This window comes from Bradyrhizobium diversitatis (assembly GCF_016031635.1).
In the GTDB taxonomy this organism is placed as follows: Bacteria; Pseudomonadota; Alphaproteobacteria; order Rhizobiales; family Xanthobacteraceae; genus Bradyrhizobium; species Bradyrhizobium diversitatis.
In genome coordinates, this window is sequence record NZ_JACEGD010000046.1 from 1 (window position 1) to 47,927 (window position 47,927).

The following is a 47,927-nucleotide window of genomic DNA, read 5'->3' on the forward strand; positions in this document are numbered from 1 at the left end:
CCGAATCTTCATCTCTGGCCAGAAGCGCGGCGTCTTCGGTGTCATCAAGCGCGAGCTGCGCCGCCGTTCCGCCATCGAACCCATCATCGGACACCTGAAGACCGATGGCCACCTCGGCCGCTGCTACCTCAAAGGCCGCGCCGGCGATGCGGCCAACGTCATCCTCTCAGCCGTCGGCCACAACTTCCGCCGCATCCTCGCCTGGATCAGAGAACTCTTGTGCCTGTTCCTGATCCAGCTCTGGCGCACGCGCGCCTGTCCGGCCCCGCTCAATTCGGCTTCTTAACGGACGACTAGGAATTTGCACACAGTCCGCGCTTAGCTTTGCAGGATCAAACCTCGCGAGCCTCTGCCGGTCGGGATCATGATCTCGCGTTGTGTATTGCCGACGAAATCAAGTATCAGGCGCTTGCCATCGATGAGCACCGCAACGACTTCGCTCCGACGCTGTGGGACGTTCGTCACCCGAAACATCCGAACAGGTCATCGCCCAACCGCGCCCCGCTCTCCGGCGTTGAGCAGCGCTGGTTTGTAGGTGCCCACGCAAATGTTGCTTTGTGCCATCGCGCAGGCGGCCCGTGCCCTCAGGAATAGAGGCAACTACTAGACTTAGTAGGTTTGTTGTTCCCGAGTCTTAGCTAACTGAAGAGAGCCGTTTGGCAGATACGCCTAGTGCAACATAAGGCAGAACAGCCAGGCTGTCCCGCAACCTTAAACTGTCGCAATCGGCCGCTGACAGAAAGGTGCGGCCGGACCGAGGAGAAAACTCTATGCTGTTCGATTTAACCGCGCTACGCCAGATCCCTCTCGCGCTGGCCCTACTTGCGTGCAGCGTAACGGGGAGCGCCGGCGCCGACGATCCGCCGCCGCGTCCCGACGCCCAGACGCCGGTCGGCCAGAAGGGAGGGCCCGGCGCGCGCAGCGCCAGCGCGCCGACTTCCCCGTCGGGGGCCGAGCAGCATCGTCTACCGCCGGATTCCACCATCAAACAGACGCTGGACCTGCCCGGCCGGACGCTTCGTTTCATCGCGACTGCGGGCTCGATTCCCGTGTTCGACCACAAGGGCGAGCCGCAGGCCGACATCGCCTACACCTCCTATCAGCTCGACGGCACAGATCGCCTCACGCGTCCGGTGACGTTCCTCTTCAACGGCGGCCCCGGGTCATCCTCTGCTTGGCTGCAGTTCGGCAGTGCCGGGCCATGGCGGCTGCCGATCGATGCGGAAACTGTCACCGCGTCGGCCTCGCCCGAGGTCAGGCCCAACGCCGAGACGTGGCTCGATTTCACCGACCTCGTGTTTATCGATCCCGTCGGTACTGGCTATAGCCGTTTCGTGGCGACGGGCGAAAATGTGCCCGGGCAGTTCTATTCGGTCGATGGTGACGCCAGTTCAATCGCGCTTGTGATCCGCCGCTGGCTCGAGAAGTACGAGCGGCTCTCCTCGCCGAAATATGTCGCGGGCGAAAGCTATGGCGGCATTCGCGGACCGAAGGTTGTGCGCAATCTGCAGATGGAGCAGGGCGTCGGCGTGAAGGGCCTGATCCTGCTGTCGCCGCTGTTCGATTACCGAGAGTTCACAAGCACGAGCCTTCTGGGATTGGTCGCAACGCTGCCAAGCTATGTCGCGGTGGCCCGCGAAGCCAAGGGCGAGGACAGGGGGACGGTCAAAGGCGCCGATCTCGCCGATGTCGAAGCTTACGCGCGTGGCGAATTTTTGGCCGACCTCATCAAGGGCGAAGCAGACGAGGAGGCCACCAACCGTCTCGCCGACAAGGTCGCCGCTTTGACCGGCATTGACAAGGCCGTAAGCCGACGGCTCGCCGGGCGCTTTGACCGCGGCGAATTCCGCCGCGAGTTCGACCGCAAGAGCGGCAAGGTGACCGGCGGTTACGACGCCTCGGTGCGCGGCCTCGATCCCTATCCGGACTCGGATAGCTACCGCTTCGGCGATCCCTCGGGCGATGCGCTAGCGGCGCCGTTGAGCAGTGCCGCCGTCGATGTCCTGACGCGCAAGCTCAACTGGCGGCCGGACGGCTCGTATAAACTGCTCAACCGCGCGGTCACACGGGCCTGGAATTTCGGCCACCAGAGCCTACCGGAGTCGCTTTCAGAGCTGCGCGAGATCCTTGCCACGGACGCGAAGATGAACGTCATGGTCGGGCACGGCCTGTTCGATATTGTTACGCCCTATTTCGGCTCGAAGCTGGCGCTCGATCAGTTGCCGCCCTTTGCGTCGGCGCCGCGGGTCAAACTCGCGGTTTATCCGGGCGGCCACATGTTCTATTCACGCGACGCCTCGCGCCAGGCCTTTCGTGCCGAGGTCGAATCGATGATGAAGTAGGGCGTGTATGCGCGGCGAGAGTCTCCAAGGTAAGCTCTCAGTTCGCGGAACTACCATGGAAGTCGAAAATCTTTCAGCGTGCCTGGCTGTGGCACTCAAATACGAAGGTGGATACTCGAACACTCGAAATGATCCGGGCAATTGGACCGGCGGCCAAGTCGGCATCGGGGCTCTGAAAGGAACCAAATACGGGATCGCAGCTCATATGTATCCGGCTCTCAAAATCAAGAACCTGACGCTTGAAGACGCAAAGTCGACTTATGAAAGAGACATTGGAGAAAGTGCGCGGTGATAGTCTGCCTTACGGCGTCGATGTTGCGATTTGACGCTAGCGTGATGTCCGGACCTCGGCGAGGCGTTCGGTGGTTGCAAGGGGCGGTCGAGGCTAACAGGATGGAATCGTCGGAATGAGACGATTGCGAAGGCGCTTGCCGCCAACGGCAAAGCGACGATCCAAAGCATTTTGCGCGAAACGTCGAGGCTTTGTGCAATTCCTTTTATCGCGAGCACATTTCGGTCGGGGCTGGTCACGGCGCATCGCTGAGGTTGAGGCGCAGGCCGTCGCCATGTGCCTGACGCGCGGAACAGGGTAGCGCAGGAGGACCAGGCGGAGATAAGGCAGCATGGTATCGCTGCACGCGGTAGATGCGCGCGCATTTGATCGCTCATGCTTTCGGAAGAGCTCGTATCCGAGCGCGGACATCCCCTCAAGCTGACGGCCGAGACGATGTGAGGTGTGATTTGCCGACTGGACGTTCGAGGTCTGTGCGCGATTGGCGCGCTTCTCGTGGCCAAAGCTCGGCGGTCTGAAGCCCTGGCAGGCAAACTCGTACGGATGGGCCGATCATTGAACCTGGGTTGCCGGTCATTGCAAGATGCTCCGTCATTGCCCTTCGCCGACAACACGGCCCGTTCCCGCACGCCCTGACTCTCTCTATCTGGGAGCCGGCCGACCTATTGTATCCCAGCCACGTTTTTCGTTCTGCTCTGTGCTTTCACGATCATCAGCCACACACGTCAGCGTCCGTCTGCGCCATGGAACGAACGTCTCCGAGGGCTTCGACGCGTGCCGAGCGGCTGCGGAAACTTTGGCGTTGGGAGCCCCTCACCAAATTCCATGTGCATCCCAAGCAAGGTTCAAGCTAAAGCGATTGGCGCTTGCTCAGCAACTGCCTCTGTGCGAGTCGAGGAGTTCCCGAAGTGCGATAGGAGGAATCTTCCTGTGACAGGCTCTCTTGATGGCGAAATTCGCGACGGTCGGCATCAAATGCGCGTCCGCGTTTTTTTCGAAGACACTGACTCCGGTCAGATTGTTTATCACGCCAATTTTTTGCGCTTCATGGAACGCGGCAGAACAAATTACTTGCGTTTGCTCGGAATGAATCAGCAGGAGCTCCTGAAAGAAGCGCGGAGAGATGCGCCGGGCTTTGCCTTCGTTGTCCGTTCAATGAGTATCGACTTTCTAAAGCCGGCAATCTTGGATGACCTGCTTGAGGTTATCACGGTTCCAGAAGACGTGAGGGGCGCGTCGATTACCCTGCTGCAGGAATGCAGGCGTGGAGACGATCTCTTAGTCACGGCCCGCGTGCGCGTTGCCTTTATCTCAGGCGGAAAGGCGCAACGCATCCCGAAGGCGCTGCGGCTCGCCATGGAAGGGGCGTAGAAAAATCTACGCTTGTTCACGCTGCCGCCCTCCAGCGTCCCAGCGGAATCAAACAGCTAGTATCCTGTTGTGATATCGTCAACAGAAGAACAGCCTTTTTGACTTTCACGCTTCTGCAATCGTCCAGTAGCTTTTGCAGCTTGCGGGGACTGAGGTTGCGCAAGCCCTCAACAAGCATGTCGGCCTGGTGGAAGCTCTCGCTATTCGGCAACTCTTTGAGCAGTTCAAGCAACGCACGCTCGGCAATGACACGGTCAGCGGCCATTCGCTCTCGCCCCATATCTGCTTGAATGGGCCTGCCTGGAATTCATCGGCGGCGGTGCCCGTATTGCTCTGGACATTCCAGGTGCAGTTCTTGAGCCCCTTCGTCACCGGATCGGCTTTGAAGGCGTTGTGCTCTTGCGGAATGTGAAGCGCTCATTGAGCGGAAGCTTGAAGAGCCATCCAGGCGGAGCATCGGGACCGTACAGATAAAAGACGGTCGGCCCTTCAGCCCGGAAGTAGTGCGCAAAACCTTGCAGTTGGAGCGCGGGTTCGCCCTCTGACGATCAGGGGGCGCGCAAGCAGGGTCTGAAGCGATATGACGGCCTTCTGCCATGTCAGGGTGCCAAGCGGACGCTTGAAAGTCCCACGCGACGGCTGAACCAGCCAGCCGAGACATATTGGCTGCGCAGACCTGTCGAATAGCCATGCTTCGTCATCCACTCGGCATCGACCAAGAGACCTTCCGGAAGGGTATGTTCAAGAAAGTTTAGCTTTCGGCCAGAAGACTTAGTCATGCTTAGCGATACAGCAGAACTTTAAACACTGGAAAGTTCATAGATTTGCAAATTCGCTAAGTCTGACTAGCAGAAAACTCATAATCAAACCTGGCTCGTCGACCACGCCAATCACACTTCGATCTCCAATGCGCAGCCATGGGTGAAGCGAAGCGGAGAAGGGAAGCCGTCTTAAACGGGCCGTGTCCATGCGGCTCGCAGAAGACCGCGCGTCTCTGTTGCTTCACCGGCCAGGGCTGGCACAAGCCGCACGCTGTCCTTGGACTTAAAGCGCTGCCTGCCACGGGACGTGTCGAAAAATGCTACATCAAGGAGCTGGATCCAGCGTTGCACCCATTTCCGCCGAACACATCATTTCGGTCCGTCTGCCGCGTATTGAGGGGCGACGGTGAGTTTTCGATCTCAGGGGCTGCGACCTCACATCAACTTCGATGGCCGCTTCAACTTGTAGGACGCCAACTTTGCGTCTCGGGCACCGCATCTACCCGGAACGGATCATCATTCCGTGGGCAGGGAAAACCGGTTCACTGTCCGGATCTGCTCAAGGGGTCCGCGTCAGCCTCTGCACCGGCGGAGCCCGACGGTTAGAAAGCGGTCGAGCATGGCATTGACCTGATCTGCAACCTCGATCGTGTTGTAATGTCCGGCGAGCATCGTCTTCGCTATGACCAGCTGTGGACAGATCTCCTGGAGCCGATCGAGATCGCGCGCCATGTTCACGAGCGGAACATCGGCCGAAATGTAAGCCATGGGAATCCAGCAGGCCTCTGCAGCCGGGACCGGATCATAGTTCAGGATAGCGTTCCGAATCATTGAATGAGCCACATGCTGTGGCGTCCTCTCGCAAGACGGACGTACATAGGTTTCGTAGATCATCTTTCGTCGGGCAGGATCTTCGAAATCGCAGCCCAGTTCCCATGCGTTCGCTTTTAAGACCAGCAGATAGTTGGGCCCGCCGATACCTTCCAGAAGTGCTCGAACTCCGGGAGATTCGCGCAAGATCGGGGGCGGCATGATGATCGTATCGATCATCACCATGCCCGAGGCCAGATCCGGATAGCGGCCGCATAGTTCGAGCGCGATCCGGCCTCCCATGCTGTGGCCAATCACAACCGGCTTGTGCAGTTCCAGTTGAGCGCATTGCCAAGCGATGTCGTCCGCAAATCCTGCCATGGTATAGTCTTGCTGGGGTCCATCGCTGGAGCCGTGACCGCGAAGATTGACGGCCACGACGCGACGGCTTTGAGAGAAGTGGGCGATCTGGGGCGTGAAGATGCCGTGGTCGCCTGTCCAGCCATTGACAAGGAGCAGCGGAGGAACTTCCGCGGCTACAGGTCCGGCCTCAACATGTGCCAAACGTACACCGTCGCGGCTCAACAGAACGGGCCTCAACTTGTGATAAGAGATCACGGTCACTTTCCTCCTGAGCTGGGCTTGCCTTCCATGGACTTCGGCTCAGCCTTGGCCGGAAGACCGGGGGCGCTCCCAAGCTCATGAGACTCGCCAAACCCAGTTCGGCCGAGGTCGTTGCGAGATCGTCTCCCGTCGCCGAAAGGCTTGGGACGGGCGCGTCAATGCCAAACATCGGCAAGCAAGCCATAAGACCAAGTAACAAGGTGAAGGCAAATGAATCGGGATAAATGCGCAAGGCATCCTTCTCTTTGATCGGCCATTGCGCCAGCCTGGCGCGTGGAGATGTTTCCACCAGCAAGAGGCAATTCATCGAGCAGTGGCCGTTTCGCTGATCGTTTGGCCGGTCCGCGATGGACTCAAATTCATGAGTGGCTACGTCGCTGACGTCCAACAGCGGCGAGAAGCTCCATCTCGTTGACAAGGCCAGAGGTATCAATATCGGCTTTAATAGCCTCGCCAAGCCTCCGGGCCGCGACTTTGAATTGCGGTTCCGTGATCAGCCGGTTTATGGCTGCCGCAATATCCGGTTCAGAAGCCGTCGGCCCCAATCGAAGTCCCACGCCCTTCGCCTCGACCCGCGCAGCGTTGGCCAACTGGTCTCGCGCCATTGGCAGAATCAGTTGCGGCAAAGCGTTGATCAGTGAACGGGTGACGGTGCCGTGGCCGCCTTGTGATATGACCATGGAAACGTCCCTCATGATGGAGTCATGGGGAGCACCGCACACCAAATGCACGTTCTGCGGAGCTCGAAAGTCGGCCACGTCCAGACTCGGACCTGTTGTAAACACAGCGTCGATGTCAACCTTTCCGACGGCGTCGATGACGCGCTGGAACAGATCGCGCTGGTTCTGCGCACCCGTGCTACAGGCGATCAGCGCGCGAGAACGATCAGACTGCCCGGGCCATGGAGCCTGCCACGACTTCGACCAATTCGGCACATCGAGCAACGGTCCAATATAGCGAAAATTGTCCGGAAGAGAGGTGGCTTCGAAGTCAAAGGCCCGACTGGTCGCGAGCAGAACTCGGTCAGCCCGGTCGAACAGATCCATAACGTCGGGAAGAACGGGAAGTCCGCAATCAACGCGGGCCCGATTGAGGATAGGAAGAGACGCATTCATCGCGCCATGGAAAGCGGCACAGGCTGCTGCCACCTCGGCCTGCTCCTCTGGCGTTTTCGGTTGCCCCAATCCGGACGTGGCCGGCGGCATTCCCGGCAGGATCCGAAGGCTGACGTGAGGCGAAAGAAACGCGAAAGGTACGCCGGACGCTTCCGCCCCAAGTGCCGCTCCGAACAGAAAATCGAGGCTAAGGACGGCATCCGCTGGTAAGCGGCCAATTTCGTCCCCAATATCTCTCGCGTAGGCAGAGCAAGGCTCAAAGACGACCCTGCGCATCCGATCTTGCAGGTTCGAGACATCTGTTGGATCCGCAGCCTCCCCGATTGGGGCGCTTCGCCATGACACGAACTCGAAATCGGCGGCGTCGACTTCTGCACGCATGGCGGGGTCCGCAATGACCCGAACATGGTGACCATGCCCGCGCAACCGCCGGGCCGCGGTGAGGAGCGGACTGAGGTTTCCCAACGTGCCCCACGAGGCGAGGAGAAAACGGTAAGACATCACAGAAGTTCAACTCCTTCGCTTCAAAGAAGGCGGCGCTGTCGCCACTTGCTAAGATCGGCTGCGCGCGTGCGCGGACCTGAGAGGGCCGCAACGTGCCACGCGACCACCCAGTGCGGCGCACGCCTCACCCACATAGGCGACCCCTCGTTACGGGCGGCCGGCCGCCCCAAGCGCTTCCACGGACTGATTTACCGCTACGGCGCACCTCTACGAGCCCTCTTGGCTTTGTGAGATGTTCGATCTGCCTTGACTCCGATCTGTTTCGGCCTGCCATCAAGCGAAGTGACGCGGGCCCTCGAAAAGCACGCTGACTGAAAGCGTCACGAGGATGCCCGCGCTTCATGCGTTTCGAAGACATGTATCTCTCAATGCTCACGTGGCGTGGCACTCAAATGTGAGTTGCCAATGAGCAATCGACGCGCCTGCGGGGGTGTGGCTTTTGTCAACATTTTTCAAGCCTACAACGTAACGCAACGTGAGATTCAAGCTGTTTTTGTTGAGTCCCAGAACCTCATTCGATTTCTGCCGCGAGCGAGGTGCATGCTCCCGAAGTGCGATAGGAGGAATCTTCCTGTGATAGGCTCTCTTGCTGGCGAAATTCGCGACGGTCGGCATCAAATGCGCGTCCGCGTTTATTTCGAAGACACCGACTCCGGCCAGATTGTTCATCACGCCAATTGTTTGCGCTTCATGGAACGCGGCAGAACAAATTGCTTGCGTTTGCTCGGAATGAATCAGCAGGAGCTCCTGAAAGAAGCGCGGAGAGATGTGCCGGGCTTTGCCTTCGTTGTCCGTTCAATGAGTATCGACTTTCTAAAGCCGGCAATCTTGGATGACCTGCTTGAGGTTATCACGGTTCCAGAAGACGTGAGGGGCGCGTCGATTATCCTGCTGCAGGAATGCAGGCGTGGAGACGATCTCTTAGTCACGGCCCGCGTGCGCGTCGCCCTTATCTCAGGCGGAAAGGCGCAACCTTCCCGAAGGCGCTGCGGCTCACCATGGAAGGGGCATAGAAAAATCTACGATTGTTCACGCTGTCGCCCTCCAGCGCCCCAACGGAATCAAGCAGTTAATATCCTGCTGCGATATCGTCAAACCAGAGTTCTCGGGGATCGTCTATCACGCCAACTATCTGCGCTACATGGAGCGCGGACGCACCAATCATCTGAGGCTGATGGGCGCCGAGCAGCAGGCCCTGTTCGAACAGGTCGAGACGGAGGGCGCAGGCTTTGCCTTCGTCGTCCGCTCGATGCATCTGGATTTTCTCAAGCCCGCACGAATGGACGACGTGCTCGACGTCGTGACCTGGCCGGTCGCGGTGAAGGGTGCGTCCATCATGCTGGCGCAAGAGGTGCGGCGCGGCCACGACGTGCTGGTGAAGGCCGAGGTCCGCGTTGCCTTCATCAGCGGCGGTCGCGCCCAGCCGATTCCGAAGTCGATACGCACCCTGATGAAGGCCGATCTGATTTCGTGATCGCCCGATAAGTGATCGCCTGATTTGTGGCGGCCTATCGACTCCGCCAATCGGGGCGATAAATTCACGGCCCGATCAACCGATGAGGCCATCATGTCGCGCCCGCCGCTTCCACCCTTCACCCGCGAGACCGCTGCGCAAAAGGCCCGCATGGCCGAGGACGCCTGGAATTCACGCGATCCGGTGCGCGTGTCGCTCGCCTATACCGAGGACAGCCGCTGGCGCAATCGTTCCGAAGTCCTTCAGGGCCGCGAGGCCATCGTCGCGTTCCTCACCCGCAAATGGGAGAAGGAGCTGGACTACCGGCTGATCAAGGACCTCTGGGCGTTCGACGGCAACCGCATCGCGGTGCGCTTCCAGTACGAATGGCACGATGCCGGCGGCCAGTGGTATCGCTCCTACGGCAACGAGCAGTGGGAGTTCGATGAGCACGGCCTGATGAAGCGGCGCGAGGCGTCGATCAATGACATCGCGATCGCTGAAAAAGATCGCCGGTTTCACTGGCCGGCTCCGGGGCCAAGGCCTGCCGACGTGGCGGGGCTGGGGACCGATCCGTTCTGATATTTTCCGCGAGCGACGCTGCTTCACCCCTCTCCGCTTGTGCGAGACGGGTGCCGAGCGAAGCTCGGCGGGTGAGGGGTCTCTATCCCCACGAGCAGTCCAGCGAGTGGATAGAACCCCTCATCCGGCGTTTCGCGCCACCTTCTCCCACAAGGGGAGAAGGGAAGGGTCGGCTGACGCGGGCACTGGCACTGTGATCAAACATTGCGCCTCGCCAGGAACCTCGTAATCGCGCCACCGAGCTTCGCATTGTCCAGCGGCTGCCCCAGCGATGCCCTCGCCGTTGCGACGACGTCATCCGGCGCCTTGCCGTCGCGCAGATCGCAACACACCTGTGCAAACTCCACGTCGAATTCCGGATGCGGCTGCACGGTCAGCGTTGCGCCGTTGGCATAGAGCAGGCCGGCATGCGGGGTAAAGTCCGAGGAGAGGATCGTCAGCGCGTCGCTCGGCGCCTCGATCACCTGGTCCTGATGCGAGCAGGGAATGGCGATTGTTTCGCCGTCGATCACGCCATTCTCCGGCAGTACCTGATAGACGTGCCGGCCGATGCCCCAGCCTTTTTCCGATTTTCGAACAGTGCCGCCGAGGGCCTGCGCGATCAGCTGATGGCCGAAGCAGACGCCGACCATCGGCGTCTTGTTGGTGTAGGCCTTGCGCACGAAATCTTCCAGCGGCGCCATCCAGTCCAGTTCGTCATAGACGCCGGCGGCCGCGCCGGTGATCAGGATGGCCTCCACCTGGCGCGGATCGGGAAGCGCATCGCCATTCGGGATGCTGACGACGTCGACCGTGGCCGTGGGGTCCTCGGTTCGGATCATGCGCGTGAACATGTCCGGAAACGAGCCGTGGCGTTCGCGATGCTCTTGAGGAACGAGCCCGGTCTCGATGATGGTGATGCGTGCCATGTGCACCTCGGATAGAAGGTTGCGCGTGTGATCGCAAGCTCAGTCGCGTTCTGCCCCATGTTGCTGGTGTGGCGCTGTGCGCTCCAGCAGCGTGCTTTCCTTGCGGACCTCGTTGAGAAAGGCCTTGGCCAGGCGCGACAGCGGCTCGGCTTCCGACCACAGCATATAGGCGACCGCCTGCGTCGTCGGCGTGAACGGACGGACGACGAGGCCGCTGCCGCCGTTCTGCCGCGGCGAGAACGGATCGACCACCGCAGCGCCGACGCCGGCGGCGGCCAGCACGCAGGCCGTGTTGCAGTAGCGCACCTCGACGGTCGGCCGGAACGCCGCACCGGCGCGGGCAAAGCTGTCGCGCACGGCTTCGCCAAGCCGCGTGCCGCGCTCGAGCCCGATGAAGGGCAGGCCGGAAAGATCGGACGCGGATATCACCGGCCTGTCGGCGAGCGGATGCTGCGGCGGCACCACGCACACCATCTCGCCGGTATGCACCACCTCATGCGCGATCCCTGGATGATGCGTCAGCCCGAGGGCGAAGCCGAGCTCGGCGACGCGGCTCAGCACACCCTCGATGATACCCTCGTAGCGACGCACGTCGAAGAACACGCGCGTCTCCGGGCGACGGCGCAGGAAGCCTGACAGCGCGGAGGGGATGATGCTGTAGGCGAGCGGCGGGGTCGCCACGATGGCGAGATGCCCGGAGCGGTTCTCGCGCAGATCGCGCAAGCGGTTCTCGAGCTTGGCGTGCAGCGCGAAGATCGCCTCGCTCTCCTTGTAGAGCGCCATGGCTTCGGCGGTCGGAAACAGCCGGTTGTTGACGCGCTCGAAAAGCGCGAAGCCGGCCTGCGCCTCCATCGTCTTCAGCGCGTTGCTCACCGCGGGCTGCGACAGCGCCAGCTCGTCCGCCGCCGCAACCGTGGTGCGGTGGCGGATAACGGCGCGCAGAATTTCGAGCTGACGCAGGTTCATATCACTGCCGATTATACTCAGGGCCAAAACATCATAGCAACGCGAATTGATTTTGCAGCCCCGCTCGCCCGTAATGGCAGCGGATTTGCGCGTCGCATCAAAGGGTTCATTCGCCCATTGAGGCAGCACCGCGCACAGATTGGAGGCAAACTTGGTTCGTGTCCTTCGCGCCGCCGCCGCTCAGATGGGGCCGACGCAAAAAGCCGATACGCGCGAGCATACGCTGTCGCGGATGCTCAACATGCTGGAGGAGGCGGCCGGTCGCGGCGCCAGCCTCGTGGTGTTTCCGGAGCTTGCCTTCACCACCTTCTTTCCGCGCTGGCTGCTCGAAGGCGAGGCTCTCGACCAGTATTTTGAGCGCAGCATGCCGAATCCGGCGGTGGCAAGGCTGTTCGACCGGGCGCGTGCGCTCCGCGTCGGCTTCTATGTCGGCTATGCCGAGAAGACGCCGGACGGCCGCCGCTATAACTGCTCTATCCTGGTCGATCGCGACGGTGAGATCCTCGGCCGCTACCGCAAGGTGCATCTTCCCGGGTCGGTCGAGCCGCGTCCGGGCGCGCGCTACCAGCAGCTCGAGAAGCGCTATTTCGAATATGGCGATCTCGGCTTTCCCGCCTTCCGCGCCGGCTCGTCCTGGGCCCACGCCATCATGGGCATGATGATCTGCAACGATCGGCGCTGGCCGGAATCCTGGCGCGTGCTCGGCCTGCAAGGCGTCGAGCTCGTCTGCATCGGCTACAATTCGGCGGCCTATGATCCAAACGGTGGCGCCACCGAAGACGGCGCCTTGCGCACCTTCCACTCGACGCTGGTGACGCAGGCCAACGCCTACATGAACGCGACCTGGGCGATCTCGGTGGCCAAGGCGGGCGAGGAGGACGGCTCCGGGCTGATCGGCGGCTCCTGCATCGTCGATCCCAACGGTCGCATCGTCGCGCAGGCGCAGACGCTCACCGATGAGGTGATCGTCGCCGACATAGATCTCGACCTCTGCCGCCAGGGCAAGGACAAGATGTTCAATTTCGCCGCCCACCGGCGGCCCGAGCAGTACAGGGTGATCACCGAGCGCGCCGGCGTGATCGAGCCGGCCGTTCTTGACGCAGATTGATTCCAAACGGCCGATCGCAGCGTTGGCAAAGGAGCTGACATGACACGCCTCCCGCATTTGCTTGCCTTGGCAGCGTTGGCTGCCGTGACGTCGGCGCGGGCGGCCGAGCTTCCGGCGGAGATCAAGCAGGCCGGCACGCTGAAGCTCACGGTCAATTCCACTTACGCACCGATGGAATATCGCGATCCCGCAACCAACGAGCTGGTCGGGCTCGATATCGACCTCGCTAAAGAGCTCGCGAAGCGGCTTGGCGGGCTGAAGATCGTCTGGAGCGAGACGCCATTCGCCGAGCTGATCCCCTCGCTCCAGACCAAGCGTGCCGATTTCATCATCTCCGGCATCTCCGATCGCGCCTCGCGGCGCGAGACTGCCGATTTCGTCGACTATCTCGCAACCGGCCCGCAGTTCTTCGTGATGGCGGAGAGCGGGGCCAAGGATGCGACCGATCTCTGCGGCAAGAAGGTCGGCACCACCCGCAGCACCAGCTTCCCGGTCGAGATCGAGAAGTGGAGCAAGCAGAATTGCGAGCCGGCCGGCAAGCCGGCGATCCAATATGTTCCGGGCGAGAACTCCATCGACGTCCGCAACCAGCTCAAGCAGGGCCGCATCGACGCCGCCGTGCAGGGCAGCGAGACGCTGCCCTATGCGCAGACGCAGGAGCCCGGCAAATACCGCGTGGTCGGCGAGCCCTTCGCCAAAGGTTACCAGGGCATCATGTTCCGTAAGGACGATACGGCCCTGCGCGAGGCCGTGACGGAGAAGCTCGCGGCGATGATCGCCGACGGTACCTACAAGGCCATTCTCGACAAATGGGGCTTAGGCGCCAACGCTGTCGCCCAGCCCATGCTGAACGCGGCGCCGCAATGAAGCCGGCCCCGGCACTCGCGGACGGATTTCCCGATCTGTCGGGCATGCAGATCGCGCGCGAGCCGCACTGGTTTCGCTGGTTCAGCGCGGCCCTGATCCTCCTTGTGCTGACGGCGATCGCCCGCGCCTTTGCCAATGGCCAGATCGAATGGTCCTATGTCAGCCGCTTCCTGACCGCGAAGGTCATTCTCGAAGGCATCGTCAACACCATGGTGATGGCGGTGCTGGCCATGGCGCTCGGCATCGTGCTCGGCATCGTCGTCGCGGTCATGCGGCTGTCGCCCAATCCGGTGCTGAAGACGGTTGCGGCCGGCTACACCTGGCTGTTCCGCGGCACGCCGCTGATCCTGCAGCTGCTGCTGTGGTTCAACCTAGCACTGGTGTTTCCGACCATCGGCATCCCCGGCCTGTGGTCCGTGCGCGCCGTCGACGTCATGACCCCGTTCCTCGCCGCCTTGCTTGGGCTCGGCATCAACCAGGGCGCCTACACCTCCGAAGTGATGCGAGCTGGCATGCTGTCGGTCGACATCGGGCAATATGAAGCGGCGCAGGCGATCGGCATGGGGCGGCTGCGCGCGTTGCGGCGGATCGTGCTGCCGCAGGCGATGCGCGTGGTGATTCCGCCGCTCGGCAACGAGTTCATCGGCATGGTGAAGGCGACCTCGCTCGCGAGCGTGATCCAATATCCCGAACTGCTGCACAACGCCGAGAACATCTACTACGCAAATTCCCGCGTCATCGAGCTCCTGATCGTCGCCGGGCTCTGGTACCTGCTCGTGGTCTCGATCCTGACCCCGCTCCAGATGCTGCTCGAACGACGCTTCGCGCGCGGCACATTGCGGCTGGCGCGATGACAAGACCTCTCGTCGCGATCCGCTCCGTAGCGAAGAATTTCGGGGAATTTCAGGCTCTCAAGAACGTCTCGCTCGACGTCTGGCCCGGCGAGGTGATGTGCCTGATCGGCGCCTCCGGCTCCGGCAAGACGACGCTGCTTCGCTGCATCAATCAGCTCGCCACGATCGATGCCGGCGGCATCTGGCTGGACGGCGAGCTGCTTGGGGTGCGCGAGCAAGGCGGGAAGCTCCATCGCCTGAGCGAGCGCGAGATCGGGCGGCAGCGGCTGAAGACCGGCATGGTGTTCCAGCGCTTCAACCTGTTTCCCCACAAGACCGCGCTGGAGAACATTACGGAAGGTCCGACCCAAGTTCAGTGGCGCAAGCCGGATGAGGTGCGCGCCGAGGCGATCGAACTGCTACGTCGCGTCGGGCTTGCGGCCAAGGCGAACTCCTATCCTGCGCAGCTCTCCGGCGGCCAGCAGCAGCGCGTCGCGATCGCGCGGGCGCTCGCCATGAAGCCGATGCTGATGCTGTTCGACGAGCCCACCAGCGCGCTCGATCCCGAGCTCGTCGGCGAGGTGCTCGCGGTGATGAAGGAGCTGGCGCGAACCGGCATGACCATGATGGTGGTGACACACGAGCTCGGCTTCGCCCGCGAGGTCGCCGACCGGGTCGTCTACATGGACCAGGGCGCGATCGTCGAGCAGGGGCGCGCCTCCGACGTGTTGGGCGCGCCGCGCGAGCAGCGCACCAGGGCATTTCTTTCGGCAGTGATCTGACATTGGGGGTATGGTGATGAAGAGATTTTTGCTTGCGGCGGCGTTCCTGGGCGCCATGAGCGCGTCGGCGATGGCGGCCGAATTGCCGCCTGAGATCGCCAAGCGCGGCAGCATCAAGGTCGCCTTGGTGCCGAACTACCCGCCGATGGAATTCCGCGATCCCGCCACCAACGCGCTCTCCGGCTTCGACGTCGATCTCGGCGAAGCCATCGGCCGCAAGCTCGGCGTCAAGATCGAATGGACCGAGACCAGCTTTGCCGAGTTCATGCCCTCGATCTCGACCGGGCGGGTGGATGCGATCCTGTCCGGCTTCACCGACTATGCGAGCCGGCACGAGGTCGCGACCTTCGTGGATTACTTGCGCAGCGGTCCGCAGTTCTTCGTGCAGGCGTCGCGCAAGGCCGAGTTCAAGGATGCCGTATCGCTGTGCGGCAAGAAGGTCGGCGCCAGCCGCCGCACCATGTTCCCGGCCCAGATCGCGGCGTGGAGCGAGAAGAATTGCGGCGGCAATCCGATCCAATTCGTCGGCACCGACGGCTCGGCCGACGCGCGCACGCAGCTGCGGCAGGGCCGCATCGATGCCGCCGCCCAGGGCAACGAGACGCTGCCCTACATCATGGAGCTCGAGCCCAACACCTATGCGACGGTGGGCGAGCCCATCGCGCAGCAGTTCACCGGCATTGCCCTGCCGGTGAAGGAGAAGGCATTGCAGCAGGCCATGCTGGTGGCGGTCGACGCGCTGATCGCGGATGGCACCTACAAGACGCTGCTGGCGAAGTGGAAATTGAGCGACAACGCAATCGAGAAGGCGACCATCAATGCTGGACAGTAAGGCACTCCAGAGCATTCCGCTCGTTCCGGCCAACACCGCGGATCCCGCGCCCGACTATCCCTGGCCGAAGCCGTACACATCCGCGATGTTCCTGTCGTTCGACGTGGACGCCGAGAGCGCCTGGACCAGCAAGGACGCAGGTCATGCGCAGCGGCTCATCACCATGAGCTATGGCGGCTATGAGGCGCGCGTCGGCACACCAAAACTGCTGGAGCTGCTCGGCCAGCTCGATCTCAAGGCGACGTTCTTCGTCACGGGCTGGTCGGTCGATGCGCATCCGGCAATGGCGGAGTCCATCCTCAAGGCCGGTCACGAGATCGGCCATCACGGCTATCACCATCTGTTGCCCGATCCCGGCGATCCCTGGATCGAGGAGGAGCTGGAGCGCGGCTTCGAGGCGTTGAAGCGCCGGCTCGGCGTCAAGCCGACCGGTTATCGCGCGCCTTACGGCGAGTTCACCGAGGAGCTGCGCGTCGCGCTGGTGCGCCACGGCATCGTCTACACGTCCTCGTTCCGCGACGACGTCAGGCCCTATCGCCATCGGCTCGGCGACGGCAAGCCCGGCACGATCGAGCTGCCGGTCACCGCAAGCTATGACGACTGGATGCACGGCCTCTCCGCCCGCTTCAGCCCGCGCTCGATCTTCCCCAAGGAGCACGTGCTCTCGATGTGGAAGGACGAGCTGGATGAGGTCCGCGACTGGGGCGCGATGGTGACGACCGTGCTGCATCCGCAATGCAGCGGCCGTCCGATGCGGCTGCGGCTGCTGCGCGAGTTCCTGACCTACGCAAAGTCGTGCCCGGATGTCTGGATCACCACCGGCGAGAACATCGTGGAAAACTTCCTGCGCCACGAAGCCGGTAACCGCTGATGTCCATCTCCCGCCGTTCGCTCCTCAAGGCCGGCGCGGCGCTGCCGGCGCTGTCGCTGCCGGGCATCGTCCGCGCTGAATCCCAGTCCACGCTGCGCTTCATTCCCGTGATCGATCTTGCCTTCGTCGATCCGATCTATTCGACCGCGCAGGTGTCGCGAAACCACGGCTTCATGGTCTACGACACGCTCTACGGCATGAGCGCCTCGCTCCAGGTCTCGCCGCAGATGGTGTCGGGCCACGTCATCTCGGGCGACCTGCTGCAGTGGGATATCACGCTTCGCGACGGCCTGTTCTGGCACGACGGCGAGCGCGTGCTCGCCCGCGATTGCGTTGCCAGCATCCGCCGCTGGGCCGCGCGCGACGGCTTTGGCGCCGAGTTGTTGGAGGCGACGGCCGAACTGCTGGCTGCCGACGACCGTACCATCCGTTTTCGTCTCAAGCGTCCGTTCCCCCTGCTGCCGCAGGCGCTCGGCAAGGCCGCGATCAACGCCTGCTTCATGATGCCGGAGCGGCTGGCGAGCCAGGATCCGTTCAAGCCGCTCACCGAGGTGATCGGCAGCGGCCCGTTCCGCTATCTTGCCGACGAGCGCGTGCAGGGCGCGCGCAACGCCTACGCCAAGTTCGAGCGCTATCAGCCGCGCACCGACGGCAAGCCGGATTGGACCGCCGGACCGAAGATCGTGCACTACGACCGCGTGGTCTGGACCACCACGCCCGATGCCGGCACCGGTGTCGCCGCGCTCCAGACCGGCGAGCAGGATTGGCAGGAGACCACGCCGCACGATCTGTTGCCGGTGATCAAGGCGGCCGGCGATATCGAGACGCGTATCCTCGATCCCCGCGGCTACGCCTGCATGCTGCGCCTCAATCATTTGCAGCCGCCGTTTGACAATCCCGCCATCCGGCGCGCGCTGCTGGGTGCGATCGACCAGTCCGCGTTCATGACCGCGGTTGCCGGCACCGACCCGGCCTTTCAGGTCGCGCCGATCGGTTTCTTCGCGCCCGGCACGCCGATGGCGAGCGAGGTCGGGCTCGAGGTGTTCCGCGGCCCGCGCGACTACGCCAAGGTGAAGGCCGACCTGAAAGCCGCCGGCTACAACGGCGAGAAGATCGTGGTGCTGGTTCCCACCAACTCGCTGGCGCAGAAGCCGCTCGGCGAGATCGCGGTCGACAGCCTGCGCAAGGCCGGCATGAACGTCGAATATGCCGGGCTGGATTTCGCTGTCGTGCTGCAGCGTCAGCTGAAGAAGGACCCGATCGGGCAGGGCGGCTGGAGCGCCGCTGTCGGCAACTGGCAGGGCATCGACTGGCTCAACCCGGCCGGCAACACCAACATCCGCGGCGAAGGCAAGGTCGCCGGCTGGTATGCGAGCGAGAAGATGGGGCCGCTGCGCAGCCAATGGCTGGCGGCCTCAGAGCTCGCCGAGCAGCAGCGCATCTGCCGCGAGATCCAAGCGGTCGCGTTCAAGGAAATCCCGTATATTCCGATCGGGCTGTACAAACAGCCGACCGCCTATCGCAAGGCGATCACCGGCATTCTCGACGGCACCGCCGTCTTCTGGAACGTGCGTCCCGCATGAGCACCACAGCAATCTTCGGCAGCTATGTGCTGTCACGGAAAGACGGCGCGCAGGATGTCTTGCGCGACCACTGGGTTCTGGTCGAAGGCAAGAAGATCGCCGCGATCACGCGCGACAAGCCGCGCGCCGATCAGGTCCATGATCGCCCAGGCCGCTTCGTCCTGCCGGGTCTGCTCAACCTGCACAATCACTGCTTTTCGGAAGCGGTGGCGCGCAGTCACACCGAGGACGGCAACGGCCGCAAGAACAACCAGAGCATCGTCTACACGGTGCTGCTGCCGCTGACCAAGCGCGGCGCCGATATCCTGTCGGCGGAAGAGCGGCTTGCGGTGGCACGGCTCGGCATCCTCCAGCTGCTCAAGGGCGGCGCAACCACGGTGATGGAGCCATTCCGCAATTCGATTCCGGAAATGTTCGACGCGGCGAAGGAGATGGGCATCCGCTTCTATGGTGCGCCCTATCTGTTCTCGACCTCGGATGCAAAGGCCGGGCCGGACGGTGTGGTCCAATATTCCGGCGACGACGGCGCTGCGGACATGGCGACGTGGAATGCGCTCTATCAGCGCTGGAATAATCGCGGCGACGGCCGCATCAGCCTCGCCATGAGCCCGCATGCCACCGACACATGCGGCCCCGATCTGCTGAAGGCCTGCGCCACCCGGGCGCGCGAGCTCGGGGTGCCCATCACGACGCACATGGCTCAGAGCCGCGCCGAGGTCGAGACCATCGGCAAGCGCTACGGCGGCCGCACCCCGGCGCAATATCTGGACTGGCTTGGCCTGCTGGCGCCCGACCTCATGGCGGCGCATTGCATGTTCAGCAGCGACGACGACCTCAGGCTGATGGCCGCGCGCGGCATGACCGTGCTGAACTGCCCGCGCGTCTTCGCGCGCGCCGGCATCACCGCGGCCTTCAGCCGCTTCGCCGAGCACGGTGTGCGCACCGTGGTCGGCACCGACGGCTACAACATGGACCTGCTCGGTGAGCTCAATGCCGCCTCGCTGATCTCAAAGATCACCTCGGCGCGTCCCGACGTCGCGAACTCGCCGGAGCTGATCGAAGCGAACACGGTTGTTGCCACCGACGTCATCAAGCGCCCCGATCTCGGCCGGATCGAACCGGGCGCGACCGCAGATCTCACCGTTGTCGATCTCACCCATCCGCATCTGCAGCCGCTGTTCGATCCGCGCCGCGCGCTGATCGCACTCGCCAACCGTGCCAATATCGATCAGGTCATAGTCGACGGTCGTGTGCTGGTCGATGAGGGACGCTATCTCGGCGCGGACGAGGCGGCGATCATTGCGGCGGGCACCGCCGCGATCGGCAAGATCTGGGACCTGCCGGAGGCGCAGGCCGCGTTCAACGGCTGATCGCTTTTTTTTGCGCATGATCGTCGCCTCGAGGAAAGTGCGCTCCCTCTCCCGCTTGCGGGAGAGGGCTCTCTCCTCGTAGGAACACTCCCCGTGTGGAGAGAACTCTCTCCCGACGCGCGGGACGATGCTTCGCATCGCCCGGACGCGCCGACCTCTCCCGCAAGCGGGAAGGTTGCAGCGAGCCTGTGGCTGCACTGTTCGAAGCGAAGCCCTAATCCTCAAACTCCACCAGCGCCTTGCGCATGGTCTCGACCAGGTCCAGCGCCACCGGTGAAGGACTGCGCTGCGCCGGAAAGACCGCGGAGAATTCGAAGTCGATGCGCGGCAGGAAGCGGCGCACGACGATGCCGCGCGTTGCAAATTCCTGCGCCGTGAAGGGATCGCAGATTGCGACGCCAAGCCCTGACGACACCATGCCGCACATGATCTCCGACAGCGTGGTCTCGACGCGCAGCACGCGGCGGACATCGTGGCGGTGGAAGACCTGGTCGACAAGATGCCGGCTCGACGATCCCGCCGACAGCGAGATGAAGGTCTCGCCCTCGAAATCGCACGGCTCCAGGACTTCCTTCTCCGCGAGGCGATGACCGGTCGGCAGCACTGCGACGCGCGCCGGCGCCGGCAGTCTCTGGCTCGGCAGACCGGAATGCGCGATCGGCACCTCGGCAAAGCCGACGTCACATTGATTGTTCAGCACCCAGTCGACCACGATCGGCGAGATGACACCGAAGAAGGCCAGGTTGAGGTTTGGCCGCTCCTTCAGGAAGTGACCGGTGAGCCGCGGCAGATAGCCGTTCGAGAGCGCCGGCAGTGCGGCGATGCGTAGCGAGCCCGTGCGGCGGCCGCGGATTTCTTCCGCCGCCGCAGTGATGCGTTCGAGGCCCACGAAGGAGCGCTCGACCTCGGTGTAGAGCGCCATCGCCGCGGCGGTCGGCACCAGACCGGTGCCGCGCCGCTCGAACAGCTCCATTTTCAGCAGGGCCTGGAGGTCGCGCAGCAACCGGCTGACGGCCGGCTGCGTCACCTTCATCAGCGCCGCCGCCTCCGTCACGCTGCCCGTCAGCATTGTCGCGCGGAAGGCCTCCACCTGCCGCGAATTGATCCGCGCCATCCCCACAATCCAATCATAACATTTTGGCATGCAGAGGGTGCCATTATTCATTGGACGATGGAAGTTTAGGTTGCGATCTTTTTCATCAGAGCTGGAGTCAGCCCGCTTTTTCGGCAGATTGGAGGAGTTCGAACCTCCAGATCGCGCCAGAACCTGCCGAACGGGGGCCGGAGCCCCGTCCGGAGAGGGTTTGCGCGGAAGGAAATGCGGAAGGGGCTTCGGCCGGAGACTTGTCGGCACGTCACCTCATTCCGGTATTGGAGATCGGTCCAAATGAAGACTCTTCGCCTTCTGACAGCGGTCAGCATCGCGGCGCTCGTTGCCGCCCCGTCGGTCGCCTCGGCCCAGCAAAAGACCCTCTACGTCGCCGGCTACGGCGGCTCGTTCGAAAAGACGATCCGCGACGAGGTGATCCCGGCCTTCGAGAAGGCAAACGGCGTCAAGGTCGAGTACGTCGCCGGTAACTCCACCGACACGCTGGCAAAGCTTCAGGCGCAGAAAGGCAACCAGCAGATCGACGTCGCCATCGTCGACGACGGTCCGATGTATCAGGCGATCCAACTCGGCTTCTGCGGCAAGCTCGACGGGCTGCCGGCCGATCTCTACGACACCGCCCGCTTCAAGGACGATCGCGCCGTCGCGATCGGCATCGTCGCGACTGGCCTGATGTACAACACGAAGGTGTTCAAGGAGAAAGGCTGGGCGCCGCCGACCTCGTGGAATGATCTGAAGGACACGAAATACGCCAAGCAGCTCGTGATCCCGCCGATCAACAACACCTATGGTCTCGAAGCGCTGGTGATGCTGTCGAAGATGAACGGCGGCGGCGAGACCAACGTCGAATCCGGCTTCAAGATCTTCAAGGAACAGATCAATCCGAACGTGCTGGCCTATGAGCCGTCGCCGGGCAAGATGACCGAGCTGTTCCAGTCCGGCCAGGCCGTGATCGCGGTTTGGGGCACCGGCCGTGTGCAGAGCTTCGCCAATACCGGCTTCCCCGTCGACTTCATCTATCCGAATGAAGGTGCGGCGACGCTGCTGACGACGGCGTGTCCGATCGCCAAGCCGAATGCCTCGCCGCTCGCCGCGAGCTTCGTCAAGATGCTGCTCGATCCGAAGATCCAGCTCGTGCTGCTGAAGGATTACGGCTACGGCCCGGTGCTGAAATCGCTGGTGGTCCCACCCGAGCTCGGCAAGATGGCGCCGATCGGCGAGCGCGCGGCCAAGCTCTACAATCCCGACTGGACCGTCATCAACGAGAAGCGCGAGGAGTGGACCAAGCGCTGGAATCGCGAGGTCGAGCGCTGACCGGTCGCGAGCGGAGACAGCGTCATGGCCTATCTCGAGCTCGATCGGGTCGCAAAGCAGTTCGGCGCGCAGACTGTGGTCGACGACTTCAGCCTGTCGGTGGGAAAGGGGGAGTTCATCTCCTTCCTCGGCCCGTCCGGCTGCGGCAAGACCACGACATTGCAGATGATCGCAGGCTTCCTCGATCCCACGCGTGGCGCGATCCGCCTCGAGGGCAAGGACCTCACCGCCATCCATCCGGCCAAGCGCGGCCTCGGCATCGTGTTCCAGAGCTACGCGCTGTTTCCGCACATGACCGCGGCGGAGAACGTCGCCTTTGGCCTGGAGATGCGTGGCGTGCCGCGAGGCGAGCGGGCCAAGCGCGTTCGGGCCGCGCTGGCAATGGTGGGGCTCTCCGGCTACGAGGATCGTCACCCACGCCGCATGTCCGGCGGCCAGCAGCAGCGCGTGGCGCTGGCGCGTGCGCTGGTGATCAAGCCGAGCGTGCTGCTGCTCGACGAACCGCTGTCGAACCTCGACGCCAAGCTGCGCGAGGAAATGCAGATCGAGCTGCGCCAGATCCAGCGCACCATCGGTACTACCACGATCCTTGTCACTCACGACCAGAACGAGGCGATGTCGCTGTCCGACCGCATCGTGGTGATGAGCCAGGGCAGGATCGAGCAGATCGGCACGCCGCAGGAAACCTACGAGAAGCCGGCCTCGGCCTTCGTCTCGCAGTTCCTCGGCAAGACCAACGACTTTGCCGGAACGATCGACCGGACCGTCGCGCCGACGCAGTTGGTGGCCGGCTCCTGGCGCGCACCGGCGCCGGCCGGGCTTGGCGGTGCCGTCACCGTCAGTGTTCGCCCCGAAAGAATCGGCTTTGGCGATACAGGGCTCAGCGCAAAAATCATCACGCGCATCTTCCAGGGCAATCACTGGCTGTTTCAGTGCGACAGCGAATGCGGCCCGGCGATCGTGATCCGCCAGAATGACGGCAAAGCGCAGCCGGCCGAAGGCGACGCGGTTCGCCTCACTTGGCGTTCCGAGGACATGAGCGTGCGCGCGAGGGCTGGCGCATGAGCATGGCCGCCGAGGAGCGCAGCCTACGCGCGCCGTGGGTGCTGACCGTGCCCGCCTTGATGCTGTTCGTCGGCGTGCTGCTGATTCCGCTGGCGATGACGGTGATGCTGTCGTTCCACGATTGGGGCCAGTACAAGGGCATCGAGCCGGTCTTCATCCTCAAGAACTGGCACGAGATCGCCACCGATCCCTATTACGCCGAGATGTTCTGGCGGACGTTCCGCATCGCGATCCTGACCACGCTGCTCACGGCCGTGTTGGGCGCGCCCGAAGCCTATATCCTCAACCGCATGAGCGGCCGCTGGAAGAGCTTCTTCCTGCTGGTCATTCTCGGGCCGCTCTTGATCTCCGTCGTTGCGCGCACACTCGGCTGGGCGCTGCTGTTCGGCGGCAACAACGGCCTCGTCAACAAGCTCCTGATGTCGCTCGGGGTCATGCGCTCCCCCATCCCCTTCATGTTCACCGAAACGGGGATGATTATCGCCCTTGCGCACGTGATGATGCCGTTCATGGTGCTGTCGGTGTGGGCCGCACTTCAGCGCCTCGACCCCCAGATCGAGAATGCCGCGATGTCGCTCGGCGCGGGCCCTGCGACCATCATCCGCCGCATCATCATGCCGCAGATCTTGCCGGGCGTGCTGTCGGGCGCCATCATCGTGTTCTCGCTCTCGGCCAGCGCCTTCGCGACGCCGGCGATCATCGGCGGCCGCCGGCTCAAGGTCGCGGCGACGCTCGCCTATGACGAATTCCTCAACACCCTGAACTGGCCGCTGGGGGCTGCGGTCGCGACGCTGCTGCTGGTCGCGCTGGTGCTGATCGTCGTCGGCAGCAACGCACTGATCGAGCGGCGCTATGCGGAGGTGTTCCGATGAGCCGGAACGGCCCGCTCGCGCTGATCTTCCACACCGTCTTCGTCATCGTCATGGTGGCGCCGATCCTGGTGGTCTGCCTCGTCGCCTTCACGCCGGAAGGCTTTCTTTCCTTGCCGACCAACGGATTTTCGCTGCGCTGGTTCAGGACCATCGCGAACTATCCCGAATTCATCCACGCCTTCTGGGTCAGCCTCGGCCTCGGCGCGCTGTCCTCGCTCGTGGCGCTCCTGTTCGCGGTGCCGGCGGCGCTCGCGATCGCGCGCTATCGCTTTCGCGGCCGTGATGCGCTGGCGGCGCTGTTCCTGTCGCCGCTAATGATCCCGCATGTCGTGCTCGGCATCGCCTTCCTGCGGTTCTTCACCTCGGCCGGGCTGGGCGGGACCTTTGCCGCGCTGATCGTCGCGCATGTCATCATCGTGTTTCCGTTCGCGCTGCGGCTGACGCTGGCGGCGGCAACCGGCATGGACCGCACCGTCGAGATGGCGGCGGTCTCGCTCGGCGCTGGCGGCTGGACATTGTTCCGCCGCGTGACGCTGCCGCTGATCCTGCCCGGCGTCATCAGCGGCTGGGCGCTCGCCTTCATCCAGTCCTTCGACGATCTCACCATGACCGTCTTCCTCGCGGCACCCGGCACCGAGACGTTGCCGGTGCGCATGTTCCTTTATATCCAGGACAACATCGATCCGCTGGTGACGTCGGTCTCGGCCTGCGTGATCGCGATCACCATGACCGCCCTCATTCTGCTCGACCGCATCTACGGGCTCGACCGTGTGCTCGCCGGCAAAGGCGATACGGGACGATAGGAGAACCTATGCGAACGGACTACGACGTCGCCGTCGTCGGCGGCGGACTGCTCGGCTCCGCCATTGCCTGGGGCCTCGGCCGGCTCGGCAAGAAGGTCGCCGTGCTCGACGAAGGCGACATTACCAAGCGCGCCTCGCGCGCGAACTTTGCGCTGGTGTGGGTGCAGAGCAAGGGGCTCGGCATGCCCGCCTATACGGTGTGGACCGTGCAGGCCTCGCAGGCATGGGGCCGGCTGGCCTCCGAGCTGAAGCAGCAGACGGGGCTCGACGTTGCCCTTCAGCAGAATGGCGGCTTCCATCTCACGCTCGGCGAGGACGAATTCGGCCAGCGCGCCGAGCTCGTCAAGCGCATGCACAACCAGGTCGGCGCGGCCGACTACAAGATGGAAATGCTGCGGCCGTCCGAGGTGAAGAAGGCGCTGCCGCTCATCGGCCCCGAGGTCTCCGGCGGCAGCTATTGCCCGCTCGACGGCCACGTCAATTCGCTGCGCACCTTCCGCGCGTTTCACACCGGCTTCATTGCGTTCGGCATCGACTATTTTCCGGAGCGCCCGGTCTCGGCGATCAGCAAGAGCGGCGGTGAATTTCGCTTGACCACGCCGCAGGGTGAACTGCGTGCCGCCAAGATCGTGCTGGCCGCCGGCAATGCCAACCAGACGCTGGCGCCGATGGTCGGCCTCTTTGCGCCGATGGGCCCGACCCGCGGCCAGGTCGTCGTGACCGAGCGCACCATGCCGTTCCTGCCGCATCCGCTGACCACGATCCGCCAGACCGACGAGGGCACGGTGATGATCGGCGACAGCAAGGAGGACGAGCTCGACGATCGCACGCTGAAGCCGTCGATCAGCGGTGTCATGGCCGATCGCGCGCAGCGCATGTTCCCGCATCTGTCGCGACTCAACGTGGTCAGGAGCTGGTCCGGCATTCGCGTGATGCCGCAGGACGGTTTTCCGATCTACGACCAGTCGGAGACGCATCCCGGCGCCTTCGTCGCCTGCTGCCATTCCGGCGTGACACTCGCCTCCAACCACGCTTTCGAGATCGCGCGGATGGTGGCGCAGGGCGCGCTCGAGCCGGAGCTGGTCGGCGCGTTCTCGGCCAGCCGTTTTGGCGGCGGAGGTGCTGCGAACGGCAGCGGCTACTAGAGATTCTGAGAAGGAGCCAAGAGGCATCCCCATGTTCAAGCGATCCGAACAGGACAAGCGTCCGCAAGTGCAGATCCTCGTCGACGGTGTCGCCGTCGCGGCGCGCCAGGGCGACACCGTCTCTGCCGCACTGTTGGCCTCCGGCGTGGACGCACGGCGTTCCACCGCAGTGAGCGGCGCGCCGCGTCTGCCCTATTGCATGATGGGCGTGTGCTTCGACTGCCTCGTCACCATCGACGGCGTCGGCAATCGCCAGGGCTGCCTCGTGCCGGTTGCGGAGGGCATGCAGGTCGAAATCCAGAAGGGCAAGCGGGAGATCGGAAAATGACTGTGGCTCCCAAGCGCGAAGCGTATGACATGGTGGTGATCGGCGCCGGGCCGGCGGGTCTCGCTGCTGCCGCGACATCCGCCGAGGCCGGCCTGTCGACGTTGCTGCTCGACGAGAATGTCGGTCCCGGCGGCCAGGTGTTTCGCGCGATCGCCTCGACACCGGTGACCGAGCGCAATCAGCTCGGCGCCGATTATTGGGTCGGGGCCGATCTCGTGCAGGCGCTGCGTGCGAGCGGCGCCGAGATCATCCATCGTGCCACCGTCTGGAGCCTCGATCGCAATCTCGACATCGCCGTGTCGATCGGCGGCGCCTCCGCCTTCGTCAAGGCGAAACGCGTGATTCTGGCGACCGGCGCGCTGGAGCGGCCGTTCCCGATTCCCGGCTGGACGCTGCCGGGCGTGATGACTGCCGGCGCGGCGCAGACCATGCTGAAGTCGTCGGCGCTGGTGCCTGATGGACGCACGGTGATCGCGGGGCAGGGGCCGCTGCTCTGGCTGCTAGCCGCGCAGATTTTGCGTCTCGGCGGCCGCATCGACCGCATCCTCGACACCACCGAGCGTGGCAATTATTTCGCGGCGCTTCCGCACGCTTTCGCCTTCCTGACCTCGCCCTATTTCGCCAAGGGCCTGTCGATGATGCGCGAGGTGAAGGCGAAGGTGCAGGTCGTCTCGGGTGTCACCGAGCTTGCGGCTTCCGGTGATGGCCAGCTTGCCAGCGTGAGCTATGTCGCCGGCGGCAAGCGCGAGACGATCGCTGCGGACCTGTTGCTGCTGCATCAGGGCGTCGTGCCCAACGTCAATCTGGCGATGTCCGCCGGCATCGAGCATCGTTGGGATGACCTGCAATTGTGCTGGTCTCCAGTATTGGACGCCAGTGGCAATTCGTCGGTCGCCGGCATCGCGATCGCCGGTGACGGTGCCGGTATCGGCGGGGCCAATGCAGCCGTGGTGCGCGGTCGCATTGCCGCGTGCGCCGCCGTCGAAGCGCTGGCGCCCGCGGCAGCCGCAAAGGTCCCCGCGATGGCGATGCTCCGTTCCGATCTCGCCAAGGCCGAGCGCGGTCGCGTCTTCCTCGACACGCTGTTCCGCCCCGCGCCGCACTTCCGGATTCCCTCAGGCGACACCATCGTCTGCCGCTGCGAGGAGGTCACCGCAAAGGACGTTCTCGATTCCGTCGCGATCGGCGCGACCGGGCCGAACCAGCTCAAGGCCTATCGCCGCACCGGCATGGGTCCGTGCCAGGGCCGACTCTGCGGCCTCACCGTCACCGAGCTGATGGCGCAGGCGCGCGGCAAGTCCCCGCAGGAGATCGGCTATTACCGCCTGCGTGCGCCGGTGAAGCCGATCACGCTGGCCGAGCTCGCCGCCGTTCCCAAGAGCGAGGCCGACGTCAGGGCCGTGGTGCGCGGATGAGCACAAACGTGGATGCGATCGTCATTGGCGGCGGCATCCACGGATGTTCGACCGCGCTGCATCTGTGCCTCGCCGGCTTGAAGCCGGTGCTGATCGAGAAGGATTATGCCGGCCGTCACGCCTCGGGCGTCAACGCCGGCGGCGTGCGCCAGCTCGCGCGGCACATCCCGGAGATTCCGCTCTCGATCCGCTCGATGGGGATATGGGAGAAGATCTCAGATCTCCTCGACGACGATTGCAGCTTCGAGAGCTACGGTCAGGTGCTGGTTGCCGAGAACGAGGACGAGCTCGCGATCTGCCGCGCGCGTGTCGCCGAGCTCAACGCGCTAGGCTTCACCCACGAGGAACTGATCGACGCCGCCGAACTGCGCCGGCTGGTGCCAGCGGTGGCCGAGACCTGTCCCGGCGGTATTGTCTCGCGCCGTGACGGCGCGGCTAATCCGGCGCAGACGACGACGGCGTTTCGCCGCAAGGCCGAGCTGCTCGGTGCAACCGTGCGCGAAGGCGTGGCCGCCGACAACATCCGGCACCGTGACGGCCTCTGGCACGTCGATGTCGGTTCGGAGAGCTTTGCCGCGCCGGTGCTGGTCAACGCCGCCGGCGCCTGGGCCGGCAGGATCGCGGCTGACCTCGGCGAGCCGGTGCCGGTCGAGACGGTAGCACCGATGCTGATGATCACCTCGCGCGTGCTGCACTTCATCGATCCCGTCGTGATCCTGCGCGGGCGAAAGCTGTCCTTCAAGCAATTCAAGAACGGCACCGTGCTGATCGGCGGCGGTCATCTGGCGACGCCGGACCAGGAACGCAACGAGACGGTGCTGGACTGGAAGAGCCTCGCGACCAGCGCGCGGACCGTGTTCGAGCTGTTCCCGGTGATGCGCAGCGCCACCATCGTCCGCGCATGGGCGGGCATCGAGGCCAGGATGAAGGACGATCTGCCCGTGTTCGGGCCGAGCAGCCGTCACAAGGGCCTCTATCACCAGTTCGGCTTCTCGCTGCACGGTTTTCAGCTCGGCCCCGGCGCCGGCGCCGTGATGGCGGAGCTGATCGTCAATGGCGGCACCCAGACCCGAATCGGCGATCTCGGCATCGACCGCTTCCATCCTTCAACGCTCTAGAAAAAGAGGACATCATGAGCATCACCCGCAGCATCCGCACGCCCATCATGCATCGCGCCGTCGAGGCCAACGGCTTCGTCTTCCTCGGCGGCACCATCGCCGACGACACCTCGGTCTCGATGGGCGAGCAGACCCGCAACATCCTCGGCAAGATCGCCGGCTATCTGAAGGAGGCCGGCACCGACAAGTCTCGCGTCGTCAGCGCCTCGATCTTCGTCACCGATCTCTCCAGGAAGAAGGAGATGGATGCGGCCTGGACCGAGTTCTTCGGCGACAATCTCCCCACCCGCGCCACCGTCGGCGTCGCCGATCTCGGCGGCGGCGCGCTGATCGAGGTGGTGGTCACCGCCCTGAAGGGTTGACCGCGCACGGCGACGAAGGACGACAGCGCCTTCCGCGCTGTCGTCCTCCTCGCGTCCCGCCTTGATCTCGCCGTTCGATGGGACTACTTGGAGAGTCCCTCAATCAGGATACTTGTAGCCATGGATATGACCCCGACCGCAAAGCCCACCTGCCTTGCTCACGGGGAATTCCATGCCTGCCTCGATCATTCTGTCGAACCTGTCGCTGTCCACGCCTGACGGCCGTTCTCTTCTTTCCAACATCGATCTGACGTTCACGACCGAGCGTACCGGTCTCGTCGGCCGCAACGGCGTCGGGAAAACGACGCTGCTTGCGTCGATCATAGGTGAACATGTGCCCCGATCAGGGCGCGTTCTGGCTAACGGCACTATCGGCTTGTTGCGCCAGGATGTGCAGGTTCTTGCCGGCACGACCGTAGCCGACCTGTTCGGCGTGCGGCGGGCGCTCGACCTGCTTCGCCGTGCGGAGCGAGGCGATGCCTCTGCCGATGACATCGCAGCGATCGACTGGACGCTCGAGACCCGGCTTGAAGCCGCGCTGGCGCGCCTCGGGTTCGATCCATCTCCCGACACGGAGCTGTCTTGCCTATCCGGCGGCCAGATCACCCGGGTTCGACTCGCCGCACTGATCTTCGCCGCGCCCGACTTCCTGCTCCTGGACGAGCCCACCAACAATCTCGACCGGGACGGACGCAAAGCGGTGACTGATCTGCTCGCCGCCTGGCGCGGCGGCGCGATCGTCGTCAGCCACGACCGGGGCTTGCTGGAGACCATGGATGCGATCGTCGAACTGACCTCGCTCGGAGCTACGCGATACGGCGGCAATTGGAGTCGGTATCGCGAGCAGAAGGCCGTCGAGCTTGCGGCCGTCCGGCATGACCTCGCGCATGCCGAGAAGCGTCTCTCCGAGATCGACGGCAAGGCCCAAGAGGCTGCGGAAAGGAAAGCGCGCAAGGACAGCGGCGGAAGGAAGAAGCGCGCCAAGGGCGACATGCCGCGGATCCTGGCTGGTGCACGCAAGGATCGTAGCGAGGACAGCGGCGGCAAGAGCACGCAAATCGCCGAGCGGCGGCGTGCGGAGGCCATCGATGCTGCGGACACGGCGCGCCGGCGTATCGAGATTCTTCAGCCATTGTCGGTCAGGTTGCCCGCGACCGGCCTGCCGGCGGGCAGGGAGGTGCTTTGGCTCGACGGCGTCAGTGCAGGCTATCGGCCCGAGCGGCCGGTCTTCCAAGATCTATCGCTCATGATCGTTGGTCCGGAGCGCGTCGCGCTGGTCGGCCCGAACGGCTCCGGCAAGACGACGCTGCTGAAATTGATCGCGGGCGAGCTGCGCCCGCTCTCCGGCACCGTGCGGGTCAGGCCGGACTTCGCGCTGTTCGACCAGAAGGTCAGCCTGCTCGATCCCGCGACCTCCATCCTGGACAATTTCGGGCGTCTCAATCCGAAGGCGGGAGCGAATGAATGCCATGCCGCGCTGGCGCGGTTCATGTTTCGCGCCGATGCTGCCTTGCAGATCGTCGGAAGCCTGAGCGGCGGGCAGTTGTTTCGTGCAGGCCTTGCCTGTGTGCTTGGCGGGGCGACTCCGCCGTCCCTGCTCATTCTCGACGAGCCGACCAACCATCTGGATGTCGAGTCCATCGAAGCCGTCGAGGCAGGCTTGAGAGCCTATGACGGCGCGCTGCTTGTCGTCAGTCATGACGAGGCATTCCTGCAGGCAATCGGGATCACGCGGCGGCTCGATCTCGCCGGCGAACGTGATTCCAGGGGCTCATCATTCCAATAACAAAAACCCGACGCCCTGCCCCCAGCGCGTCGGGTGGAAAAAATGAGTATCAATCCGTGATCGCAGTGCCGTTGTTGTGACGCTTATCTCGCCGGTTTTCCACTCCGGGAAACTACCGCGTCGGAAAAAACGTCGCCTGCCTTCGATCTACGCGCCTCCGCCCGGTTCCAGCGCCTCGCCGATCTCCAGCGGGTGGGCCATGGTCTCGTGCAGCGCGTCGCGGTCGAGCTCGCCTTCGGAGATGCTGATGACGACGCAGGCGACGCCATTGCCGATCAGATTGGTCAGCGCGCGGCACTCGCTCATGAACTTGTCGATGCCGACCAGGATGGCGATCGACTGGATCGGTATGTCGGGCACGATCGAGAGCGTTGCCGCGAGCGTGATGAAGCCGGCGCCGGTGACGCCCGAGGCGCCCTTCGAAGTGATCATGGCGATGCCGAGAATGCCGAGCTCCTGCCAGATGGTCAGATGCGTATTGGTTGCCTGCGCCAGGAACAACGTCGCCAGCGTCATGTAGATGTTGGTGCCGTCGAGATTGAAGCTGTACCCCGTCGGAATGACGAGGCCGACCACCGAGCGCGAGGCGCCGAGATGCTCCATCTTCTGGATCATCTGCGGCAGCACCGTCTCGGAGGAGGACGTGCCGAGCACGATCAGCAGCTCGTCCTTGATGTAGGCGATGAAGCGCAGGATCGAGAAGCCGGCGAGGCGAGCGATCGCACCTAACACGACCAGTACAAACAGCATGCTGGTGAGATAGAATGTACCGATCAGCGCCGCGAGGTTGAGCAGCGAGCCGAGGCCGTAGGCGCCGACGGTGAACGCCATCGCGCCGAAGGCGCCGATCGGCGCGACGCGCACGATGATGCGGATGATGCCGAAGAACATCTTCGCGGCCTTGTCGATCGCATCCGCAATGGGCTCGCCGGCCTTGCCGAGGAAGGCGATGGCGAAGCCGGAGAGGATCGAGATCAGCAGCACCTGGAGCAGGTCGCCGCGCGCGATCGCGCCCAGATAGCTGTCGGGAATGATCGCCATCAGATGGGCGACTATGCCCTCTTCATGAGCCTTGGTGACGTAGGTCGCCACCGACTTCGGGTCGATCGTGGCCGGATCGATGTTGAAGCCGTGCCCGGGCTGGAGAATCTCACCGACCAAAAGTCCGACCGCGAGCGCGACGGTCGAGACCGTCTCGAAATAGATCAACGACTTCAGCCCGACCCGCCCGACGCGCTTGAGGTCGCCCATCGAGGAGATGCCGTGCACCACGGTGCAGAAGATCACCGGCGCGATCATCATCTTGATCAGCGCGATGAAGCCGTCGCCGAGCGGCTTCAAGGCCTTGCCGAGATCAGGATAGAAATAGCCGATGAGCACGCCGAGCGCGATCGCGATCAGCACCTGAACGTAGAGGATCTTGTACCAGGGCTGGTGCCGACGTTGAATGGCTGGCTGGATCGCGATTTGTGTCATGGAGTGTGCCCCGGAACGCATTGATCATGCATGATCTGAATCATGCATCACTTGCATCATGTGATGGCCGCCGCCGAAGCGACAATCACATTTTTGTCTGTTTGCACGAAGATCGATCGCGGAGCCGCAAGCGCGCTTGTTGTCGATCGCGGCCACCACGGCGCCGGCGGCGGCAGGCTCTCGATGGGGCGGGCTCGCGACCGTTCCGATGGTCGGAGTGCTTGCTCTTGCAGCCCAGGCATGCGACGTCGCCTGCTGATCATCGGTGCGATCGGCGGATGTCTCGGATGCCTGGTGAAGGCCTCGCCTCGGCATGCCGATCGACTCCACCCAGCTGCCGGCCGCGCCGTGTCCAGGGATGCGTGCGGCGTATGCACAACCGGGTGGAACAAAACGCCGGTTCCATCCATGATGACGCATCTGGAGAGAACACATGCCGCAAACCGAACGTTCAACCTCATTTCCTTCGCGCCTCGTCGGTCAGTACGCCCTCGTGACGGGTGCCTCGCAAGGCATCGGCCGCGCCGTCGCCGTCCGGCTCGCCCAGGAAGGCGCAACCGTTGCCATCAACTATTTCGAGAACGTGGAGCGCGCCGAGGAGACGCTCGCGCTCGCTCGGGCAGCTTCGCGCTCGCGCGGCCACGGCGAGCCCGATCATTGCATCGTCAAGGCCAATGTCGGCGATGAGCGGGACATTGCTGCGATGTTCGAGGCGATCCTTTCTCGCTGGAAACGTCTCGATTGCCTCGTCAACAACGCCGGCTTCCAGCAGGAATCGCCGAGCGAGGCGCTCGACGTCGAAACCTATCGCCGCATCATCGACGTCAATCTCAACGGCGCCGTGCTCTGCGCACAGAAGGCGCTCGCTCACTTCGTCGCACGCGGCGGAGGCGGCAGCATCATCAATTGCTCGAGCGTCCACCAGATCATTCCAAAGCCCGGCTATCTCGCTTATTCGATCAGCAAGGGAGGCATGGCCAATCTGACGCGCACGCTGGCGCTCGAATTTGCCGGCCGGGGCATCCGCGTCAACGCGGTGGGACCAGGCGCGATCGACACGCCGATCAACGTGGCATGGACCGGTGACCCCGAAAAGCGCGGCGTCGTCACCAGCCATATTCCGCTGGGCCGTGTCGGCACGCCGGAAGAGATCGCCGCCGTATTCGCCTTCCTCGCCTCGGAGGATGCGAGCTACATCACGGGGCAGACCATCTATGCTTGCGGGGGCCTGACGCTATTCCCCGAATTCCGAGAGAATTGGGCAAGCTGAACGTCAGCTTTGGATCACGCGCAATCGGCGGCCGCCAGTGCCCGCGGAGAAATCAGGATGGGTTGGGGGCTGCGGCGCCGTGTGCTATCGACCGTGGACGACGCGGCCGCTATTGGCAAACGTCGACACAAGACGGGCTCGTGACCACAACCATCAGCATCAATGCCTATAGCGACGCGCTCGTGGTTCTCGGCACCGCCGGCGTGGTGGTGCCGATCGTGCGCCGCTGGGGCATCAACCCCGTGCTGGGCTATCTCGGCGCCGGCGCCATTCTCGGTCCGCTCGGGCTTGGTTCGCTCGTTCAGAATCTCCCGTTCCTGTACTGGTTCACGGTGACGGACGCGCAGAACGTCGAGGGCATCGCCAATCTCGGCATCGTGTTCCTGCTATTCCTGATCGGGCTCGAGCTGTCTTTCCGGCGGCTCGTCACGATGCGGCGGCTGGTGTTCGGGCTTGGCGGCCTGCAGGTGCTGGCGACGTCCGCCATGTTATTTGGCGCGGCGCTCCTCTGCGGGCAGAGTTCCGATACTTCCGTGATCATTGGCGCGAGCCTTGCGCTGTCCTCGACGGCGATTGTGCTCGAGCTTCTCTCCGCCGAGAGGCGACTTGCGACCACAGCCGGGCGCGCCAGCTTTTCGGTCTTGCTGGCCCAGGACCTCGCCGTGGTCCCCATTCTCGTGTTCGTCTCGGTGCTCGGTGCAGGCAGCGGTGGCTCGGTCGTGACGCACATCTCCAGTGCGATCCTGAAGGCGGTCGTGGCGGTCGCTTTTCTCATTCTGATCGGACGGCTGCTGATGCGTCCACTGTTCCAGATGGTTGCGGGAACCCATTCGACGGAGTTGTTTGTCGCGGCGACCTTGTTCGTCATCGTCGGCGCAGGGCTTGCCGCACACCAAGCCGGGCTGTCGATGGCGCTCGGAGCATTCGTTGCAGGACTGATGCTGGCGGAAACGGAGTATGGAAAAGCCATCGAGGCCACCGTCGAGCCATTCAAGGGCCTGCTGCTCGGCATCTTCTTCTTCACCGTCGGCATGGCCATCGATTTCCGCGTGTTCATGCGCGAGCCCGGTTGGCTGCTGGCTGCCGTGATCGGCATTCTCGCCGGCAAGGCGATCGTGCTCATCATTCTGGGCCGCCTGTTCAGGCTCTCATGGCCGGCGGCGATCGAGATCGGCTTCCTGCTGGGGCCCGTCGGCGAGTTCGCATTCGTCAGCATCGGCATGGCGGCCGCCGCAGGCCTGATCGAGCCTCGCGTGTCGAGCTTCGTCGTGGCCATCACCGCCGTGACGATGGCGCTGACGCCGCTCTTGGGCGCGCTCGGACGACGACTGGCCGCCAAGCTGGCTGACGAGCGCATCCTCGATCCCGAACTGACGGTTCAGCCGCCAAGCGACCGAACACAGGCGATCGTGGTCGGCTACGGCCGTGTTGGAAAAGTGGTCTGCTCGCTGCTTACCTCCCATGGCGTGGACTACATCGCGGTCGATCACGATCCGATCGCCGTGGCGCGCGACCGCCGCGACGGTCATAAGGTCTTCTTTGGCGACGTGACAGAGCCGGGCTTTCTCGAAGCTTGCGGCCTGATGCAGACGACCGGCGTGATCATCACGATTCAATCGCGAACGGCGATCGATGCCGTCGTCGAGCGGATCCGTTCGGCGCGGCCGGATGTGTTGATCGTCTCACGTGCGCGCGACGCTGATCATGCCCGTCACCTCTATGCAATCGGCGCCACCGACGCGGTGCCGGAAACCATCGAGGCAAGCCTGCAGCTTTCAGAAGCCGCGCTGGTCGGCCTCGGAGTCGAGGTCGGGTATGCGATAGCCTCGGTGCACGAAAAGCGTGATGAGTTTCGGCGGACGTTGCAGCAAGCCGCCCACACGGCAGACCAGGACAAATCTCACCCATCGTCCTTCGCAGGGCGTCCGTCCCGCCGACAGTGATCTGGAAAAAGCCGGCCTCGCGACCTACATCTGGTGCCATGTCAAACGCTCCGCTCCAGGATTTCGTCGACCGGCACGAAAATCTGTTCGTGCTGACCGGCGCCGGCTGCAGCACCAATTCAGGCATTCCCGACTACCGCGACAGCCAGGGCAACTGGAAGCGGACGCAGCCGGTCAATTTCCAGGCCTTCATGTCGGACGAGCATACGCGCCGGCGCTATTGGGCGCGCAGCCTGATCGGCTGGCGGCGGTTCGGCCAGGCGAAGCCGAACGATGCGCATCATGCGCTGGCCCGGCTCGAGGCGAACGGCCGGTGCGGGATGCTGCTGACGCAGAACGTCGATCGGCTGCATCAGTCGGCCGGTCACCGGCAGGTCATCGACCTCCACGGCCGGCTCGATCTGGTCCGCTGCATGGGTTGTGACCGCAAGACGCCGCGCGACGAGTTTCAGCAGGATCTTGGCCGCGCCAATGCGGCGTGGCTGACGCTCGATGCCGCGGATGCACCTGACGGCGACGCCGATCTGGAGCACGAGGATTTTTCCTCCTTCGAGGTGCCGCCATGCGAAGCCTGCGGCGGCATCCTCAAGCCCGACGTCGTCTTCTTCGGCGAGAACGTCCCGCGCGACATCGTCGCCACCGCGCAGGATCATCTGGCGGAAGCCGACGCCATGCTGATCGTCGGCTCCTCGCTCATGGTCTATTCCGGCTTCCGCTTCGTCCAGGCCGCGGCGCGCCGCAATATTCCGATCGCGGCGGTCAACCTCGGCCGCACCCGCGCCGACGATCTCCTGACGCTGAAGGTCGAGGAGCGCTGCGAGACGGCGCTTGCATTCCTGCTCTGATCGCGCAGGCGACGCACACGCCTTGCCTATTGCATAGGTGCCAAGCAGAATAGCCGGGCGCGGCGTGCATCTTGTCGTCCATGGCATGGAAATTGCTGCGCTTTTGTCCCCAGTCTTGACGACCAGCACGGAGAATTTGGAATGCTTGAGGGAGCCGAGGTGCGGCTTGCCGTTGATATCGGTGGCACGTTCACCGACATCGTGCTGGACGTGGGGCAAGATCGCAAAACCCGCAAGGTGCTGACCACGCCGCAGCGCCCCGAGCAGGCCGTGTTGGACGGCATGCGCCTCATTCTGGCCGATGCACGCGCGCATATTAGCGACATCGACGTCTTCATTCACGGCACGACGCTCGCGACCAATGCCATCATCGAGCGGCGCGGGGCCAAGACCGCGCTGATCGCGACCGAGGGCTTCCGCGACGTGCTCGATATCGGCACCGAAAGCCGCTACGACCAATATGACCTCGGCATCGACAAGCCGAAGCCGCTGGCGCCGCGCAGCCTGCGCTTCACGGTGCCCGAGCGCATCGACGCCCACGGTGCCGTTCGTCTCCCGCTCGACGAAGCGGCGGTGCGCGCACTCGCGCAGAGATTGCGCGAGCTGAAGGTCGAGAGCGTCGCAATCGCGTTCCTGCACTCTTATGCCAATTCCGAGCATGAGCGCCGCGCGGCCGCGATCATCAGTGATGAAATGCCCGGCATCTCCGTGACTGTATCGTCGGCAGTGTGTCCCGAGATCCGGGAATATGAGCGCACATCCACTGCGGTCGCCAACGCCTACGTGCAGCCGCTGATCGATGGCTATCTCGCCCGCATGGCCGATGCCTTGCAGGTCGAGCAGTTTCGCGGCGCCATTTATCTCGTGACCTCCGGCGGAGGCGTGACCTCGATCGAGACGGCGCGACGCTTTCCGGTGCGTCTCGTCGAATCCGGTCCCGCAGGCGGCGCGATCTTCGCGGCCCAGATCGCGGCGCGTCTCGGCGAGAGCAAGGTGCTCTCCTTCGACATGGGCGGCACTACCGCGAAAATCTGTCTGATCGAAAAGTACCAGCCCGAGACCTCGCGCGTGTTCGAGGTCGATCGCGCCGCGCGATTCCTCAAGGGCTCCGGCCTGCCGGTGCGCATTCCTGTCATCGAGATGGTGGAGATCGGCGCCGGCGGCGGTTCGATCGCGCATGTCGACGCGATGAAGCGCGTCACCGTGGGGCCCGAAAGTGCCTCCTCGGAGCCGGGGCCCGCCTGCTATGGCCGCGGCGGCCAACGCCCGGCCGTGACGGATGCGGACGTTGCACTCGGCATGATCGATCCAGATGCGTTTGCGGCCGGCACGATCAAGCTCGACCCGGAGCTTTCGAAAAAGGCGCTGCTGCGGGACGTCGGCGAGCCGCTTGGCCTGTCCGCGGAAACCGCGGCCTATGCTGTCCACGAAGTCGTCTGCGAGAACATGGCGAGCGCGGCGCGCGTGCATGCCGTCGAGCGCGGGGAGATTATCGGTCAGCACACGCTGATCGCTTTCGGCGGTGCCGCGCCGCTGCATGCGGCCCGCGTCGCCGAGAAGATCGGCGTCTCCCGCGTGATCGTGCCATCGAATGCGGGTGTCGGCTCGGCCGTTGGCTTCCTGGCTGCGCCCATCGCCTATGAACTGGTGCGCAGCCGTCATGTCCGGCTCGATGATTTCGACACCGAGGTCGTCTCTGACCTCTTGCAGGAGATGGCGACTGAGGCGCGTGCGCTGGTGGAGCCCGGTGCGGCCGGTGCGCCGGTGCGGGAGCGCCGCGCCGCCTTCATGCGCTATGTCGGCCAGGGCCACGAGATATCGGTCGAGCTGCCGAACCGGCGGCTGGCGACCGCCGATCTCGCCGGGCTGCGCCAGAAGTTCGAGGCGGATTATTCCGCGATGTTCGAACGACCGATCCCGGGGGCTGCCATCGAGGTGTTGAGCTGGTCGGTGCTCGCCACCACCGAGGCGCGCAATCCGCCCACCGTCGCTTCCGTCGCACGCATGCCTGCGGCCAAGGCGGCCGGCAGTCGCAAGTTCTTCGACGGCCGCGCGGGCGAAGTAATCGAGATCCCGCTCTATCGCCGCGAGGACATGGCGCCGGGCGCGACGATTGCGGGTCCCGCCGTGATCGCGGAGGACGAAACCTCGACCTTCGTCTCCAACAGTTTTGACGCCCACATAGACGGTGCCGGCAGCATCGTCATGGAACGGAAGGCGGCCTGATCATGAGCAAGGCAAATGGCGCGAGCCTGATCGACCTTCAGATCATGTGGCACCGGCTGATCGCCGTGGTCGAGGAGCAGGCGCAGGTGCTGCTCCGCACCGCATTCAGCCCGATCGTGCGCGAATGCGGCGACCTCTCGGCCGGCGTGTTCGACCTCGAGGGGCGCATGCTGGCGCAGGCGGTGACGGGCACGCCCGGCCACGTCAACTCGATGGCGGAATCGGTGAAGCATTTCATCGCTCACTTCCCGATCGAGACGATGAAGGAAGGCGACGCCTACATCACCAACGACCCCTGGATGGGTACGGGCCATCTCAACGACTTCGTCGTCACCACGCCGTGCTTCAAGGATGGCAAGCCGGTGGCGCTGTTCTCCTGCACCAGCCACCTCATGGACATCGGCGGCATCGGCTTCGGCCCTGATGCCACCGACGTGTTCATGGAGGGGCTCTACATCCCCATGCTGAAGCTGATCGACCAGGGCGTCGTCAACGAGACGCTGATGGCGATGATCCGCACCAATACGCGGCTGCCGATCGACACCGAGGGCGACACCTATTCCCTCGCCGGTTGCAACGACGTCGGCTGCGAGCGCCTGGTCGAGATGATGACCGAGTTCGGCATCGACTCGCTGGACGAGCTCGGCGACTACATCTGCGACCGCTCGCGCGAGGCCGTGCTCGCCGAGATCGCAAAGCTGCCGAAGGGCAGCTGGCGCAATACCATGGTGGTCGACGGCTATGATGCGGCGGTGACGCTGGCTGCGACCCTGAAGATCTCGGATCAAGGCATCCACGTCGATTTCGACGGCACCTCTGCCGCCTCGAAGTTCGGCATCAACGTGCCCTTGTCCTACACCACCGCCTACACCGTGTTCGGCCTCGGCTGCGTCGTCGCCTCGCAGATCCCGAACAATGCCGGCTCGCTCTCGCCGCTGACCGTGTCGGCGCCGGCGGGCGCTATCCTCAATGCGCCGAAGCCGGCGCCGGTCGCCTCGCGCCACATCATCGGCCAGATGCTGCCCGACGTCGTGTTCGGCTGCCTGCGCCAGATCATTCCCGAGCGCGTGCCTGCGGAAGGCACCTCATGCCTGTGGAATCTGAATGTGCGTGGGCAAACCCGCTCCGGCGTCGGCGGCAATTACGGGTTCTCCATGGCGGTGACGTCCAATGGCGGCACAGGCGCGCGCTTCGGCAAGGACGGCCTGTCGGCGACCGCCTATCCCAGCGGCGTGCGCGGCACCCCCGTCGAGATCGCAGAGACTCAGACGCCGCTGATTTTCTGGCGCAAGGAGCTGCGTCCGGATTCCGGCGGAGCAGGACGCACTCGCGGCGGCCTCGGCCAGATCATCGAAGTCGGCAGCGGCGTCGATGCGCCGTTCGACATTCTCGCTGCGTTCGATCGCATCGATCATCCGCCGCGCGGCCGCGATGGTGGCCGGGACGGCGAGGCCGGCTATGTCGGCCTCAAGTCCGGAAAGAAGCTGCGGGGGAAAGGCTTTCAGCAGGTGCCGCCGGACGACCGGTTGGTTGTGCTGACACCGGGCGGCGCGGGCATCGGCGATCCCGCCAACCGTGAGCGCGCGGCGGTCAATGACGACGTCGAAAGCGGACTCGTGTCCGTCGACAAGGCGGTCACAGTTTATGGGTACTCGCGGTGACGCCTCGGACATCGTGCGCGGAGCAAACGGAGGGGTGCAAATGATCACGCGAAGGAATTTCACCGCGGGCGCAGCGACGCTGCTTGCCGCCGGCCACATCTCCACCCGCGCGCGGGCGGCGACGGTGAGCTGGGACATGTCGACGGTGTGGCCTGACGGCAATTTCCACACCCAGAACGCCTTTGCCTTCGCCGAGGAGGTGAAGAAGCAAAGCGGCGGCACGGTGAGCATCACCGTGAAGGCGGGTGGTCAGCTCGGCTTCAAGGGCCCCGAGCACTTGCGCGCCGTACGCGACGGCTTGGTGCCGCTCGCCGACGTCCTCAACATCCAGCAGGTCGGCGACGAGCCCTTCATGGGCGTCGAGAGCATTCCCTTCCTCTGCGGCTCCGTGGACGAGCTCAAGGTGCTGCACAAATACGTGCGGCCCGAATACGAGAAGATCGCGGCGCGCAACAACCAGAAGATCCTCTACATCGTGCCGTGGCCGACGCAGTACCTGCATCTGAAGGCGAAGGTCGCCGACGTCGAGGGCCTGAAGAACATCAAGATCCGCGTGCCCGACAAGAACGCTGTCGAGATGCTCAATGCGATCGGTATGGCGGCGGTGATGATCCCCTGGGGCGAGACCATTCCCGCGCTCGCGTCCGGCGCCGTGGCCGGCGTCTCCACCTCGTCGGTGTCGGGCGTCGACGGCAAGTTCTGGGAATTCCTGAAATACGTCTACCCGACCAACCACGTCTGGTCGTCGCAGATGCTCACCGTCAATCTCGATTCCTGGAAGGCTCTCTCCGGCGATCAACAGAAGCTGGTTGCGGATGTCGCGGCGAAGATGGAGCCGGGCTTCTGGGCCAACTCGCTCAAGGCCGATGTCGACAGCCTCAACCGCCTGAAGGAAGGCGGCATGGAGGTGGTGCCGGTCTCGCAAGCCATGATGACGGACATCCGGGCCAAGACAGCGCCGCAGCTCGATGCCTTCCTCAAGCGCGTGCCGGCGGCCGACAAGCCGGTAAAGGCCTATCTCGCCGAAATGAAGCGTGGCTGAGGATGATGTCGTGGTGAGCATCTCGCCCGAAGCTCCGCAGAGCCTGAATGCAGCGGCGCCGGCGCCGCTGCGCATCCTGCTCGACGGCATCGATCGCCTCGGCCGGCTCGACGGCTGGATCGGCGGCTTCTGTCTCTTGATGCTGACGCTGTTGATGCTGTGCGAGGTCGCAACCCGCTTCCTGTCGAACTTCCTGCCGTTCTTCCCGCCCAGCATCTCGATCGCGTGGGAATATTCCTCCTATCTAATGGCGGCGTCCTTCACCTTCGGCGCCGCCATGACGCTACGTGTCGGCGGCCATATCCGCGTCGTGCTGCTCCTGAAGAACGCACCAGTGCCGGTACAGCGCGCGCTCGAGATTCTCTCGGCGGCGGCCGGCTTCGCCTTCATGGCGTTCCTGACCTCGGCCATGGCGAAATTCGCCTGGGCCGCGTTCCTGCGTGGCCAGGTCTCCACCTCGAGCGACACGCCGCTGTGGTTTCCGGAAGCCGTCGTCACCTTCGGCATGCTGCTGCTGACGCTTCAGTTCCTGGCGCGCGCGATCCAGGCCGCGCTCGGCCTGCCGCTGGAGGACCATCGCATGAAGGCCTCGCCCGTCGAATGACCGCCTTGCTCGCTCCCGGATCCAAGATCGCATGACCATCGAAGTCGTTGCCCTGTTCGGGATCCTGTTTGCGCTGCTGGCCTGCGGCGTCTGGATCGGCCTGACGCTTGCGCTCACCGCGACGCTGCTGCTCGCGATGTTCCGCTCGATCCCGCTCGACAAGCTGCTGCCCCAATACGCCTGGAACATCCTGACCACGCAGGAGCTGCTTGCGCTGCCGCTGTTCATCCTGATGGGCGAGTTGTTGTTTCGCACCCGCCTGTCGCGCTCCCTGTTCCAGGGACTGGCGCCTTGGGCCGGTTTGCTGCCCGGTCGCCTGCTGCATGTGAACGTGATCGGCTGCACCATCTTCGCGGCGATCTCGGGCTCGTCGGCCGCGACCACGCAGGTGATCGGCCGCATGTCGCTCAACGAACTCCTGCGCCGCGGCTATTCCCGCGACATCGCGATCGGCTCGCTCGCCGGCGCCGGCACGCTCGGGTTCCTGCTCCCGCCGTCCAACATCATGATCATCTATGGCGTGCTCGGCGACGTCTCGATCCTGAAGCTGTTCACGGCTGGCGTGTTGCCGGGATTCCTGCTGGCCGCCACCTTCATGGCCTGGGTGATGCTGCACACGAGCCTCAATCCGGGCATGGTGCCGGAAACGGAAGCCAAGCTCTCGCAAGTGCCATGGAGCGAACGCCTCGCCGCTCTGAAGGACCTCGCCCCGGCGCTGTTCCTGATCGCCTGCGTGCTCGGCTCGATGTATGGCGGCCTCGCGACGCCGTCGGAAGCCGCCGCCGTCGGCGTGCTCGGCGCGGCCCTGGTTGCCTGGGCCCAAGGCGCGATGTCGCAACAGGTCATGCGCGACGTGCTGATCGGCTCGGTCGTGACCTGCTCGATGATCGCGCTGATCGTGCTCGGCGCCTCGATCCTCGGCAATGCCGCGGCCTTCCTTGGCATCCCGCAGGCAGTGGCCGCCTTCGTCAAGGGCCTCGGCCTGTCACCGTTCATGCTGATCGTGACGTTGATCGTCTTCTATCTCGTGCTGGGCTGCTTCCTCGACGGCTTCTCGATGATCGTGATGACGCTGCCGATCGTGCTGCCCATCGTGAAGGGCGCCGGCTTCGACGAGGTCTGGTTCGGCGTGTTCCTCGTGCTCGCCGTCGAGATGGCGCAGATCACGCCGCCCGTTGGCTTCAACCTGTTTGTGATCCAGGGGCTGACCGACGACGGCCTCGGCTACATCGCCCGCGTGACGATGCCGTACCTCATGATCATGATCGGCTTCGTGCTGCTGCTGACGCTGTGGCCCGGCATCGTCACGATCCTGCCGAAAGTGCTTTACGGATAAGCCACTTCGCTCCGGGTTTGGCCGATCGAGGTCGAAACGGTCAGTGCCGCTGCCGTTTCAATTCGCTCCGTGCGTCAAAGTCGTCTCCTGCGCGCGTTCCGTGTTTGCACGCCCTGTGATCCGTCGTAAGCTGCAGCGGTAAGCAGAAGTACAACAGCAATCACACCAGTGAACGTGGCTCCCTCGGCGCTATCCGCCGAGAGAGGGGATATCTGTTGGCGACTCGGTCCGATGGAGGACGATCGACGCGTACTGAACTGCAAATGCCCCCTCGCGGCCGCGCTTACGAGACGCAATCAACAAACACAAGAGCGGGAGGAAGTGCAAATGAGAAAGCAGTGGCTCAGCTCGGCCTTGCCTGTCGTCGTCGTTGCGACACTTGCAGCGTCGGCGGCGTCGGCCCAAGCCGTGGATACGGCCCGCATCGAGGCCGCCGGCCAGAACGATTGGCTCACCTATCACGGCTCGTACAAGTCTCACCATTACAGCCCGATCGCGCAGATCAACACGAACAACGTCGCCAATCTGGGCGTGGCCTGGATGCACATCCCCGGGCGATCGACGCGCGGTCTGCAGTCCATGCCACTCGTGGCTGACGGGGTGCTTTATTATTCGGGCTCTTACAGCCGGGTCTTTGCGCTGAATGGCGCGACCGGCGAGGTCATCTGGTCGTTCTTTCCGGAACTGGACGAGGCGCTGATCAGCCGGCAGACCCACTCTCCCTACAACCGCGGCGTAGCTCTCGGTGAAGGCAAGGTCTTCGTCGGCACGATGGATGGGCGTGTCTTCGGGCTGGATGCGAAGACGGGAAAGGTCCTCTGGGAGACCAAGCTGATCGACTCGCAGAAGCTCACGGTCGGCTTTACCGGTGCGCCGCTTTACGCGAAGGGAAGCGTGATCATCGGCGCGCAAGGTGGCGAATGGCCGGGCCGCGGCCCGATCTTTGCCCTCGATGCCACGACGGGAAAGAAGAAGTGGGAGTTCCTGACGGTCGCGGGCACCGAAGAGGCGATGAAGACCTGGGGCAACGATTCCTGGCGCACCGGCGGTGGCGGCGGCTGGATGCCGGGCACCTACGATTCCGAGACTAACACCATCCTGTGGGGCACGGCGAACCCTGCGCCGCTCTACGACTGGTCGGGCGCCGATTACAAGACGCAAGGTGCGCGTCCCGGCGACAATCTCTATACGAGTTCGGTGATCGGCCTCGATATCGATACCGGCAAGCTGAAATTCTATCATCAGGAGCTGCCGCACGACGCCTGGGACTTTGACAGCTCCGTCGGCGAGTTCGTTATGCTCGAGCGCGACGGTCAGAAATATGTGGTTCATCCGAACAAGGGTGGCTTCGTCTTCGTCTACGACCGCAATCTCAAAGTGAAGAACGTCTGGCGGCTGGTCGAGAACATCAACTTCGTCAAGGATATCGATCCCAAGACCGGCGCGCTGATCGGCCGCCGCGATTTCTCGGTCGGGAAAGTCACTGAACCGCCTCTGTGTCCGTTCATCGGCGGCGGCATCAGCTGGAACGCCGGCTCATACAGCCCGAAGACCGGCCTCTACTACAAGATCGGCCAGGAATGGTGCATGACGCTGGACATCCAGAAGACGACACCGGTCACGACGCCGCAGGTCCAGCTCAACATCGGCGCCGATTTCAAGATGACGCCTCCTCCCGGCGGCGAGATCTATGGCCATCTCGACGCGCGCGATCCCATAACGGGAGCGAAGAAATGGGAGGTCCGCTACCCCGAGCCGCCGCTTGGAAGCGTGCTGTCGACGGCGGGCAATCTGGTCTTCGTGCCGGACTCCCGCGGCGTCCTTCACGCCTATGATGCCGAAACCGGAGCCGAGCTGTGGAAGCACAACAACGGCACCGGTCACCAGGGCGGCATCGTCAGCTACTCCGTCGGCGGCAAGCAATATATCGCGGTGACCGCGGGCTTCGGCGGCATGCTGGCTGACGAGTATGCGCCGAACTTCGGCGGCGTCTACAAGAGCATGCCGCGTGACGACGGTGCGCTCGTCGTCTTCAGCCTGAAATAGTTGCCGCAAACGATCTGCAGGAGCGGGTGCAAGCCCGCTCCTTGCCGTGAACAACGGCCACCTGCTTCAGGAATGGAGTGGACGCGTTGAAGCTGCATTTGAGAACAGTTCCGGTGGGCGCCTCGTTGCTGTGCGCTGCAATGGCTCAAGCACAATCCGCGGCGCCTGCGCCCGAGAATGCGCCGTTCGAGGTCGAGCAGGTGTTCGCGGGGACTTGCGGGTTTTGTCACTCCGACGGCGGCCGGGCTGCCGGCAAGGGGCCGCAACTGATGAATTCGCCGCGCGACGACGACTTCATTCGCAGTCGCATCAAGCTCGGCAAGCAAGGCGCGATGCCGGCATTCGATGGCGCTTTCACCGACGCGCAGATCGACCTGATCGTCAAATACATCCGCGCCTTGAAACCACGCGAAGGCTGAACCAGACCGCGATGCGTCCAGATGAGGGTGTGCAATGAAGGCGATCGTACCGGTCATCGTCGCTGCCGCCATCGGGCTGCCGGGACCGGCACAGGCGCGAGCCCTGGACGCGATCCGCGCGAGCGGTGTGATCGGGCTGTGCGCGCATCCCAACTCGCTTCCCTTTGCCCGCAAGACCGGCGAGCCGCCCGGCTTTCAGGTCGAGCTGGGACAGGTGATGGCCCGCGAGCTCGGTGTGGCGCTGAGGCTCGACTGGATCATCACGCAGTACCAGATGCGCAGCGCCGGCTGTGACATCCTTCTGGACGTCATCGCCGACCGCGAGGCCCAAGGCGAAACACGTTTGAGGATTTCGAAACCGTATTATCGCACGGGCGTCGCGCTCGCGGTGCCGTCATCCAGCCCGCTCACCTCGTTCAAGAGTCTCAACGAAGAGACCAAGGTGGGAGTGCAGGTCGGATCGATCGCCGCCATGATCATCGGCCAACGGCGCGTGCCCCTGTCGACGTTCGGCTTCGAGAGCGACAGCCTGGAGGCCGTGTCGAACCGTGAGATCGATGCCGCCGCGGTGACGCCCACTGCGGCCGGCTATTTCAATCTGACGCATCCGGACAATCCGCTCCGGATCCTGGATCGTGATGAGAGCATCGCCGATCTCAACTGGAATGTCGCCGTCGGCATGATCCGCCCGGACGATGCGTTGCGCGAGGCCATCGACCGGGCCCTGGACCGGCTGCGAAGCGACGGCACGATCGATCGGATCTACCGCCGCTATGGGATCGTGCTGCAGGCGCCGAAATAGTCGACCCGCACTCCGGAACGGCTTTCGTTGAATCAATTGCCGCGGCTCCTTCACCTCTCCCGCAAGCAAGCGGAAGAGGGAGGGCACCTCCGTCGTTGCAGCGATCAAGCCTCATGTCATCGTGTTTTACGCCGCCGCCTTCTTCCGCGCGAGCTCGGCCTTGTACAACTCGAACTCCTCCGCGATCGCCCTGGCGACCGACGGGCGCTGGCGCAGGCGTTCGTAATAGGCCTTCACGTTGGGCCATTTCGCAAGCTCGATCGGCGGCGTCGCCATGGTCCAGTTGATGACCGTGGCGAGATAGGCGTCAGCCACGCTGAAATGGTCGAGCAGGAACTCGCGTCCCTTTAGATAATTGTCGAGATAGTCGAGCCGCGACAGGTTCTTCTCCAACGCATAGGCCTTCGTCTCCTGCGGCGCCTTGCGGTCGAGCAAGGGGAGGAAGAGACCCTTGTGCAGCTCGGTGCCGATGAAGCACAGCCATTGATGCAAGCGCGTGCGGTCGATGCCCTGCGCGGCGCCGAGGTCGGATTGCGGGAAACGGTCCGCGACATATTGCAGGATCGCGGCGTTCTCGGTCAGCACCACGCCTTCGTCGGTACGCAGCGTCGGCACCAGGCCGATCGGATTGATGGCGCGGAAGTCGGAGCCGTCGCTCAGCACTATCTTGTCGTCCGTTAAGAAGCCGAATTGAGCGGGGCCGGACAGGCGCGCGTGCGCCAGAGCTGGATCAGGAACAGGCACAAGAGTTCTCTGATCCAGGCGAGGATGCGGCGGAAGTTGTGGCCGACGGCTGAGAGGATGACGTTGGCCGCATCGCCGGCGCGGCCTTTGAGGTAGCAGCGGCCGAGGTGGCCATCGGTCTTCAGGTGTCCGATGATGGGTTCGATGGCGGAACGGCGGCGCAGCTCGCGCTTGATGACACCGAAGACGCCGCGCTTCTGGCCAGAGATGAAGATTCGGCGGG

At 63.9% G+C, this 47,927-nt stretch carries 46 protein-coding genes and 2 pseudogenes; 37 read left to right on the forward strand and 11 right to left on the reverse strand.

Annotated elements, in window-relative coordinates:
- The 5 genes from H1B27_RS34505 to H1B27_RS34525 all read left to right on the forward strand — a co-directional run.
- On the forward strand, window positions 1–286 hold a 286-nt coding region (locus tag H1B27_RS34505; protein WP_197965649.1), incomplete at its 5' end, for a transposase.
- Window positions 287–375: 89 nt separating this feature from the next.
- The gene (locus H1B27_RS41315; RefSeq protein ID WP_197969093.1) at window positions 376–594 is read left to right on the forward strand and encodes a phospholipase effector Tle1 domain-containing protein; all 219 of its coding nucleotides are present in this window, start codon (window positions 376–378) and stop codon (window positions 592–594) included.
- 176 nt (window positions 595–770) lie between these two features.
- Window positions 771–2,342 carry a S10 family peptidase gene (locus tag H1B27_RS34515; RefSeq protein WP_197969094.1) on the forward strand — a complete coding sequence of 524 codons (1,572 nt, stop codon included), beginning with the start codon at window positions 771–773 and terminating at the stop codon, window positions 2,340–2,342.
- Between the two features lie 55 nt (window positions 2,343–2,397).
- On the forward strand, window positions 2,398–2,634 hold the full coding sequence (locus H1B27_RS34520) for a glycosyl hydrolase 108 family protein (protein WP_197969095.1): 237 nt from the start codon (window positions 2,398–2,400) through the stop codon (window positions 2,632–2,634).
- 930 nt (window positions 2,635–3,564) lie between these two features.
- The gene (locus H1B27_RS34525; RefSeq protein WP_197969096.1) at window positions 3,565–4,005 is read left to right on the forward strand and encodes a YbgC/FadM family acyl-CoA thioesterase; all 441 of its coding nucleotides are present in this window, start codon (window positions 3,565–3,567) and stop codon (window positions 4,003–4,005) included.
- Window positions 4,006–4,021: 16 nt separating this feature from the next.
- Here the strand turns inward: H1B27_RS34525 and H1B27_RS39850 are convergent, their stop codons facing one another.
- The 5 genes from H1B27_RS39850 to H1B27_RS41125 form a co-directional block, all read right to left on the reverse strand.
- Window positions 4,022–4,270, reverse strand: a complete 249-nt coding sequence (locus tag H1B27_RS39850; protein ID WP_246515898.1) for a type IV toxin-antitoxin system AbiEi family antitoxin domain-containing protein — start codon at window positions 4,268–4,270, stop codon at window positions 4,022–4,024.
- Between the two features lie 334 nt (window positions 4,271–4,604).
- Window positions 4,605–4,784 carry an AbiEi antitoxin N-terminal domain-containing protein gene (locus H1B27_RS41120; protein WP_311977502.1) on the reverse strand — a complete coding sequence of 60 codons (180 nt, stop codon included), beginning with the start codon at window positions 4,782–4,784 and terminating at the stop codon, window positions 4,605–4,607.
- Window positions 4,785–5,339: 555 nt separating this feature from the next.
- Window positions 5,340–6,200 (reverse strand): alpha/beta fold hydrolase, encoded by an 861-nt coding sequence (locus H1B27_RS34540; RefSeq protein WP_311977504.1) that lies wholly within the window; start codon window positions 6,198–6,200, stop codon window positions 5,340–5,342.
- 359 nt (window positions 6,201–6,559) lie between these two features.
- Window positions 6,560–7,696: a glycosyltransferase gene (locus H1B27_RS34545; protein ID WP_246515899.1), complete on the reverse strand. Its 1,137-nt coding sequence runs from the start codon at window positions 7,694–7,696 to the stop codon at window positions 6,560–6,562.
- 495 nt (window positions 7,697–8,191) lie between these two features.
- Window positions 8,192–8,488, reverse strand: coding sequence for a hypothetical protein (locus H1B27_RS41125; protein WP_197969130.1), 297 nt, complete (start codon window positions 8,486–8,488; stop codon window positions 8,192–8,194).
- Between H1B27_RS41125 and H1B27_RS34555 the strand changes: the two are divergent.
- From H1B27_RS34555 to H1B27_RS34565, 3 genes and pseudogenes are all read left to right on the forward strand, one after another.
- Window positions 8,438–8,725 (forward strand): annotated as a pseudogene (locus tag H1B27_RS34555) (YbgC/FadM family acyl-CoA thioesterase); the annotation flags it as partial. The gene H1B27_RS41125 and the pseudogene H1B27_RS34555 overlap by 51 nt on opposite strands.
- Window positions 8,726–8,879: 154 nt before the next feature.
- Window positions 8,880–9,293, forward strand: coding sequence for a YbgC/FadM family acyl-CoA thioesterase (locus H1B27_RS34560; RefSeq protein ID WP_376709020.1), 414 nt, complete (start codon window positions 8,880–8,882; stop codon window positions 9,291–9,293).
- A 93-nt stretch (window positions 9,294–9,386) separates the two neighbouring features.
- Window positions 9,387–9,854 (forward strand): nuclear transport factor 2 family protein, encoded by a 468-nt coding sequence (locus H1B27_RS34565; RefSeq protein ID WP_197969098.1) that lies wholly within the window; start codon window positions 9,387–9,389, stop codon window positions 9,852–9,854.
- A gap of 197 nt (window positions 9,855–10,051) precedes the next feature.
- On the opposite strand, the gene H1B27_RS34570 is transcribed toward H1B27_RS34565, so the two are convergent.
- Window positions 10,052–10,762 carry a type 1 glutamine amidotransferase gene (locus tag H1B27_RS34570; RefSeq protein WP_197969099.1) on the reverse strand — a complete coding sequence of 237 codons (711 nt, stop codon included), beginning with the start codon at window positions 10,760–10,762 and terminating at the stop codon, window positions 10,052–10,054.
- Between the two features lie 39 nt (window positions 10,763–10,801).
- Window positions 10,802–11,728 (reverse strand): LysR family transcriptional regulator, encoded by a 927-nt coding sequence (locus H1B27_RS34575; protein ID WP_197969100.1) that lies wholly within the window; start codon window positions 11,726–11,728, stop codon window positions 10,802–10,804.
- A 151-nt stretch (window positions 11,729–11,879) separates the two neighbouring features.
- Here H1B27_RS34575 and H1B27_RS34580 point away from each other — a divergent pair, with 151 nt between their 5' ends.
- From H1B27_RS34580 to H1B27_RS34615, 8 genes are read left to right on the forward strand one after another with little or no spacing between them, the layout of a single operon-like run.
- Window positions 11,880–12,836, forward strand: coding sequence for an N-carbamoyl-D-amino-acid hydrolase (locus H1B27_RS34580; RefSeq protein ID WP_197969101.1), 957 nt, complete (start codon window positions 11,880–11,882; stop codon window positions 12,834–12,836).
- A 39-nt stretch (window positions 12,837–12,875) separates the two neighbouring features.
- Window positions 12,876–13,703 carry an ABC transporter substrate-binding protein gene (locus H1B27_RS34585; RefSeq protein WP_197969102.1) on the forward strand — a complete coding sequence of 276 codons (828 nt, stop codon included), beginning with the start codon at window positions 12,876–12,878 and terminating at the stop codon, window positions 13,701–13,703.
- The gene (locus H1B27_RS34590) at window positions 13,700–14,557 is read left to right on the forward strand and encodes an amino acid ABC transporter permease (protein WP_197969103.1); all 858 of its coding nucleotides are present in this window, start codon (window positions 13,700–13,702) and stop codon (window positions 14,555–14,557) included. Before H1B27_RS34585 ends, H1B27_RS34590 begins: the two co-directional genes overlap by 4 nt.
- Window positions 14,554–15,318, forward strand: coding sequence for an amino acid ABC transporter ATP-binding protein (locus H1B27_RS34595; protein ID WP_197969104.1), 765 nt, complete (start codon window positions 14,554–14,556; stop codon window positions 15,316–15,318). Before H1B27_RS34590 ends, H1B27_RS34595 begins: the two co-directional genes overlap by 4 nt.
- A 16-nt stretch (window positions 15,319–15,334) precedes the next feature.
- The gene (locus H1B27_RS34600; protein ID WP_197969105.1) at window positions 15,335–16,150 is read left to right on the forward strand and encodes an ABC transporter substrate-binding protein; all 816 of its coding nucleotides are present in this window, start codon (window positions 15,335–15,337) and stop codon (window positions 16,148–16,150) included.
- The gene (locus tag H1B27_RS34605; protein ID WP_197969106.1) at window positions 16,137–17,021 is read left to right on the forward strand and encodes a polysaccharide deacetylase family protein; all 885 of its coding nucleotides are present in this window, start codon (window positions 16,137–16,139) and stop codon (window positions 17,019–17,021) included. The genes H1B27_RS34600 and H1B27_RS34605 overlap by 14 nt, the downstream gene beginning before the upstream one ends.
- The gene (locus H1B27_RS34610) at window positions 17,021–18,604 is read left to right on the forward strand and encodes an ABC transporter substrate-binding protein (protein ID WP_197969107.1); all 1,584 of its coding nucleotides are present in this window, start codon (window positions 17,021–17,023) and stop codon (window positions 18,602–18,604) included. Before H1B27_RS34605 ends, H1B27_RS34610 begins: the two co-directional genes overlap by 1 nt.
- Window positions 18,601–19,974 (forward strand): amidohydrolase family protein, encoded by a 1,374-nt coding sequence (locus H1B27_RS34615; RefSeq protein WP_197969108.1) that lies wholly within the window; start codon window positions 18,601–18,603, stop codon window positions 19,972–19,974. Before H1B27_RS34610 ends, H1B27_RS34615 begins: the two co-directional genes overlap by 4 nt.
- A gap of 214 nt (window positions 19,975–20,188) precedes the next feature.
- Here the strand turns inward: H1B27_RS34615 and H1B27_RS34620 are convergent, their stop codons facing one another.
- Window positions 20,189–21,088: a LysR substrate-binding domain-containing protein gene (locus tag H1B27_RS34620; RefSeq protein ID WP_197969109.1), complete on the reverse strand. Its 900-nt coding sequence runs from the start codon at window positions 21,086–21,088 to the stop codon at window positions 20,189–20,191.
- 273 nt (window positions 21,089–21,361) lie between these two features.
- On the opposite strand from H1B27_RS34620, the gene H1B27_RS34625 reads away from it, so the two are divergent.
- The 10 genes from H1B27_RS34625 (at window position 21,362) to H1B27_RS34670 (ending at window position 31,290) form a co-directional block, all read left to right on the forward strand.
- A complete protein-coding gene (locus H1B27_RS34625; RefSeq protein WP_197969110.1) occupies window positions 21,362–22,396 on the forward strand; it encodes an ABC transporter substrate-binding protein in 1,035 nt (344 codons plus the stop codon).
- Window positions 22,397–22,420: 24 nt separating this feature from the next.
- Window positions 22,421–23,461: an ABC transporter ATP-binding protein gene (locus H1B27_RS34630; protein ID WP_197969111.1), complete on the forward strand. Its 1,041-nt coding sequence runs from the start codon at window positions 22,421–22,423 to the stop codon at window positions 23,459–23,461.
- Window positions 23,458–24,333 (forward strand): ABC transporter permease, encoded by an 876-nt coding sequence (locus tag H1B27_RS34635; RefSeq protein WP_197969112.1) that lies wholly within the window; start codon window positions 23,458–23,460, stop codon window positions 24,331–24,333. Before H1B27_RS34630 ends, H1B27_RS34635 begins: the two co-directional genes overlap by 4 nt.
- Window positions 24,330–25,136 carry an ABC transporter permease gene (locus H1B27_RS34640; protein WP_197969113.1) on the forward strand — a complete coding sequence of 269 codons (807 nt, stop codon included), beginning with the start codon at window positions 24,330–24,332 and terminating at the stop codon, window positions 25,134–25,136. Before H1B27_RS34635 ends, H1B27_RS34640 begins: the two co-directional genes overlap by 4 nt.
- A gap of 8 nt (window positions 25,137–25,144) precedes the next feature.
- The gene (locus H1B27_RS34645; RefSeq protein ID WP_197969114.1) at window positions 25,145–26,281 is read left to right on the forward strand and encodes an NAD(P)/FAD-dependent oxidoreductase; all 1,137 of its coding nucleotides are present in this window, start codon (window positions 25,145–25,147) and stop codon (window positions 26,279–26,281) included.
- A 31-nt stretch (window positions 26,282–26,312) separates the two neighbouring features.
- Window positions 26,313–26,609: a (2Fe-2S)-binding protein gene (locus tag H1B27_RS34650; RefSeq protein ID WP_197969115.1), complete on the forward strand. Its 297-nt coding sequence runs from the start codon at window positions 26,313–26,315 to the stop codon at window positions 26,607–26,609.
- Window positions 26,606–28,024, forward strand: coding sequence for an FAD/NAD(P)-dependent oxidoreductase (locus tag H1B27_RS34655; protein WP_197969116.1), 1,419 nt, complete (start codon window positions 26,606–26,608; stop codon window positions 28,022–28,024). Before H1B27_RS34650 ends, H1B27_RS34655 begins: the two co-directional genes overlap by 4 nt.
- Entirely contained in the window at window positions 28,021–29,142 is a 1,122-nt protein-coding gene (locus H1B27_RS34660) for an NAD(P)/FAD-dependent oxidoreductase (RefSeq protein WP_197969117.1), read from the forward strand. Before H1B27_RS34655 ends, H1B27_RS34660 begins: the two co-directional genes overlap by 4 nt.
- Window positions 29,143–29,156: 14 nt before the next feature.
- Window positions 29,157–29,504 (forward strand): RidA family protein, encoded by a 348-nt coding sequence (locus tag H1B27_RS34665; RefSeq protein ID WP_061880884.1) that lies wholly within the window; start codon window positions 29,157–29,159, stop codon window positions 29,502–29,504.
- 172 nt (window positions 29,505–29,676) lie between these two features.
- Window positions 29,677–31,290, forward strand: coding sequence for an ABC-F family ATP-binding cassette domain-containing protein (locus tag H1B27_RS34670; RefSeq protein WP_197969118.1), 1,614 nt, complete (start codon window positions 29,677–29,679; stop codon window positions 31,288–31,290).
- Window positions 31,291–31,437: 147 nt separating this feature from the next.
- On the opposite strand, the gene H1B27_RS34675 is transcribed toward H1B27_RS34670, so the two are convergent.
- A complete protein-coding gene (locus H1B27_RS34675; RefSeq protein ID WP_061880882.1) occupies window positions 31,438–32,766 on the reverse strand; it encodes a dicarboxylate/amino acid:cation symporter in 1,329 nt (442 codons plus the stop codon).
- A gap of 433 nt (window positions 32,767–33,199) precedes the next feature.
- Between H1B27_RS34675 and H1B27_RS34680 the strand changes: the two genes are divergently transcribed.
- From H1B27_RS34680 to H1B27_RS34730, 11 genes are all read left to right on the forward strand, one after another.
- A complete protein-coding gene (locus H1B27_RS34680; protein WP_197969119.1) occupies window positions 33,200–34,036 on the forward strand; it encodes an SDR family oxidoreductase in 837 nt (278 codons plus the stop codon).
- A 140-nt stretch (window positions 34,037–34,176) separates the two neighbouring features.
- Window positions 34,177–35,979, forward strand: a complete 1,803-nt coding sequence (locus tag H1B27_RS34685) for a cation:proton antiporter domain-containing protein (protein ID WP_197969120.1) — start codon at window positions 34,177–34,179, stop codon at window positions 35,977–35,979.
- A gap of 38 nt (window positions 35,980–36,017) precedes the next feature.
- Window positions 36,018–36,824, forward strand: coding sequence for an NAD-dependent protein deacetylase (locus H1B27_RS34690; protein ID WP_197969121.1), 807 nt, complete (start codon window positions 36,018–36,020; stop codon window positions 36,822–36,824).
- A gap of 141 nt (window positions 36,825–36,965) precedes the next feature.
- Window positions 36,966–39,050, forward strand: coding sequence for a hydantoinase/oxoprolinase family protein (locus H1B27_RS34695; protein WP_197969122.1), 2,085 nt, complete (start codon window positions 36,966–36,968; stop codon window positions 39,048–39,050).
- Window positions 39,051–39,052: 2 nt separating this feature from the next.
- Complete coding sequence (locus H1B27_RS34700; protein ID WP_197969123.1) at window positions 39,053–40,711, forward strand: hydantoinase B/oxoprolinase family protein; 1,659 nt, start codon at window positions 39,053–39,055, stop codon at window positions 40,709–40,711.
- A 40-nt stretch (window positions 40,712–40,751) separates the two neighbouring features.
- Window positions 40,752–41,753, forward strand: a complete 1,002-nt coding sequence (locus H1B27_RS34705) for a TRAP transporter substrate-binding protein (RefSeq protein ID WP_197969124.1) — start codon at window positions 40,752–40,754, stop codon at window positions 41,751–41,753.
- Between the two features lie 10 nt (window positions 41,754–41,763).
- Window positions 41,764–42,357, forward strand: a complete 594-nt coding sequence (locus H1B27_RS34710; RefSeq protein ID WP_197969129.1) for a TRAP transporter small permease subunit — start codon at window positions 41,764–41,766, stop codon at window positions 42,355–42,357.
- Between the two features lie 31 nt (window positions 42,358–42,388).
- Window positions 42,389–43,693 (forward strand): TRAP transporter large permease, encoded by a 1,305-nt coding sequence (locus H1B27_RS34715; protein ID WP_197969125.1) that lies wholly within the window; start codon window positions 42,389–42,391, stop codon window positions 43,691–43,693.
- A gap of 327 nt (window positions 43,694–44,020) precedes the next feature.
- Window positions 44,021–45,739 (forward strand): pyrroloquinoline quinone-dependent dehydrogenase, encoded by a 1,719-nt coding sequence (locus H1B27_RS34720; RefSeq protein ID WP_061880873.1) that lies wholly within the window; start codon window positions 44,021–44,023, stop codon window positions 45,737–45,739.
- 140 nt (window positions 45,740–45,879) lie between these two features.
- Window positions 45,880–46,158, forward strand: a complete 279-nt coding sequence (locus H1B27_RS34725; RefSeq protein WP_082822104.1) for a c-type cytochrome — start codon at window positions 45,880–45,882, stop codon at window positions 46,156–46,158.
- Between the two features lie 34 nt (window positions 46,159–46,192).
- Window positions 46,193–46,960 (forward strand): substrate-binding periplasmic protein, encoded by a 768-nt coding sequence (locus H1B27_RS34730; RefSeq protein WP_197969126.1) that lies wholly within the window; start codon window positions 46,193–46,195, stop codon window positions 46,958–46,960.
- Between the two features lie 126 nt (window positions 46,961–47,086).
- Here H1B27_RS34730 and H1B27_RS34735 read toward each other — a convergent pair.
- Together H1B27_RS34735 and H1B27_RS34740 are read right to left on the reverse strand one after the other, a co-directional pair.
- A pseudogene (locus tag H1B27_RS34735) lies at window positions 47,087–47,629 on the reverse strand (glutathione binding-like protein); the annotation flags it as partial.
- Window positions 47,630–47,637: 8 nt separating this feature from the next.
- On the reverse strand, window positions 47,638–47,927 hold a 290-nt coding region (locus H1B27_RS34740; RefSeq protein ID WP_197967352.1), incomplete at its 5' end, for a transposase.

What these genes read in the sequence shown, in the direction of transcription:
- H1B27_RS34515 (WP_197969094.1), top strand. Translation starts at nt 771, where the DNA reads ATGCTGTTCGATTTAACCGCGCTACGCCAGATCCCTCTCGCGCTGGCC.
- H1B27_RS34520 (WP_197969095.1), top strand. Translation starts at nt 2,398, where the DNA reads ATGGAAGTCGAAAATCTTTCAGCGTGCCTGGCTGTGGCACTCAAATAC.
- H1B27_RS39850 (WP_246515898.1), bottom strand. Translation starts at nt 4,270, where the DNA reads ATGGCCGCTGACCGTGTCATTGCCGAGCGTGCGTTGCTTGAACTGCTC.
- H1B27_RS41120 (WP_311977502.1), bottom strand. Translation starts at nt 4,784, where the DNA reads ATGACTAAGTCTTCTGGCCGAAAGCTAAACTTTCTTGAACATACCCTT.
- H1B27_RS34545 (WP_246515899.1), bottom strand. Translation starts at nt 7,696, where the DNA reads ATGCGTGCAGAAGTCGACGCCGCCGATTTCGAGTTCGTGTCATGGCGA.
- H1B27_RS41125 (WP_197969130.1), bottom strand. Translation starts at nt 8,488, where the DNA reads ATGAACAATCTGGCCGGAGTCGGTGTCTTCGAAATAAACGCGGACGCG.
- H1B27_RS34565 (WP_197969098.1), top strand. Translation starts at nt 9,387, where the DNA reads ATGTCGCGCCCGCCGCTTCCACCCTTCACCCGCGAGACCGCTGCGCAA.
- H1B27_RS34570 (WP_197969099.1), bottom strand. Translation starts at nt 10,762, where the DNA reads ATGGCACGCATCACCATCATCGAGACCGGGCTCGTTCCTCAAGAGCAT.
- H1B27_RS34575 (WP_197969100.1), bottom strand. Translation starts at nt 11,728, where the DNA reads ATGAACCTGCGTCAGCTCGAAATTCTGCGCGCCGTTATCCGCCACCGC.
- H1B27_RS34585 (WP_197969102.1), top strand. Translation starts at nt 12,876, where the DNA reads ATGACACGCCTCCCGCATTTGCTTGCCTTGGCAGCGTTGGCTGCCGTG.
- H1B27_RS34590 (WP_197969103.1), top strand. Translation starts at nt 13,700, where the DNA reads ATGAAGCCGGCCCCGGCACTCGCGGACGGATTTCCCGATCTGTCGGGC.
- H1B27_RS34595 (WP_197969104.1), top strand. Translation starts at nt 14,554, where the DNA reads ATGACAAGACCTCTCGTCGCGATCCGCTCCGTAGCGAAGAATTTCGGG.
- H1B27_RS34600 (WP_197969105.1), top strand. Translation starts at nt 15,335, where the DNA reads ATGAAGAGATTTTTGCTTGCGGCGGCGTTCCTGGGCGCCATGAGCGCG.
- H1B27_RS34605 (WP_197969106.1), top strand. Translation starts at nt 16,137, where the DNA reads ATGCTGGACAGTAAGGCACTCCAGAGCATTCCGCTCGTTCCGGCCAAC.
- H1B27_RS34610 (WP_197969107.1), top strand. Translation starts at nt 17,021, where the DNA reads ATGTCCATCTCCCGCCGTTCGCTCCTCAAGGCCGGCGCGGCGCTGCCG.
- H1B27_RS34615 (WP_197969108.1), top strand. Translation starts at nt 18,601, where the DNA reads ATGAGCACCACAGCAATCTTCGGCAGCTATGTGCTGTCACGGAAAGAC.
- H1B27_RS34620 (WP_197969109.1), bottom strand. Translation starts at nt 21,088, where the DNA reads ATGGCGCGGATCAATTCGCGGCAGGTGGAGGCCTTCCGCGCGACAATG.
- H1B27_RS34625 (WP_197969110.1), top strand. Translation starts at nt 21,362, where the DNA reads ATGAAGACTCTTCGCCTTCTGACAGCGGTCAGCATCGCGGCGCTCGTT.
- H1B27_RS34630 (WP_197969111.1), top strand. Translation starts at nt 22,421, where the DNA reads ATGGCCTATCTCGAGCTCGATCGGGTCGCAAAGCAGTTCGGCGCGCAG.
- H1B27_RS34635 (WP_197969112.1), top strand. Translation starts at nt 23,458, where the DNA reads ATGAGCATGGCCGCCGAGGAGCGCAGCCTACGCGCGCCGTGGGTGCTG.
- H1B27_RS34640 (WP_197969113.1), top strand. Translation starts at nt 24,330, where the DNA reads ATGAGCCGGAACGGCCCGCTCGCGCTGATCTTCCACACCGTCTTCGTC.
- H1B27_RS34645 (WP_197969114.1), top strand. Translation starts at nt 25,145, where the DNA reads ATGCGAACGGACTACGACGTCGCCGTCGTCGGCGGCGGACTGCTCGGC.
- H1B27_RS34650 (WP_197969115.1), top strand. Translation starts at nt 26,313, where the DNA reads ATGTTCAAGCGATCCGAACAGGACAAGCGTCCGCAAGTGCAGATCCTC.
- H1B27_RS34655 (WP_197969116.1), top strand. Translation starts at nt 26,606, where the DNA reads ATGACTGTGGCTCCCAAGCGCGAAGCGTATGACATGGTGGTGATCGGC.
- H1B27_RS34660 (WP_197969117.1), top strand. Translation starts at nt 28,021, where the DNA reads ATGAGCACAAACGTGGATGCGATCGTCATTGGCGGCGGCATCCACGGA.
- H1B27_RS34665 (WP_061880884.1), top strand. Translation starts at nt 29,157, where the DNA reads ATGAGCATCACCCGCAGCATCCGCACGCCCATCATGCATCGCGCCGTC.
- H1B27_RS34670 (WP_197969118.1), top strand. Translation starts at nt 29,677, where the DNA reads ATGCCTGCCTCGATCATTCTGTCGAACCTGTCGCTGTCCACGCCTGAC.
- H1B27_RS34675 (WP_061880882.1), bottom strand. Translation starts at nt 32,766, where the DNA reads ATGACACAAATCGCGATCCAGCCAGCCATTCAACGTCGGCACCAGCCC.
- H1B27_RS34680 (WP_197969119.1), top strand. Translation starts at nt 33,200, where the DNA reads ATGCCGCAAACCGAACGTTCAACCTCATTTCCTTCGCGCCTCGTCGGT.
- H1B27_RS34690 (WP_197969121.1), top strand. Translation starts at nt 36,018, where the DNA reads ATGTCAAACGCTCCGCTCCAGGATTTCGTCGACCGGCACGAAAATCTG.
- H1B27_RS34695 (WP_197969122.1), top strand. Translation starts at nt 36,966, where the DNA reads ATGCTTGAGGGAGCCGAGGTGCGGCTTGCCGTTGATATCGGTGGCACG.
- H1B27_RS34700 (WP_197969123.1), top strand. Translation starts at nt 39,053, where the DNA reads ATGAGCAAGGCAAATGGCGCGAGCCTGATCGACCTTCAGATCATGTGG.
- H1B27_RS34705 (WP_197969124.1), top strand. Translation starts at nt 40,752, where the DNA reads ATGATCACGCGAAGGAATTTCACCGCGGGCGCAGCGACGCTGCTTGCC.
- H1B27_RS34715 (WP_197969125.1), top strand. Translation starts at nt 42,389, where the DNA reads ATGACCATCGAAGTCGTTGCCCTGTTCGGGATCCTGTTTGCGCTGCTG.
- H1B27_RS34720 (WP_061880873.1), top strand. Translation starts at nt 44,021, where the DNA reads ATGAGAAAGCAGTGGCTCAGCTCGGCCTTGCCTGTCGTCGTCGTTGCG.
- H1B27_RS34725 (WP_082822104.1), top strand. Translation starts at nt 45,880, where the DNA reads ATGGCTCAAGCACAATCCGCGGCGCCTGCGCCCGAGAATGCGCCGTTC.
- H1B27_RS34730 (WP_197969126.1), top strand. Translation starts at nt 46,193, where the DNA reads ATGAAGGCGATCGTACCGGTCATCGTCGCTGCCGCCATCGGGCTGCCG.